Source organism: Microbacterium sp. T3-8, assembly GCF_055398145.1.
Window position 1 is genome coordinate 2190286 of sequence record NZ_AP027918.1, and the last position, 54381, is coordinate 2244666.

Here is a 54381-nt window from a genome sequence, read left to right on the forward strand (position 1 = left end):
GAACACCTGCGTGCCCGGAGCGGCGAACACCTCGGTCGCCGCGACGGTCTCCCCGGAGCCGAGAGCCCCGGGCCCGAGCACGATCGACGCCGCCTCGAAGATCGGATGCAGCCGGTCGGCGAGATCGGCCTTCTTCGATCCGTCCTCCAGCTGCGCGGGATCGATGACCTGGATGGCGAGCCGTGCCCCCGGTGTGCCGGTGAAGGTCACGGCGATCGCCTCTCCCACCGCGCCGGGGTCGGTCGACGGCGTCGGGATGACGGGGAAGCCGAACGGCAGCTTGCCGGCGATCGCCGCGGCGATGGCGGTCTCGTGGAAGGTGCTCATCAGTGGTTCTCCTCGTGGGTGGTCGTGATCGTGCAGGCGAGGCGCGATCCGCGGCTGCCGGGCGTCGCGCGCGCGATTGCCGTGTCGCCCGCCATCAGTTCGTAGGGCATCGTCTCGGGGTGGGGCAGGCGCAGCAGATCGCCCGGGGCGAGGTCGAGCACCTCCCCCGCTCCGATCGTGATCGGAGCGAGACGCAGCGTGATCTCGAGCGGAGTGCTGTGCACCTGGTCGCGCGTATGACCCGCGCCGCGCGTCGCCGCGGCATCCGCCCCCGCCTCGGCGAGATGGTCGACGACCGCGGAGGCCGGCAGCATGATCGAGGCGACCGTGCGCGTGTCGCCCAGGCGCATCGTGTATCGGGCGACGATCACGGCGGCCGACGCCGAGATGACCTGGAGGTACTGCGGGTTGTAGTGCACACCGCCGAAGACGGGCTCGCCGGGGAGCAGCGGACCGAGGCTCGCGGACAGGTGCTCGAACGTGCCCTCCATGAGGTTGCGCACCAGGGCGAGCTCGATCGGCGTGAACGTGCGGGCATCCGGGAGGGAGGTGCTGCGTCCTCCCATCATCTGCACGACCCAGAGCAGTGCGCTATCGAGCCCGAACTGCACGACGCACGGCTCGTCGCGATCGGCGAAGGCTCCGGCGACCATGGCCGTGGTGCTCGGCAGCGTCTGCGCGTACTCCTCGTACGACACGAGTTCGACGTCGTCGAGGGTGAGGTGCGTGCGCACGCGGATCTTCGCTGTCAGCTGTGACGACCACAGGCGGGCGAAGGACTCGAACGACGCCTCCAGCCGGCGGATGCTGTCGCGCCCGAGCTGCGCGGGGCGACCGAAGTCGTACGCCGGATAGCGCCCGGCGGGGTCGTCCGGCACGGCGTGCGCGGTCATGGCGGTCTCCTCGGAGATGATGGACACGTCTCAGCCCTTCCCGGCCGCGTCGGCGAGTGCGGGGAGCAACGCCCGCACCTGGTCTTCCTCGGTGGACTCGACGACGATGTCGACCCGTCGGTTGCTCGCGAGCGCCTCCGGGCTGTCGCCCTCGACGAGCGGACGCGTGTCGGAGAACGCGGTCGCCTTCACCCGCGCACCGCCGACGAGTTCGTGCTCGACCAGGAAGCGCGCCACCTGCGTGGCGCGACCTCCCGACAGCTCCCAGTTCGTCGGGAAGGGCGCGGCCGAGAGACGCCGATCGGCATGCCCCTCGACGCTCACCTGATTGTCGACGGTCGTCAGCACGTCGCCGATCGCGTCGAGCACGGCGTCGGCCTTGGCCGAGAGATCCGTGCTGTTGTCGCCGAAGAACGTCTCCGCGCCGACCAGACCGACCTTGAGCCCCCGGTCGTCGATCACGAACTCGACCGTGTCCTGCAGCCCCTGGGCGGCGAGCGAGGCCCGCATGCGCTCCCGCAGTTCCTCGAGCGACTCGTACTCCGCCGCAGCGCGCTGGGTGAGGTCGGGCTCGCCCTCCTCGTCGAGCATCTCCGGCGGGATCACCAGCCCCTCGGAGATGTCGGCACCGCCGGTGGTCGTCTCCTCCTGCCCGAAGCCGGTCGCGAGGCTGTTCGCCAGCAGCTCGAACTTGGTCTTGTCGACGTTCGAGACGGCGAACAGCACGATGAACAGGCACATCAGCACCGTGACCATGTCGGCGTAGGACACGGCCCAGCGCTCGTCCGGCTCGTCGTGCGATTCGTCCTCGTGGCCGCGCCCGCCCGCGCGGCGGGCCGTGCTCACAGGCCCTCCTCCGAGCCCTGCGCCTCCGCGCCCTTCGTCGCCTTCGGAGCCCGTCGCTTCGGCTTGACGGTCGACAGCGCCTCGAGGCGCTCCTGCAGCAGATGCGGCGCGCTGCCCGCCTGGATGGCGAGCATCCCCTCGCTGACGATCATCATGCGCTCGAGCTCGACGGCCCCGATGCGGTTCAGGCGCCCGGCGATCGGGTTCCAGATGAAGTTGGCCGAGAGGAGCCCCCACAGCGTCGCGACGAACGCCGCCGCGATCATCGGACCCAGGTGATCGGGCTCGTCGAGCTTCTCGAGCACGTGGGTCAGCGACACCACCGTGCCCACGATGCCGATCGTGGGCGCGTACCCGCCGAGCGACGAGAAGAACTTCGCGGCGATCCGCGTCCGCGACGAGGCAGCCGTGATCTCGTCGTCCATCATGAGGCGCAGGTCGTCGGCATCCGTCCCGTCGGCGAGTGCCTGGAGCGCCTGCCGGGTGAACTGGTCGGGAGCCGAATCGAGCTCCTGCTCGAGGGCCAGCAGGCCGTCGCCGCGGGCCTTCTCGGCGTAGCCGACGAGGAACGGGATCACGGCCTCGGGCGTCGAGCGGGGCCCGCGCACCATCCGACCCAGGCTCTGCACGGCCAGGCGCGTGTCGCGCAGCGTGTGGCTTGCGATGCCCACGCCGATCGTCGAGCCCAGCACGAGGATCATCGGTGCCGGGATGAGCAGCGCCTCGAAGCTCGCGCCCTCCATGGTGATCATCGCGACGAGAGCGCCGAACGCGAGGACGACGCCGATGAGGAATGCGGGATCCACCGTCAGTCCCCCGACTTCCGGCCGAGCGCCTGGGCGGCGTCGAGCACGCGGGCACGATAGGCGACGATCAGCTCGACGACCGTGTCGAGGCTCTCCTCGACCACGTACACCCCGCCGTCGATCATGTGCAGGGTCGTGTCGGGCGACGAGTACACGCGCTCGATGAGATCGGGGTTCACCGCGAACCGTGTGCGGTCGAGGCGGGTGACGATGATCATCGAGGAGTCTCCGGGCGAGGGGCGTCGGGTGAGAGGCGGTTCAGCCCCGACTATCGCGACGTGGCCCGCCCCGGGTAACCAGGGCGGGCCACGTGCGATGCGGGATCAGCGCTTGAGCTGGGTGAGCTCCTGCAGCACCTCGTCGCTCGTGGTGATGATGCGGGCGTTCGCCTGGAAGCCGCGCTGCGCGACGATCAGGTTCGTGAACTCCTGCGAGAGATCCACATTGCTCATCTCGAGCGCGCCGGAGACGAGGCTGCCGAATCCGGCCTGGCCCGCCTCGCCGATCTGCGCGGGGCCCGAGTTGACCGACAGGCGGTACGACGATCCGCCGGCCTTCTCGAGCCCCTCAGGGTTGGCGAACGTCGCCATCGCGATCTTGCCGAGGGTCTGGGTCGCGCCGTTGCTGAACGTGCCGACGATCGATCCGTCGCCCGTGATGCTGTACGACTTGAGCGTGCCGGCTGCTGCGCCGTTCTGATCGGTGACGGCGACCGTCGACAGGCTCGCGTACCCGGTGACCGCGGTGAGGTCGACGGTCACGGCGCCCGCGGTGAGAGTGAGCCCCGGGCCCGTCTGCTTGCCGTCCGTGAACGCGAGGGCGCCCGTCGCGCCGCTCACGGGCTCGGAGACGTCCCAGCCCGCGGCCGTGCGGGTGAACGTGAGGCTCAGCGTGGTCGGCGTGCCCTGGGCGTCGAAGACCGTGACGTCGCGCACGACCTCGTCACCGGCGGCGGCGGTCGAGGGCAGGTTCCCGGTGACCGTCGCTCCGGTCGTGGCGCGAGCGGGCGAGACGGCATCGAGGGGCAGCACGATGTTGCCGACGGCCTGGCCGGTGTTGACGACGCCGTTCTGCGCCGACCAGCCCTGCACGACCGCCCCGTCGGCGGTGACCATCTTGCCGGTCGGGTCGAACGAGAATCCTCCCGCACGGGTGTACAGCGTCTCGCCGCCCGCGCGCACCGCGAAGAAGCCGTCGCCCGAGATCATGAGGTCGCCGCCGCGCCCGGTGGCCTGTGCGGAACCCTGGGCGAAGTTGGTGCGCACGCCCGCGACCTGCACCCCGAGACCGACCTGGGCGGGGTTGCGCCCGCCGACCTGGTCGTCGGGGATGCCGGCGTTGCCGATGAGCTGCGAGAGGGAGTCCTGGAAGACCACGGACGAGCCCTTGAAGCCCGCGGTGTTGACGTTGGCGATGTTGTTTCCGGTCACGTCGAGCATGGTCTGGTGCGAGCGGAGTCCGGAGATGCCGGAGTAGAGCGAGCGGAGCATGGTGTTCTCTCTTCCTGTGTGTCAGGTGGTCGGTGCGGTCGGGGTGGCGACGCCCGTGATGGCGTCGAGTGCGATGGTCTTGTCGCCGATGGTCACCTGCGGCACGGGGCCGTCGAACGAGACCTTCGTGACGATGCCGGTGACGGCCTTGCCGTCGGCGTCCTCGTAGCTCGCCTCCTGCCCGATGAGGGCGGCGGCGGCCTGGCGCATGTCGAGTGCGAAGGCCTCGGCGCCGTTGTCGGCGAGGGCCGTGAGCTGCTCCATCATGGCGAGCTGCGTGGTCTGCGAGATCATCTCGTTGGTGTCCATCGGACTCGAGGGGTCCTGGTGGGTGAGCTGGGTGACGAGCAGCTTGAGGAAGACCTCGCCGTCGAGCACCTGCTTTCGGGCGGCGGGATCGGTGGTGCTTCCGGTGTGGATCGCGGTGGGTGCGCTCACGGCGTCGACGGTCACGGGGTGTCCTCTCAGGCGAAGGTGTCGAGACCCGCGCCGGCGACGGCGAGGGCGGAAGTCGGGACGGAACGTCGATCGGGCGCATCGGCACGAAGACCCGGGGCGACCACGGGGCCGCTGCCGCGCCTGTCGCCCGCCTGTCCCCCGGCGCCGGGATCGGTTCCGGGCTGCGCGAACCGATCGGAACCTCCGGCATCCGTCGACGATGCGGATGACGAGGTCAGCGAGAGGTTCGCGTGCGGCAGGACGGCGGCGAGGTCGCGACGCAGATCGGAGACGATCGCGCGCAGCGCTTCGCGCCCGGCGTCGGTCGCTCCGACGAGCTCGACGCGCACGTCCCCGTTCTGGCCGATGTGCACCCGCACGGTCACGGGGCCGAGGGTGTCGGGGCTCACCGTCATCGTGAGTTGGTGGCTGCCGGCCGGGCGCTGGGCGATGTTGACGACGACCGGGGACACCTGGGTGGCGACGGATCGGGCGGATGCTGGGGGCTCCGGCGGCGAGGCGACCGCGACGGCGGGTGCCGACGCGCTCGCCGCGGGTGCGACGACCGGGGCGGACGGCGTCGCGGCCGCGGGGCCTGCAGGCCGATCCGAGGGGTCTGCGACGGTGCTGGGCGCAGGTGCGGCCGCCGCCGTGACCCCGGATGCCCCGGTCGACGATGGTGCGGACGGCGCAGCGGCGGGAGGAGCGGATGCCTCCACCCGCGTCGCGGCAGGCGCGGGGGTGAGGGTCGTCGGTGCAGCTATGACCGGCGGGGCACCGTGCACCGGCCCAGCAGCGGACGACGGGCCTGTCGACGGCACGGAAACGGTGGGGGCCGGGGCCGCGGATGCGCGAGCGGGAGCTGCGGCGCGGTCGAGCGGGGCATCGGCATCCTCTCCCCCGGTCGCCGACGTCGGCGGCGCGAAGAGCGTGGAATCGATCCCGTCGTCGGCCGTCGCGTCGGAGCGGGAGGCGGAAGCGGTCTCCGTCGTTCCGGACGTCGATCCATCATCGGCGGCGAACGTCGTGACCGTCGGCGCATCGGCGGGAACCGCGGTCGGGGCCGGCGTCGGAGCGGGAGCCGCGGCCATCGCGCTGATCATCGAGACGGCGTCGACGGGGACCGCACTCACCGATGTCTCGCGCGGCGCCGACTCCGTCGTATCCGTGGCGGGCTCTCCGGCACTCGGAGCGTCCGCGAGCTCCGTCGTCACGGTCGGCGCGAGGCGCACCGATCCGTCCGCGCCGGTCGGGGCGTCGAGCATCCGTTCCGCGAGCTCCAGCGCGGCCCCGAACGACCTCGTCTCCGCGGGCATCCCGCGTCCGGTCGGGGCCGCGCCCCCGGCGACGAGCGCGGCGAACGGGTCGGATGACGCCGTTCCCGCGGCGATCCCCGCCCTCATGCGGTGCGCTCCTCGCGCCGGCTGCGCACGACGGCGATCTCGTCGAGAGCCGTCTGCTCCGCATGCTGCGCGATCCGGGCGCTCTCGACCCGGTGGGCGTCCTCGAGGCGTTCGAGGCCGCGGAGCTCGCGGCGGGCCTCGACGTGGGCCGCTTTCGCCTCCGCCTCCTCGGCACGGCGCATCTCGGTGAGCGCCTGCACGTCGCTCAGGGCACTGCGGCCGGCGGCGCGAGCCGCGGCCATCGCGAGCAGGGTCGGCGCGTCGTCGACCTGTGCGCTGATCTCGGCGAGACTCACGACCGCTCCCTGTTCGGCGGTCTCGGCCTGCAGCCGCGCGGATGATGTGCGGGACAACTGCTCCGCGGCGACGCGCTCCTGCGCGTCGCGCACGCGCAGGAGGCCGGCGAGGGGGAACGTCATGGCGTCAGTCCTCCGAACTCGGTGGTGAGGGCGGCGAGGAGCCGCCAGGAATCCTCGGTTGTGGTCAGATCGTCCATGCGCTGCGTCAGGAACGCGGCGATGGCCTGCTCGTTCGCGAGGGCGGCATCGACCAGTGGATTCGCCCCTGGCCGGTACGCACCGATGTCGATGAGGTCGTTCGCGCTGCGACGCGCGGCGAGCACGCTGCGCAGCGCCACCGCATGCGCTCGCTGCTCGGAGGTGGTGATCTTCGAGACGACGCGCGAGATCGACCCCAGCGCATCGACGGCCGGGAAGTGGCCGCGCACCGCGAGGGCACGGTCGAGCACGACGTGCCCGTCGAGGATGCCGCGGGCCGCGTCGGCGATCGGCTCGTTGTGGTCGTCCCCGTCGACGAGCACGGTGTACAGGCCGGTGACGGATCCGACCGGCCCCGTGCCGGCACGTTCGAGCAGCCGGGCGAGAACGGAGAAGGTCGACGGCGGATACCCGCGGGTCGCCGGTGGCTCGCCCGCGCTCAGCCCGATCTCACGCTGAGCCATCGCGACACGCGTGAGGGAGTCCATCATGAGCACGACGTCGTTCCCCTCCGCCCGGAAGCCCTCGGCGATGCGGGTGGCGACGAACGCCGAGCGCATGCGCACCATCGCCGGCTGGTCGGAGGTCGCGACGACCACCACCGAGCGCGCCAGGCCCTCGGGCCCGAGGTCGTCCTCGAGGAACTCCCGCACCTCTCGACCGCGCTCGCCCACCAGAGCGATCACGGTGACGTCGGCCGTCGAGCCGCGGGCGATCATCGACATCAGCGACGACTTGCCCACCCCCGATCCTGCGAACAGACCGAGGCGCTGTCCCGTGCCGACCGGGGTCAGCGTGTCGAGCACGCGGACGCCCAGTCCGAGTTGGCGGTCGATCCGCTGACGGTTCAGGATGCTCGGAGCCTCGTGATCGAGCGGGACGAACGCGGTGTCGCGGCCGAGCGGCCCCTTCCCGTCGATCGGGCGGCCGAGACCGTCGAGCACCCGCCCGAGCAGTGAGCGACCGGTCGGCACGCGCAGGCGCTCGCCGGTGTGCAGCACGCGGGCCCGCGCGGTGATCCCGTCCAGTGGTCCGAGCGGCATGCACCGCGCCGATCCGCCATCGACCGCGACGACCTCGGCATCCACGCGGCGTCCGTCCGCCACATCGATCCGCACGCGGTCGCCGACCGCGGCATCGATGCCCACGACCTCCGCTCCGAGGCCGAGCACGGACTTCACCGTGCCCGATCGCTCGGGGCGCGCGGCGTGGAGCACGCGCTCCCACGATGCCGTGCGGACGCTCATGCGAGAGCCTCGCGATCGGCATCGTCATCGCGGTCTCCGCCGCTCAGGGCAGCGCTCGCCCGACGCAGTGCCTCCGCGACGCGCGCGTCGACCGCGCCATCGGCGATCTGCACGATGGCGCCACCGGGCGAGACGGATGCATCGTCGATCATCTCGACGCCGTGCGACGCGGCCACGGCATCCGCATCCGCGCGCAGGATCTCGCCGTCCCGTGGATGCACGGCGACGCGCGTCCACCGGTCCGCGGGCATCTGGGCGAGGGCCCTGCGGAGCGCGTGCGCGGCCGAGCGCGCCGGGTCCGACAGCTCCGCGCCGAGGATCGCGACCGCGAGCTCCACCGCGAGCTCCTCGATTCGGTCCGCCGAGAGAGCGCTGGTCGTCCGGACGCGATCCGCCACCGCCGATCGCGCATCGTCGAGTGCGGTCAGGGCGCTCTCGTACCGCACCGCCCGCGCATCGCGCTCCTGCTGGAGCCGCTCGGCCTCGGCGGCCCGCTGCGCCCGCGCCTCGTCGAGCGCGATCCGGCGCCCCTCCGCGAACCCTTCCGCATAGCCGCGCGTGCGCGCCCGAGCGGCCTCATCGCGCACGTCGGTCGGGGTCTCCCCCACGCGCGGCACGACGAGCGGGGTGAAGGCGGTGTCGGAGAGCGTCATTCGATCAGCTCGTCCTCGTCCTCACGGGAGATAGTGATCTCCTCCGCCGCCTCGAGCTCGCGGATGATGCGCACGACCTCGGCCCGCGCCTCGTCGACCTGACGCACGCGCACCGATCCGAGCACCCGCGCCTCCTCGGCGAGGTTCTCCTTGTTCCGCTCGGTCATGTTGCTCGTGACCTTGAAAGCGATCTGCTCGTCCGCCCCCTTGAGAGCGAGAGCCAGGACCCGCAGGTCGATCCCGCGCAGCACGCGCTGCGCATCCCGGTCCTCGAGACGCGTGAAGTCGGCGAACGTCACCATGCGGCTGCGGATGTCCTCGGCCAGGGCGAGGTCGCGTCCCTCGAGGCTCGCCAGCAGCGACTTCTCGAGCGCGGTGTCGGAGCGGCTGATGATCTCGACCAGGGGCTGCACGCCGCCGATGGACTCGTGATTGTCGCGCATCGCGAAGACCCCGGTGCGCGAGCGCAAGGAGTCGGCGACGATCGAGATGGCCTCCTGCGTGGCGGTGCCCATCGTGGCGATCGCCTGCGCGACGTCGGTGCGCAGCGGATCCTGCAGGGCGGCGAGCACGGCGGCGGCACGATCCGCCCGCAGGTTCGCGAGCACGACCGCGACCGTGGTCGGCAGCTCTCCCTCGAGGATCGTGGCGAGCTGGGCGGGATCGGCCGCGTTCAGGAAGTCGAACGACACCGCGCCCTGCGACATGACCCTGCCGACCATGCCGACCGCCTTCTCCCGGCCGAAGGCGGTCTCCAGCAGTCCGGTCGCGAGCTCCTGCCCGCCACGGGAGGGCACCGATCCGCCCGTCGCGATGCGGGTGAAGGCGGCGAGAGCCCGGGCCGTGGCGGCGAGATCGACCCCACCGAGCTGCGTGAGCTCCGCGGCGAGCAGCTCCGACCGGTCCTCGCCGAGCAGACGGAGCACCTCGGCGCTCGCCTCCCGGTCCATGTTCAGGAGCACGATGGCCGCCTGCCGCAGCCCGCTCATCGGAGCGATCGCCTGACCGGACGCGGCGACGACGGCCTCCGTGATCTGCTCGGTCGGGGCATCCGGGGATTCGATCTGCATGCTCATACGGTCGACTCGTCCATCAGGCTCGCCAGCGCGGTCGCGGTGGCTTGGGGTTCGCGGCGGGCGATGTCGTCGATCTCACGGCGACGACGCTCGACAAGGATCTGCTCCCGCTCGGGCTCCTCCTCGACGTCGAGGAGGGTCGGTGAGACCTGCGGCAGCAGCGGTGCCGTCAGGGCTTCGCGGTCCTGCAGACCCTTGAGCGACTTGAGCTTCTGCTCCTCGCTCTCGGTCAGGGTCGCGAGGTACTCGATCGGGCCCTCGTCGGTGTAGGCGATGCGACGCTTCATGCGCAGGCGGATCGACAGGAAGACGACGAGGATGATCACGGCGAGCAGGATCGAGCCGCCGATGATCGCCGACCGCACGAGCTCCTGCTGGAACTGCGCGGCCTGCTCGGCCTCGGCCGCCGCCAGTGCGGTCTGCGCGGCGTTCGCGCCGGCGCCGGCGAACTCCACGAACTCGACGGCGATCGTGTCGCCGCGCTCGACGTCGATGCCGGCGGCCGAGGCGACGAGGGTCTCGATCTGCGCCGCGGTCACGCCGGTCACGGTGCCGCGGTTGAGCGCAATGCTCACGGTCTGCCGGGTCACCTCGCCGGCGGGGGTGATCGTCTTCTCGGTCGACTTGTTGACGGCGTTGTTGCGCGAGGTCTCCTCGAACTCGTACGCGCCGTCGCCGTCCGCACCGTTGGGCACCGCGATGTTGTCGGGGCCGAGCACACCGGTGCCCCCGCCCTGCCCGCCGGTGTAGGTCTCGGTCTTCGTCTGCTCCGAGGCGCTCAGGTCGCCCTCGGGAGCCGAGTAGGTCTCGTCCATGCGCTCGGAAGTCGAGTTCGCGACGTCCGCCGACACCGTCACGGTCGCGTTCCCCGGTCCGACGATCGTCTCCAGCATCCGGTTCACCGACGCGGCCACCCGGGCTTCGTGCTCGGTCGCCTGCTTCGACGAGTTGCCGGCCACGCCCGAGCCTACGGCCGAGAGCACCGTGCCGTTCTGGTCGGTGACCGCGACGTCCTCCGGCGTCATGCCCGGAACCGACGCGCTCGTGAGGTGGATGATCGCCTCGATCTTCTCGTCGCTGAGCGTCGACCCGTTGCGGGTCTTCACGAACACCGATGCGGTGGGGGTCTGCTGCTCCGAGACGAACACGCTCTCCTCGGGGATGGCCAGCTGCACCGACGCCGTGCTGATGCCGTCCATCGCGCCGATCGTGCTCGCGAGCTCGCCCTCGATCGCGCGCTTGTAGGTCACCGACTGCTGGAACTCGCTCGCGGTGACGCCCATCTTGTCGAGCAGGGTGTAGCCCTCGCTCGTGTCACCGGGGAGCCCGGCGGATGCTGCCGCCAGCCGCTGCGCGTAAACCTGGTCGTCGGGTACGAGGATCGTGGCGCCGCCCTCGGCGAGCTCGTAGCCGACGCCCGCCGACTTGAGCTGGTCGACGACCGCCGAGGCGTCGCCGGCGCTGAGTCCGGTGAAGAGCGGGCTCATCTGCGGCTTGGTGAGCCAGGCGCCGAGTGCGACGGCCCCCATCACCAGCAGCGCGACGCCGATGATCGCGATCGTGCGCTGAGCGACGCTGAAGCCCGAGACGATCAGCTTCACGCGTTCCAAGGAGTTCGTGATCACCTTCGGCATGATCAGGCCTGCATCCGCATGATCTCGTTGAACGCCGAGACGCTACGGTCGCGGATCGCGACCACGAGGTCGAGCGTCACGCCGGCGCGGGCGGAGGCGATCATGGCCTGGTGGATGTCCTGCAGGTCACCGGTGACGGCCTGCACGGCGAGCTCGTTCGAGGTCGACTGCAACTGCTGCAGGTTCTCGATCGCGCCGGACATCGAGGTCGCGAAGGCGCCCGCCGAGGCGGACGATCCGGTGCCGTCGGCACCGGATTCGAAGCTGAGGGCCGACATCGGACTGACGCCGGTCGCGGAGATCGCGTCGATGGGGGTCGACATCAGTTGCGTCCGATCTGCAGGGCGGCCTCGTAGGTGGTCTTGGCGCGGTCGACGACGGCGGCGTTCGCCTCGTAGCCGCGCTGGGCGAGGATCAGCATGCTCATCTGGTCGCCGAGTTCGACGTTCGGGTACTGGACGTACCCGTCCTCGTTGGCATACGGATGCTCGGGGTCGTAGACGAGCTTCGCCTCGGCCTCCGATTCGACGACCCCGGCGACGAAGACGCCCGGGCTCTCGGTACCCGCCTGCACCGTGACGAACTTCTCCCGGAACGCCTCTTCACCGGCCGGGATGGCGGTGTTGACGTTCGCAATGTTGTCGCTGAGCGCGTCGAGCCACTTGCGGTGCACGTTCAGTCCGGTGCCGGCGATGCCGATCGCGTCGAAGGTCATGCGGATGCCTGGCCGATCGCCTTGGTGATCGAGGCCGCCTGGCCGCCGATCGCCTGGCTGGCGAACTGGAACCGGAGCACGGTGTCGATGTTCGACAGCGTCTCGGTGTCGAGGTTCACATTGTTGCCGTTCAGGCGGGTGGGCTCGAGTGAGCGCTCGACGGTCGCGGCGACCGACCCCGATCCGCCGTCGACCGCGCGACGCAGCTCGTCCTCGAACTGCACCCGCTTCGCCTGGTAGCCGGGCGTGTTGACGTTCGCGATGTTCTCGGCGATGGAACGCTGGCGCAGCGCCAGACCGTCGAGCGCGCTGATCAGCGCGGAGGAGGTTACGGATTCGAGCACGGCGGCACCCCGGATGTGTGGTGGAGAAGCCGATCCGTGGCCTGCGTCGAGCGATCCGTGCTCGTGGCCGACTATCGCGACAGTGCGGTGTCGGCGTAACCGCCGCCGCTCATCCTTCGACGTCGAGGTACGCGGGAGCGTCGGGCGACCCCGTCGGCACCCGACGGAGCGCGGCGAGTTCACGCGCGACGTTCGCCCGCGAGGCGGTGAGTCCGCGGATCATCATCTGCTGACGCGCCAGCACCGCCTCCGCGCGTTCGCGCAGCTCTTCGGGCACGGGTCCGGGAGGCGGCTCGAAGGTCGGGTCGAGCTGGTCGTCGGCGGCATCGAGCGCCCGCTCGAACGTATCGAGCACGGCCAGCCACGACGCGAGGTTGTCGGTCATGCGGCTCAGCCCAGCGCGGATGCCGGGGCGGGAGCCGCGGCCGAGGTCACCGCTGCGGCCTGGTGCCACGCTTCGCGGAGCGGCGCGACGAGTTCGCGGCACTCCGCAGTGGCCAGCCGATCGCGGCCGATGTTCGCGGTGATCAGGCGACCGGTGACGTAGGTGTACACCGCGCGCAGGTCGGCCGCGCCGTCCCAGGCGTCGGTGAGTGACCCGCTCAGCTCGGCGACGATCTGCTGGGCGTGGGTGAGGTGGGTGCCCGCGGCCGCCCAGTCCTCGGCATCCTGCGCGGCCCCGGCTCGATCGATGTCGACGAGCAGGCGGTCGTACAGCAGGGTGAGCAGACGCTCGGGCGAGGCCGAGGCGACCTGCTGCTCGAGGTACTGCTGCTTGGCGCGTTCCAGGGATGTCAGGGGCATCGCTTGTCTCTCCTCGGCGATCAGGACTTGGTGGCGGTGAGGGCGGCGAGCTGCCCGGTGAGCCACGACGACTGGGATTCGAGCTTCGACAGCTGCACCTCGAGCTGCGAGTACGTGCGCTCCAGGGTCGCCCGACGCTGTTCGAGACGGACGTCCCACCGCTCGACCTGCGTCTTGAGGGTCTTGACCTCGGACTCCTGCCCGGTGATGCGCTGCGTGAGCAGACCGTCGTACTTGTCGGAGTAGGTGTCGGCCACGCCCTCGAGGCGACCGGCGACGCCCGAGAACAGCTCCTGGGTCTTCTCGGGATCGTCGGCGAGTGCCTGGGCGAACTTCTCGGCGTCGAACGACAGCACACCCTTCTCGTTGATCGAGATGCCGATGCTCGAGGGCGAGACCCCGTCGATCGGGTGCTGCACGGCGTTGGCCAGGGCTGTGCGGAGGTTGCGCACGGTGCTGTCGCCGGTGAACACGCCGAGGGTGGTCTTCTCCCCCACCGCGCCGACCGTGGCCTTCGAACCGTTGTCGATGCGGGTGAGGAGACCGGCGATCTCCTTGATGAACGCCTCGGCCGTGGCCGTCTGCGCCTTCGCGTCGAGGGCGACGGTGACCGTGACCGGGTCGGCGCTGGGCTTCGTGACCGTGACGGTGACGTCGTCGCCGACGGTGATCGTGTTGCTCGCGCTCGTCAGCACCTGCTCGGCCGAGGTCCCCGCGAAGAGGCGGATGCGGGCGTCGGCACCGGCCGTCAGCACGGCGGCTCCCGGCTCCGTGCCGAGGTCGATCGCGGTGCCCGCGTCGAGATCGTCGCCGTTGCCGCGGTGCAGCGTGAAGGTGTTCTCGGCACCGGTCTCTGCGGCGTTCAGTTGGATGCGCGAGAGCGGCGCGCCGTCGGCATCCGTCCCGGCGGGCACGACGGTCGCCGTCACCCCCGCCTTCGCGGCGTTGATGGCTTTGGCGAGATCGTGGGGCGATGCACCGGCGGGCGCGATCTCGGTGCGGGTGCCGTCGGCGGCCACCAGCGTGAACGCTCCTCCCCAGGAGCTCGCGCCCCCGGCCGCGGTGACGACCGAGTGCGCGGTGGCGACGGCGTCGACGACGATGCTCGTCGAGAAGGCGCTCGCCTTCGGCCCCGCGTTCACGGTGACGCTCTCGGACGACGACGTGGCGGTGAAGGCGGCCAGCGAGGTGGCGGACGCCGCGGTCTTGGCCTTCTCGACCAGCGCCTGCAGCGAGGTGTTCAACGACTGCAGGTTCGTGATGATCGAGGTGCGGTCGGTGATCTTGGTGGTGATCAGCTTCTTCGGGATCGCCGACACGTCCATGAGCGCGTCGATGAGCTCGCCGGTCTTCAGTCCGGAGACCAATCCGTCCAGTTTCATCCTCGGATGCCTTCCCTCGGGGCGTGTCGCAGGTCTTAGGGGAAGGCGCCCGGGCGGAGTGTCCCCCGCCCGGGCGCCCGGTGCGCCTCAGGCGCGGCGGCTCAACGGAGCAGCTGGAGAACGCCCTGGCCGGACTGGTTCGCCTGCGCGAGCATCGCGGTGCCCGCCTGCTGCAGGATGTTCGCAGCCGTGTACTTGACCATCTCGGCCGCCATGTCGGTGTCGGCGATGCGGCTCTTGGCCGCCGAGAGGTTCTCGGCCGAGACCTGCAGCGAGTTGATCGTCGACTCGAAGCGGTTCTGCACCGCACCGAGGTCGGCGCGGGCCGACGAGACGCTCTTGATCGCGGCGTCGACCGTGTCGATCGTCGCGGCGGCGACGGTCGGGTTGGCGAAGCCATCCGCAGTGGTGAGGATGTCGTCGCGCAGGTCTGCCGCCAGCGTGGCGATGTTCGCCGTGCCGAGGTTCACGGTGATCTGGCTCGAGGCGGAACCGTCGGCGCCGACCTGGAAGCTCAGCACACCGTTGCCCGCCGCGCCGGCGGTGCCGTCGAGCAGCTGGATGCCGTTGAAGTTGGCGCTCTCGGCGATGCGGTCGAGTTCGTCCACGAGCTGCGTCACCTCGGTGGTGATCGCCTTGCGCGAGTCCGCGTTGTTCGAGTCATTACCGGCCTGCACCGCGAGGTCGCGCACGCGCTGCAGGATGGAGTGGACCTCGGTCAGCTGGCCTTCTGCGGTCTGGATGACCGAGATGCCGTCCTGAGCGTTGCGGGCTGCGACGTTCAGGCCGTTGACCTGCGAGCGCAGGCCCTCGGAGATGGCGAGGCCGGCGGCGTCGTCTGCCGCGCGGTTGATGCGCAGGCCGCTCGAGAGCTTCTCGAGCGACTTCGAGACGTCGTTCTGGTTGCTCGACAGGTTGCGGTACGAGTTGAGCGCGCTGACGTTGGTTGCGATCTGAAGACCCATGAGTATCCTCCGTGGTTATGGGACTGGAAGCGGGTCCATCCGTGGACCCGCACATCCCACATTCGCGACACCTCGCGCGGTCCGTAACCGGTGACCGACGGGAAAGTCAGATCGCGGGGAGGAGGTCTTCGCTGCGGTGCGCGCTCGCGGGCTTCTCCGGTCCGAAGAGCGCTCCGAAGAACTCGGCCTTCGCGGGGCTGGTGCGGTCGCCGGCGGTCCCCTGCTCCCAGGCCTCCATCGCCTCACGCATGAGAGCGAGACCGCGCGAGCGCAGCTTCGACACGTAGGCGTGGCTCACCTCCATCTCGTCGGCGAGGTCCTTGACCATGCGATCGTCGAGGTAGATCCCGCGGATCACCCGGCGCATCGCGTCCGGCAGCGCATCGAGCACGCGCACGACCATGTCACGCGTCTCGTTCTGCTCCGCGGCGAACTCGGGGAGCACGATGCTGTCGGTGAGATCGACCGCCTGTCGACCCGATTCGGGATCGAAATGCTCCTCGAAGCTCGTGGCCGTGCGCACCATCGCATCCAGGTGCAGCATCTCGGCGACCGCCGCGATGTCGAGACCCGCTTCCTTCGCGACCTCGGCGGGTGTGCCGGCACGACCCGTGCGAGCGAGCACGGCGTCGCCGGCGGCGCGGATGAGCTCGATCTTGTCGCGCCCGCGCTCCCCGGCGGGGTCGGCGCGACGCATCTCCGAGAGCATCGCCCAGGTGATCTGCGTGCGGGCGAAGGCACCGAAGGGGATGCCGCGCTCGGGTTCGTAGGTCATCGCCGCGCGCGCGAGTCCGAGGCGAGCGGCCGACATGAGGTCGTCGAGGTCGACGTGCTCCGCCGTGCGGGCCTTCTCCAGCGCGAGGAACGTCGCCAACGCCATGTTGTCGCGCGCGAGCCGCTCGGCGGTGGCCGGGGCCGTCGCGCGCGATCCGGAGACAGCAGAGGAAGCAGAATCCTGCAGCAACGTGGCTCCTTGAGTTATCAACTGATTTACGTGTGAAGCTAGCAGGTTTTGCACGTAGACAAGTAAATAATTGATTTCGCAGGAGTGTCGGATCAACTTCGCCACTCGTGGCGATGCGCGGACGTTCGACAGATGTCGTAGCGCGGCCGTCGCCCATCCGCTTGAATGACCCCACACGAGCGAAGGCAGGCGAGCATGAGTGTGATCTCCCGCGGATTCGGAGCGCGCAGACGAGAGTCCGATGAGCGGCTCCCTCCCGGTCAGTATCTGACCGGGGACTTCCCCGTGCTGTCGGCCGGACCGACGCCCCGGATCCCGACCGAGTCCTGGGAGTTCGTCGTCGTCGGTCGCGACGGGATTCGGCACACCTGGACGTGGGAGGAGCTGCACGCGCTCCCGATCGAGACGATCACCACCGACATCCACTGCGTGACCCGCTGGTCCAAGCTCGGCACGCAGTGGCGCGGCGTCGCGGTCGAACGCCTCCTCGACGCAGTCGGCGACGATGCGGCATTCGCCGAGGTCTTCTCCTACGGCGGGTACACGACCAACCTCTCCCGCGACGACCTCGTCGGAGGGCGCGCATGGATCGCGCTGGAGTTCGACGGCGAGCCCCTCGCCCCCGAACACGGCGGACCCGCACGCCTGCTCGTTCCGCACCTCTACTTCTGGAAGTCGGCGAAGTGGGTGCACGGGCTGAACCTGCGCGAGCACGACGCACCGGGATTCTGGGAGCAGAACGGCTACAACATGCACGGCGACCCCTGGAAGGAGGAACGGTACTGGTGACGACCGCACCGCTGTGGCGCCCGGCGACCGTCGTCACGACACTCGGCGCCGGAAGCCACGGGCGCATCCTCGGACTGCAGGTCGACGGCTGGCCGGGCAATCTCGCCGGGCAGCACGTGGACGTGCGCCTCACGGCCGAGGACGGCTACCAGGCCGTGCGGTCCTACTCGCTCGCCTCCTCCGGCCCCGGCGAGGTTCTCGAACTCGCGGTAGACGAGGTTCCCGACGGCGAGGTCTCCCCCTACCTGGTCGAAGACGTGCGGCCCGGCGATCAGTTGGAGATCCGCGGACCGATCGGCGGCTACTTCGTCTGGACCCCCGATCGCCCCGAGCCCGTTCAGCTCATCGCCGGCGGATCGGGCATCGTTCCCCTCATCGCCATCGCCCGTGCGCACGAGCGCTCCGGCAGCAGCGCACCCATGCGGCTGCTGTACGCCGTGCGCTCGGCGTCGGACGCCTTCTACCTCGACGACATCGACCGCCTCGCCGGCAACGGCCTCGTCATCGACTGGGCCTATTCGCGCGTCGCTCCGCCCGGCTTCGCACGTCCCGCCGGTCGGGTGGATGCCGCGACCATCCTCTCGTCGACCTATCCGCCGTCACTGCAGCCGTCGGTCTATGTATGCGGGCCGACCGGTTTCGTCGAGGCCGTCGCCGATCTCCTCGTCGCGGCGGGGCATCCGCCTGACCGCATCCGCACCGAGCGATTCGGAGGAGCCTGATGGAACACACTCCCGAACCCCGGACCGTCCGGCGCGTCGACGGCAACGCCGCCGGCGGGTATCTGCTCGAGATCTTCGGCAGGGACATGACCGGCGCGCGCGCCACCTGCGGGCACTGCGCGCGAGCGGCCGTGATCGCGGATGCCGTCGCCGAGATCGACGGCGCCTGCGTCATCCTGCTCTGCCGCGGATGCCGCCGCACACTGCTGACGTACCTGCGCAGCGAGGGGCGGAGGACGCTCCGCATCGACGGTCTGACGACCATCGAATGGGTGGACGGCGAAGTGGTGGGCCCTGCCGGGATCGAACCGACGACATCCACGGTGTAAACGTGGCGCTCTACCAGCTGAGCTAAAGGCCCTGGTGCGTCCAGTGTATCCGTATGCGGATGCGCACCCGCATGGTGGAAGAGGGCTAGGCTGAGGACGGCGCGCGTTGTGCACAGCCGACAAGGCTGCCCGCGTCGCTTCCCGTTTCCTTGGCATGACCTGCCAGCTTGACGAAAGGCTCCCCGTGACCGTCCACGACCAGGATCCGTACTCTCAGGACTCTCTCGACAGCGACCCGGAAGAGACGGGTGAGTGGCAGCAGTCGCTCGATGAGCTCGTCGATGCCAAGGGCCACGGCCGTGGGCGCGAGATCATGCTCAGCCTGCTGAAGCGCTCGAAGGAGCTGCACCTCGGCGTGCCGATGGTTCCGACCACCGACTACATCAACACGATCGCACCCGAGAACGAGCCCGAGTTCCCCGGTGACGAAGAGGTGGAGCGCCGCTACCGCGCGTGGATCCGCTGGAACGCCGCCATCACGGTGCACCGCGCACAGCGCCCCGGCATCAGCGTCGGCGGGCACATCTCGACCTACGCGTCGTCGGCCGCGCTCTACGAGGTGGGCTTCAACCACTTCTTCAAGGGTGCCGACAACCCCGGCGGCGCCGACCAGATCTTCATCCAGGGCCACGCCTCGCCCGGCACCTACGCCCGCTCCTTCCTCGAGGGCCGACTGAGCGAGGACCAGCTCGACGGCTTCCGCCAGGAGAAGTCGCACGCCCCGCACGGCCTGCCCTCCTACCCGCACCCGCGCCTGATGCCGGAGTACTGGCAGTTCCCGACCGTGTCGATGGGCCTCGGCCCGATCAACGCGATCTACCAGGCGATGTCGAACAAGTACCTCGAGAACCGCGGCATCAAGGACACCTCGCAGTCGCACGTCTGGGCCTTCCTCGGCGACGGCGAGATGGACGAGGTCGAGAGCCGCGGACAGCTCCAGGTCGCGGCCAACGAGGGACTCGACAACCTGACCTTCGTCGTCAACTGCAACCTCCAGCGTCTCGACGGCCCGGTGCGCGGCAACGGCAAGATCGTGCAGGAGCTCGAGTCGTTCTTCCGCGGCGCGGGCTGGAACGTCATCAAGGTGGTCTGGGGCCGTGAGTGGGACGACCTCCTCGCCCGCGACACCGAGGGTGCGCTGCTCAACCTCATGAACGTCACGCCCGACGGCGACTTCCAGACGTTCAAGGCCGAGTCCGGCGGATACATCCGCGAGCACTTCTTCGGACGCGACGAGCGCGCCGCCGCCCTCGTCGAGAACTACTCCGACGACGACATCTGGAACCTCAAGCGCGGTGGCCACGACTACCGCAAGGTCTACGCCGCGTTCAAGGCCGCGACCGAGCACAAGGGCAAGCCCACCGTCATCCTCGCGAAGACCGTCAAGGGCTACGGCCTCGGTCCGCACTTCGAGGGCCGCAACGCGACCCACCAGATGAAGAAGATGACGCTGGACAACCTCAAGACGTTCCGCGACGCCATGCACATCCCGATCACGGACGCGCAGCTCGAGGAGAACCCGTACCTGCCCCCGTACTACAACCCGGGCCCCCAGGACGAGACCATCCAGTACATGCTGGAGCGCCGCAACAACCTCGGCGGCTTCCTGCCCGAGCGTCGTTCGACGCACGTCGGTCTCTCGCTGCCCGACGACACCGCCTACGCACTCCCGAAGAAGGGCTCCGGCACGCAGGAGATCGCCACGACCATGGCGTTCGTCCGACTGCTGAAGGACCTGCTGCGCTCGAAGGACTTCGGCCACCGCATCGTGCCGATCATCCCCGACGAGGCACGCACCTTCGGTATGGACGCGTACTTCCCGACGGCGAAGATCTACAACCCGAACGGCCAGCACTACACCTCGGTCGACCGCGAGCTCCTCCTCGCCTACAAGGAGAGCCCGCAGGGCCAGATCGTGCACGTCGGCATCAACGAGGCGGGCGCCCTCGCGGCGTTCACCGCTGCCGGCACGTCGTACGCCACGCACGGCGAACCGCTGATCCCGATCTACCTCTTCTACTCGATGTTCGGCTTCCAGCGCACGGGCGACGCCCAGTGGGCGGCGGGCGACCAGATGGCGCGCGGTTTCATCATGGGCGCCACCGCCGGTCGCACCACCCTGACGGGTGAGGGCCTGCAGCACGCCGACGGGCATTCGCACCTGTTGGCCGCGACCAACCCCGCGACGATCTCGTACGACCCCGCGTACGGCTACGAGATCGCGCACATCGTGCGGTCGGGTATCGAGCGCATGTACGGCGGCGAGCACGAGGACCCGAACGTGATGTACTACATCACGCTCTACAACGAGCCCACCGTGATGCCCGCCGAGCCCGAGAACGTGGACGTCGACGGCATCGTGCGCGGCATCCACCGCATCTCGGTCGGCGAGGGCGAGGGCCACCGCGCCCAGCTCTTCGCCTCGGGCGTCGGACTCCCCTGGGCCCTCGAAGCGCAGGAACTGCTGAAGAACGATTGGGGCGTGATCGCCGATGTCTGGTCGGTCACCTCGTGGACCGAGCTGCGCCGCGACGGCCTCGCCGCCGACGAGCACAACTTCCTGCACCCGGAGGAGGAGCCCCGCACGGCCTACCTCACCCAGAAGCTCCAGGGCGCCGAGGGTCCGGTCATCGCGGTGAGCGACTTCATGCACGCCGTCCAGGACCAGATCCGCCCGTGGGTCCCGCAGCGTTTCGCGACGCTCGGCGCCGATGGCTTCGGTTTCTCCGACACCCGCGCCGCGGCACGTCGCTTCTTCAAGATCGACGGCCCGTCGATCGTGGTGCGCACGCTGCAGTCGCTCGCCGAGGACGGCGTCGTCGACCGCTCGCTGGCCGCGCAGGCGATCGCGAAGTACAGCCTTCACGATGTCAACGCCGGAACCAGCGGCAACGCGGGTGGCGAAAGCTGAGTCATCGGTGACAGGTTCGTCTCCCGCCGGCATGGACAAGGCCGCGACCCTCGCCTGGCTGCGCCGGATCTCCGGTGACATCGCCTCGGTGACGATCAAGCGCCTGGAAGACACGCTGCCCTGGTACGCCGACATGCCACCAGCCCGCCGCTCTGCGGTCGGGCTGGTGGCCCAGGCGGGCATCACGTCGTTCATCCAGTGGTACGACGACCCCACCTCGACGCCGTGGATCGCGGCCGACATCTTCGCCGCCGCCCCGCGGGAGCTGCTGCGCAGCGTGAGTCTGCAGCAGACCCTGCAGCTGATCCGCGTGACCGTCGAGGTCACCGAGGAGCGCGTCGCCGGCAAGGGTGAGAACATCCGCGAGGCGATCCTGCTCTACTCCCGCGATGTCGCCTTCGCGGCCGCCGACGTCTACGCTCGCGCGGCCGAGGCCCGGGGACTCTGGGATGCCCGACTCGAGGCGCTCGTGGTCGACTCGATCCTCACGGGCGAGGCCGACGAGGAGCTCCCCAGCCGGATCGCCGCTCTCGGGTGGCACGGTCACGGTGAGGTCGCCGTGCTCGTGGGCACGACTCCCCCGCAGTTCGACGTCGACCAGGTGCGGCGCACCGCCCGCAAGCTGGCGGTCGACGTACTGATCGGCGTGCAGGGGTCACGACTCGTCCTCGTGCTCGGCCGCGCCCGTGACGAGGAGCAGGAGACCGACGACGACGAGCTCACGTTCCTCGAGATCGCGTCTCGACTGGAGCCCTCGTTCGGCCCGGGCTACGTCGTGCTCGGTCCCGCCGTCGTCGCGCTCGTCGACGCCAGCCAGAGCGCCCGCGCAGCACTCGCCGGTTTCGCGGTCGCCCGCGCCTGGCGCAGCGCCCCGCGTCCGGTCGAGGCCGACGATCTGCTTCCGGAGCGGGCACTCGCCGGTGATCCGCTGGCCAAGCAGACGCTCATCGAGCGGATCTACCGCCCACTGCAGGCGCATTCGACCGACCTGGTCACGACGCTCTGGAGCTATCTCGACAACGGCCGCTCGCTCGAGGCGACGGCCCGCGAGCTCTTCGTGCATCCGAACACCGTGCGCTACCGGCTCAAGCGCGTCAGCGAGGTCATCGGCTGGGATGCCACCGGCCCGCGCGAGGCGTTGATCCTGCAGACGGCCCTGATCCTCGGTTCGATCGGCGCCGCCGACCAGTCCCGACGCCGCCCGTCGCAGCGTCGGGTGCCGCGCTGACCCGCGTTTCCCGCGGCGCTGTGCGCCACACACAAGCGTTCTTCGGAATCTTGTGATGAATCATCCACCGCTTGTCTCCGATCATTGGCAGACTGGGGATGTGATTGTCGTCGTATGCCCTGGTCAGGGCTCGCAGACCCCCGGTTTCCTCGCCCCTTGGCTCGAGCTCGACGGGGTGGCCCAGCGCCTCGCGTCGTACTCCGACGCAGCAGAGGTAGATCTCCGCCTCCACGGCACAGAATCCGATGCCGACACCATCCGCGACACGCGCATCGCGCAGCCGCTGATCGTGGCCGCATCGCTCATCGCGGCCGACGCGCTGAACGCCCGCGCCGGGCGCCGGGCCGACGGCATCGCCGGCCACTCGGTCGGCGAGATCGCCGCCCTGGTGGGCAGCGACGTGATCGATGCCGAGACGGGCATGCGCCTGGTCGGCATCCGCGGACGGGCGATGGCGGATGCCGCGGCGCAGACCCCCACGGGCATGAGCGCGGTCCTCGGTGGCGATGAGGCGGCCGTCCTCTCTCGACTCGACGACCTCGGTCTGTCGCCCGCGAACTACAACGGCGGCGGCCAGATCGTCGTCGCGGGCGAGCTCCCCGCGCTCGAGGCCCTCGCCGCAGAACCCGTCAAGGGCACCCGGGTGATCCCGCTGCAGGTGGCCGGTGCCTTCCACACGACCTACATGGCTCCCGCCGTGGCCGTGCTGCGGGACGCCGTCGCCGAGGTCGCCCCCGCCGACCCGACGCTGACCCTCTGGACGAACCGCGACGGATCGGTCGTGACCCGCGGCGCGCAGGCCCTCGACTACCTGGTCGACCAGGTCTCGTCGCCCGTGCGCTGGGACCTCTGCATGGCGTCGTTCGCCGATCAGGGCATCACCGGCCTGATCGAGCTCGCTCCCGCCGGTGCGCTCACCGGACTCGCCAAGCGCGGTCTGCGCGGCGTTCCGAGCGTCGCCGTCAAGACCCCCGAAGACCTCGATGCGGCCGTCGCGCTGCTGAACGGAGAAGCCGCATGAGCGCCACCCTGACGCAGGCCACGGGCCCCGCTTTCACCCGCATCTACTCGTACGGCGCCGCGCGCGGCGAGAACGCCGTGCCCAACGACGACCTGATCGGTCCGATCGACTCGAGCGACGAGTGGATCCGCCAGCGCACGGGAATCATCACGCGTGTGCGCGCCGACAAGGGCACGGACGCGATCGACCTCGCGTCCGAAGCCGCCGCCGAGGCGATCGAGAAGGCCGGGATCCCGGCCGACCAGATCGACCTCGTCATCGTCGCGACCATCAGCAACCCGAAGCAGTCCCCCTCGGTCTCCGCGATCGTCGCCGACCGCGTGGGTGCGAACCCCGCAGCGGCCTACGACATCAACGCCGCCTGCGCGGGATACGCCTACGCCGTGGCCCAGGCCGATGCCCTCATCAAAGCGGGGGCCGCGCGCTACGCGCTGGTGATCGGCGCCGAGAAGCTGTCCGACATCGTCGATCCCGCCGATCGGAGCATCTCGTTCCTGCTCGGTGACGGCGCCGGCGCCGCAGTGATCGGCCCGAGCGACACCCCCGGCATCGCTCCGGCAGTGTGGGGTTCCGACGGCTCGAAGGCGGATGCCGTGGGCATGAACGGCACCCTGACGCAGTTCCGCGACGGCGAGGTGCCGTGGCCGACCCTCCGCCAGGAAGGTCAGACGGTTTTCCGCTGGGCGGTCTGGGAGATGGCGAAGGTCGCCCGCGAGGCGCTGGACCGCGCCGGCGTCGAGGCATCAGACATCGCTGCCTTCATCCCCCACCAGGCGAACATGCGGATCATCGACGAATTCGCCAAGCAGTTGAAGCTCCCGGAGACCACGGTGATCGCCCGCGACATCGAGACGACGGGAAACACCTCGGCTGCATCGATCCCGCTGGCCAGCCACCGTCTGATGGCCGAGCACCCCGAGCTCTCGGGCGGACTCGCCCTGCAGATCGGCTTCGGCGCGGGCCTCGTGTTCGCGGCTCAGGTCGTCGTGCTCCCCTGACCGGGGCCCGACTTTCCCTAGACTGTTCCACGGTTCCGAAAACAACCCGTAAGAAAGAGGAAGACCACATGGCTTTCACCAACGACGAGGTCCTCGCCGGCCTCGCAGAGCTCATCACCGACGAGACCGGCATCAACGCCTCCGAGGTCGCTCTCGAGAAGTCGTTCACCGACGATCTCGACATCGACTCGATCTCGATGATGACGATCGTCGTCAACGCCGAGGAGAAGTTCGGCGTCACCATCCCCGACGACGAGGTCAAGAACTTGAAGACCGTCGGCGACGCCGTCAACTTCATCGTCGCGGGCCAGGAGTAATCCACGAGGGATGCCACCCCCGCACCGTCGGGGCGTGGCATCCTCCGTCCTGCCCCCACCCTGCTCTGAATCCCGTCCGACAAGGAACCACACCATGACCAAGCGCATCGTCGTCACCGGCATCGGCGCCACGTCCGCCATCGGCGGGACAGCTCCGGAGAACTGGACCAACCTCCTCGCAGGCGCCTCCGGCACCCGCGCACTCGAGCACGACTGGGTCGCCCAGTACGAGCTGCCCGTCACCTTCGCCGCCGAGGCGATCGTGCGGCCCGAGGAAGTCCTCCCGCGCCACGAGGCCAAGCGTCTCGACCCTTCTTCCCAGTTCGCCCTGATCGCCGCCCGTGAGGCCTGGGCCGACGCGGGCTCCCCCGAGGTCGCCCCCGAGCGCCTCGGCATCGACTTCGCCACCGGCATCGGCGGTCTCTGGACCCTCCTCGACGCATGGGACACCCTGCGTGAGAAGGGACCCCGCCGCGTCATGCCGCTCACCGTCCCGATGCTCATGCCCAACGCCGCGGCCGGCAACCTCTCGCTCCAGTTCGGCGCCCGCGCCTACGCGCAGACCGTCGTGAGCGCCTGCGCCTCGAGCACCGAGTCGATCATCCACGCGTTCCACCACCTGCAGGAGGGGCTGGCCGACGTCGTCATCGCCGGTGGCACCGAATCGGCGATCCACCCGATCACGATGGCCTCCTTCGCCTCGGCACAGGCCCTGTCGCGTCGCAACGACGACCCCGCGACCGCTTCCCGTCCCGGCGCGATCGACCGTGACGGCTTCGTCATGGGCGAGGGTGCGGCAGCGCTCATCCTCGAGACCGAGGAGCACGCGAAGGCCCGCGGTGCGAAGATCTACGGCTACGTGCTCGGCGGCGGCGTGACGGCCGACGCCTACCACATCACCGGCAACGACCCCGAGGGCACGGGAGCGGCGCGCGCCGTCACCCAGGCGCTCGAGGAGGCGGGCATCACCGCCGATCAGGTCACGCACATCAACGCGCACGCGACGTCGACCCCGGTCGGAGACCCGAACGAGTACGTCGCGCTCAAGAAGGTCTTCGGCGACCGCATCGACGAGATCCCCGTGTCGGCGACCAAGGCGTCGACCGGTCACCTGCTCGGCGGCACCGGCGCACTCGAGGCGATCTTCGCGCTGCTCGCGCTGCGCGACCGCGTCGCCCCGCCCACCATCAACATGACCGAGCCCGACCCCGCCGTGCCGTTCCGCCTCTCCGGCGAGCCGACGCCACTGGGTGACGGCCCGCAGTACGCGATCAGCAACTCCTTCGGCTTCGGCGGTCACAACGCCGTTGCGGTGTTCGCAGCGGCCGACAACGACTGAGTCCCGCACACGACGACGGCCCCCGGAGATACTCCGGGGGCCGTCGTCGTGTGTCGAGGGCGCGTTCAGCTCGGCACGGACGCCGCGGGCGGGGCGAGCCGCTGGGACCGTGCCACGCGCATCCGGGTGATCCGCGGTAGGAACCAGCCGATCAGCGGACCGACGCCGAAGGCGAAGAGCACCGTGCCCACGCCGACCGGCCCACCGAGCACGAACCCGACCAGCAGGACGCTCCCCTCGATCAGCGTCCGCACGATCCACACCTTCCAGCCGGTGCGGCGCACGAGTCCGGTCATGAGTCCGTCGCGCGGTCCCGGGCCGAAGTCGGCAGCGATGTAGAGTCCGGTCGCGAAGGCGAGCAGCAGCAGACCGAAGATGAACATCGGCGCTCCGATCCAGACGGTCGGCGGAGCGGGCAGCACGAGCAGCGTGAGGTCGGCGGCGGGGCCGACCATCAGTGCGTTCAGCAGCGTGCCGAGGCCGACCCGCTGCCGCAGAGGGATCCACAGCAGCAGCACGACGATCGAGACGAGCACGGTCACGGTGCCGTAGCCGATGCCCGAACTCCCCGAGACGCCGAGTGCGAGGACATCCCAGGGAGCGACGCCGATCCCGCCCCGCACCATGAACCCGAGCGCCACGCCGTAGAGGAAGAGACCGAGCACGAGCTGCCCGAGGCGCTCGACGAGGTCGCGCCGACTCGTGGCGGTGACGGGCAGGAAGACGGCGCGCAGGTGCATCTCTCCATGGTGGATGCCGGTCATGCTCCGAATCCGAGTCCACTCCCCCAGAAGTGGCCTGCAGAAATCAGTCCACTTCTGCGCCATGCTGGAGGCATGGGATCACGACTCGTCGAACAGCTCGGAGCGCAGAACGCCGCCGGCGCCACGGCGTCCGCCCTCGCCGACCAGATCCGCGCGCTCGTGCTCGACGGTCGCCTGACCGTCGGTGAGCGGCTTCCGAGCGAACGTGCGCTCGCACTGGAGTTGCGCCGCTCCCGGTCGACGATCACCCGCGCGTACGGGCTCCTCGAGGCAGAGGGCTATGTCGCCCGGCTGCACGGCGGGAGCACCCGCATCACCCTCCCGCACGCCGATATCGTGACCATCCCGACCGACGACGACTCGGCCATCGACCTGTCGATCGCCTCGATGGACTCCACCCCCGGCCTGTACGACGCCACCGTGCGCTCCCTCCCGCGCCTCGCCGCGATGCGGGGCACGAGCGGCTACTCGTTGCGCGGCCTCCCCGAGCTCCGCGAGGCCGTCGCCGCTCGCTTCTCCGAGCGCGGCGTCGAGACCTCGGCCGACGAGATCATGATCACCTCAGGCGCTCTGAACGCCCTCAACCTGGTGTTCGCGACGATCGGACGACGGGGAGAGCGCGCGCTCGTCGAGCAACCGACCTTCCCACACGCGCTCGAGGCGCTTCATCGTCACGGCTACCGCCTGGTGCCGACCCCCGTCGACGTCGAAGGCTGGGATGCCCGACACCTCGCCGAGACGCTCCTGAGCGTGCGACCGCATCTCGCCTACCTGATCCCGGACTTCCACAATCCGACGGGCGCGACGCTCCCCGATGACGAACGATCGCGCCTCGTCGCCACCGCGCGCAGCGCCGGGACCACGCTGATCGTCGACAAGACGACCACGGAACTCGACATCGACCGCGGGTGGGCGCCCACACCGATGGCGGCGTACGACCCCCGCGTCGTGACCGTCGGCTCGATGTCGAAGATCGCCTGGGGCGGCATGCGCATCGGCTGGATCCGCGCCGAACGGTCCCTCATCACTCGACTCCTCGCGGTGCGCCCCTCGTTCGAGCTCGGCACGGCCCTGCTCGAGCAGTGCATCGCCGTCGAGCTGCTCGCCGACATGCCGGCCCTCACCGCACACGTGCGCACGCGCTTGCGGGCAGGACGCGCGGCGGTCGAGGCGGGACTCGCCGCGCTTCCCGGCATCCGGATGCCGTCGACGCCCGGCGGTCTCTCGGCGTGGGTCGATCTCGAAGTTCCGGTCTCGACGGCGCTGTCGCTCGCGGCGCGCGAGCGGCAGCTCATCCTGCCGCCCGGGCCGCGGTTCACCACCGGAGGCGTGCTGGAGCGCCGGCTGCGCATCCCCATCACGCTGCCCCCGGAACGGACGGCCGAGGCGATGACGCGCGTCGCCGAGTCCTGGGCGCATGTGCAGGGCGGGGCGGCTTCCCAGGGCGATGACCTCCGCCACGCCGCGGTGATCTGACCGGGCCACTGCCTCTCCGACGACGGCACCTCCGACGACGAAGACCCCGCCGCTGCGAACAGGGGCGGGGTCTTCGTCTATGGAGCGGGGGACGTCTTCTCAGCGTCCGGGACGAATCACCGGCATCCGATACTCACGCCTCCCGCGCTCCAGGTCTGTGGGTCGGCGGCACGTCAGCCGACCTTGTGCAGCCACACGACGCGGGCGTCGTCGCTCGCGTGGCGGAACGGCTCGAGCTCGTCGTCCCACGCGGAGCCGAGGGCGACGTCGAGCTCGCGCTGCAGCTCGATCGCACTGCCGGCGGCGATCTCCATCGCATACCGGATGCGATCCTCGCCGATGACGATGTTGCCGGCGGCATCCGTCTGGGCGTAGTGGATGCCGAGGTCCGGGGTGTGCAGCCAGCGTCCACCGTCGCTACGGGGAGTCGGATCCTCGGTCACCTCGAAACGCAGGTGCTCCCAGCCGCGGATCGCGGTCGCGAGAGCGGCGCCGGTACCCACCGGGCCATCCCAGTAGAACTCGGCGCGGCGGGCGCCGTCGAGCACGGGCTGGTCGGCCCAGTCGAAGTTCACCGCACGCCCGATAGCGCGACCCACCGCCCATTCGAGGTGCGGGCAGAGCGCGCGAGGCGCCGAGTGGATGTACACCACTCCGCGTGCGTAAGCCGTCGCCATGATCTCTCCGTTTCATCAGGTGCGTCTTCCCCAACGACCTGAACTGAAATCAGCGACGATATGCGGTTATGCGCCCATTCTCGCCCACGATCCTGGAAACCACAAGCATGTGATTCCACGGGAAAGGCCCCGGTCGCGACGACCGGGGCCTTTCGTGGAGACGGGTCTCCGAGGGGCAGAGGATCAGGCCTCGCTCATCGCCTGCTTGACCTGCTGGCCCTTGGCGGCGTAGTACGCGGCGCGCGCGGCATCCTTGCGGGCCTGCTCGGCGTAGCCGTGCTCGAGCACCTCCTGCGGAACCTCGACGTTGGGAACGTCATCGGTGCCGTGGTACTTCTCGATGTACGCGTCGAGCTCCGGGCCCGAGGTCCACGAGGTGATGAGGCAGTAACGCGGCTCGGTGCCGTTGTGCGTCGCGGCGTGCCACAGGCGCTGCGTGTCCACGATGAGCTGCGCGCCGGCCGGAAGCGCGATGCGGTACTCGATGCTCGGGTCGGTGCGGTTCTCGCGCAGGACGAAGTAGCTGTCCTTGTCGTCGGTGAGGTTGAAGAAGCCGCGAACCACCCACCCCGTGCCGTCCGGGTTCAGACGGTTGTTGTCATCCTGGTGCAGGTTGTAGAGGCAGTCTCCGTACGGGGTCGGCTGCAGCTCGATGACCCGGCAGCGCCCGACGTTGGCACCGGGCTCCTGCGCGCGGCGCGTGAGGTTCGGGGCTTTGGCGGTCTGCGAATCGATCCAGACGCCGTCCTTGTCGGTGCGCGGCGGCTTGTGGTTCCAGAAGCCGTTGCACTCGATGTCTCCGAAGGCGCTGGCGAGCGGCGCGAATCGCGTGTCGCCCGAGGACTTCCAGTCGTTGTACTCGATGTCCAGCCACTCTTTGGGGTCGAGTTCCTGGTTGTAGCTGTCGAGGACGACGAAGCCCTTCTCCTCCAGCGCTTTGGACTTGATGTATCCCATGATCGAGTCATGTTCCTTTCATCGGGGGCCAGCACGTTTTAACAGGCCCTGATAAGGCAAGCCTAACAGCGAGCGGTGCGTGCGCTTCGGAGGCGGCCGTGAATAACCGAATAGACTGAAATCGGTGCCGGGTTCACCCTCGACATCGCGCGCTACGGGAGGACGAGACACCAGTATGAGCACCGCCACCAACGTCGAGGCGACAGCAGTCAACACGATCGAGTGGCTCGCGGCGGGGTCGACCACCATCGTCGTCCCCGTGTACCAGCGGCAGTACCGGTGGGACATCGGCGGGTGCGAGAGACTGCTCTCCGACATCCGCTCCGTGGCGGACGCCGACGAATCGCACCGTCACTTCATCGGCTCGATCCTCTCCGCGCAGGACGGCGCGACCGACGACGACCTGATCCTCATCGACGGGCAGCAGCGCATCACGACGCTCACCCTCCTCATCGCCGCTCTGCACCACAGTGTGCGAGGCACCGACCCGCAGCTCGCCGCCGAGCTCGAGAGGGTTCTCGTGCGCGCCGACGATCCGTCCCGCACCAAGCTGCGCCCGCACGACGCCTGGGCCGGGCTGTACGAATCGGTCGTGCTCGATCGGCGCGACGACGCCGACCGGGAATCCCGCTTCGATGACAACTACGCGTTCTTCCGGAGTCAGGTGCACGCCGACGAGGTGGCACGCATCTGGCGCGGGCTGCAGCGACTCGAGCACGTGTCGATCACGCTCGGCGCGCAGGCGAACGCGCAGCAGATCTTCGAGAGCCTGAACTCGACGGGTGAACCCCTGCGCGACCACGAGCTCATCCACAACTACATCCTGATGGGGCTCACCCACGCCGAGCAGCTCGACGTGGAGGCCCGGTTCTGGCTGCCGATCGAACGCCACACGGGCGAGACGATCGGCGCATTCTGGCGGCACTACCTCGTGATGACGACCGGGCGCGAACTCGCGGCGAACGGCGAGCACGGCGTCTACAGCGCCTTCCGCCACTCGTTCCCCCGGGTCGATGCGGAGCGGCTGCAGGCGGATGCCGAGGTCTGGCGCCACTACGCCGAGATCTACGGCATCCTCCTCGACCCCTCGCTCGAGAGCGATCCGGAGATCGCCCGACAACTGCGCTTCGTGAACACCTTCGGTCGCGCGGCCTACCCGCTCGTGCTCAGCGCCTACAGCGACCACTCCCGCGGGGTCATCGAGCGCGACGAACTGATCGAGACTCTCGAATGGATCCAGGCGCTCTACCTGCGCCGCACCCTCGTGAACCTGCCCAACGAGCGCCTGGTCGCCCGGCTCTGCCGCGCCCGCTCGCAGGGGCGGGAAGCGCTGGCTCGGGCGTTCGCACGCATCACCCCCTCCGACGAGCGGGTCAGCGCGGTGCTGAAGTACAGCGAGCTCCCCTACGCCGCCTACGTGCTCGGCCGTCTCGAAGGGGTCGAGGATCCCCTCGAGTTCGACGTCGAGCACATCGTGCCCACCGTCCCCGGCGACGCCTGGTCGGGGGACGGGGCGCGCACGTGGAGCGAGTACAGCGAGGACGAGCAGAACAGCCACCGCGCGCTCGCCCCCACGCTGGGCAACCTCACGCTGCTGGAACAGCACCTCACCGAGAGCGTCTTCGGCGCCTCGTTCCCGGTCAAGCGCGCGGATGCCTATGCGCGGAGCAGCGTCGCCGCGACTCGGGAGCTGGATGCCATCGACCAGTGGAACACCGCGGCGATCACGGCCCGCACCGTGCGCCTCACCGCCGAGCTGCTGCAGGTCTGGGCGAGACCGGCCCTGCCCGAGATCGACGACGACGGACTGACCCCGATCCTCGACGCCGTCCGCCGTCGCGGCTGGCCCGCCGGTTGGGAGCGCGAGTTCGACTACGTCGAGTACCGCGGCGAGCGGTGGGAGGTGTACGACGTCAAGCATCTCTTCAACCGCGTCCTGCGTCGCGCCTGGACCGACATCCGTGCCGCCGCCCTGTCGTACTCGGCAGCGCACGGCGGCCCCATCTACGACGGCATGGCCTGGAAGGGGCAGTGGGACGAACTCACCGACGGCCACCACCTCTACATGGGCTGGGACTCGAACTACATGATGAGCGCCGTGCAGGGGGTGCTCGAGGAGGCCGGCATCGCCGCCGAGGTGTTCGTCAAGTACTCCTACATCGGCAACGTGATGTAGCGCCGGCTGCGCCTTCGCCCTGGGCCGCTGCTCGATAGGATCGAAGACGTGACTACCGTCGTGCGCCGCCTGCTGGATCTGACCGTCGAAGAGCACACGCTCACCGTCCCCCTCGTCTGGGGTGATCCCGCCGACAGCCGCACCATCGACGTGTTCGCCGCCGTCGTCTCACGTCCCGGCGGCGAGGCGCTCCCCTACCTGGTGTTCCTCCAGGGCGGCCCGGGCAGCGAGGCACCCCGCCCGTTCCACGCCGCCACCTCGCCGGCCTGGCTCGACGAGGCACTCGCGCACTATCAGGTCGTGCTGCTCGATCAGCGCGGCGCGGGGCGCTCGACTCCCGTCTCCGATGGCGACCTGGCACTCGGTTCCTCGGTCGTCGCCGAGCACCTCACCCATCTGCGGGCCGACGCGATCGTGCGCGACTGCGAGGCGATGCGCCAGCACCTCGGCGCCGAGCAGTGGAGCGTGCTCGGCCAGTCCTTCGGCGGCTTCACGACCCTCGCCTACCTCTCCACCGACGCCGACTCCCTGACCGACGTGTTCATCACGGGAGGGTTGAGCGCGATCGGACGCCACCCCGACGACGTCTACGCCCTCTGCTACGACAAGATGCGCGATGCCTCGGAGCGCTACTACCGGCGCTTTCCCGAGCACCGCGACGCGATGCGGCGCCTGGTCGATCGCGCGGCCGCCGGTGACATCGTGCTCCCCGACGGCGAAGTCGTCTCGGTCTCCCGCCTCCGCTCCTTCGGGTCGGCCCTCGGAACGGATGCCGGATGGCAGACGGTGTGGTCGCTTCTCGAATCGGATCCGACGAAGAACGCGTTCCGCTACGACCTCATGAATGCGATGCCCTACGGCGGACGCAACCCGCTCTACTTCGCCTTCCACGAGTCCAGCTACGCCGATGGCCACGCCACGCGGTGGTCGGCCGAGCGCACCGAGCCCGCGGACTTCCGCGACGACCCGACGCTGTTCACCGGCGAGCACATCCGCCGCGAATGGACCGAGACGGTGCCGGCCTTCCGGCCCTGGCGGGACGTCGCCCTCGAACTCGCCGAGTTCGAGTGGCCCTCGGTCTACGACGCTTCGGCGATCGCCGCGTCCGAGGCGACCGGCGCCGCCGCCGTGTATGTGAACGACGTGTACGTGCCCTACGAGTTCTCGCTCGAGACCGCGAAGCTGCTGCCGGGCGTCCACCTGTGGCAGACGAGCGAGCACGAGCACAACGGGCTGCGATCGGGCCCCGTGCTCAGCCGTCTCATCGACCTCGCGCACGGTCGACGCATCCGCTGAGCATGTCCGTCGCTCGGCGGATGCCGACGACGTGAACGCACGTCGTCGCGAGAACGACGAAGGCCCCGCTCTCCGAAGAGAACGGGGCCTTCGAGGCGGGGGTCCTTACTTGGACGATCCGCCGAAGCCCTTGAAGCGCTGGTTGAACTTCTCGACGCGGCCGGCCGAGTCCATGATGCGCTGCTTGCCCGTGTAGAACGGGTGCGAGGCCGAGGAGATCTCGACGTCGATGACGGGGTACTCCACGCCGTCCAGCTCGATGGTCTTGTCGCTCGAGACGGTGGAGCGGGTGAGGAAGGTCTCGCCCGAACCGAGGTCGCGGAACACGACTGCCTTGTACTCGGGGTGGATGTCAGTCTTCATGGGATTCCTTAGTTGCTGCCCTGGATTGTGCCAGGGACGAGGGAAGTCTGCGGTGCAGAGTGCACCAAGGGACGATCTTATCAGATGACGGATCAGGATGCCGCGCGAGCCGCGTAGCGTCCGTCCTCGCTGCTGAGCGTGATCGGCATGCCGAACGCTTCGGTGAGCGCTTCGGCCGTGAGCGTCTCGCGGATCGGACCGGCCGAGACCACGCGCCCTTCACGCAGCAGCATGACGTGCGTGAAGCCCACCGGGATCTCCTCGACGTGGTGCGTGACCATGAGCATGGCCGGAGTCGTCGGCGACGAGGCGTAGCCGCTGAGCAGGGCGAGGAGCTCCTCGCGCGAGCCGAGGTCGAGCGAGGCGGTCGGCTCGTCGAGCAGGAGGAGTTCGGGGTCGGTCATCACAGCGCGGGCGATCTGGACGCGCTTCTGCTCGCCGTCGCTGAGAGTGCCGAAGGTGCGATCGGCGAGGTGGTCGAGCTTCCACTCCCCCAGCACGCGCAGCGCGCGGCGCTCGTCGATGTCCTCGTAGTCCTCGTTCCAGCGCCCGAGCACGGAGTACGCGGCGGTGAGCACGGTGTTGAGCACGGTCTCGTCGCGCGGAACGCGCTTGGCCATCGCCGACGAGGCGAAGCCGATGCGCGGGCGCACCTCGAACACATCGGTGCGACCGAGGGTCTCGCCCAGCACCGTCACGGTTCCCGAGGTCGGGTGCATCAGCGTGTCGGCGAGCTGCAGCAGCGTGGTCTTGCCCGCGCCGTTGGGTCCGAGGACCACCCAGCGCTGGTCGTCCGCGACCTGCCAGGTCACGTGGTCGATGATGTTTCGCCCGTCGCGGCGCACGACGACATCGGTGAAATCCAGAGCGATCGGCATGCGACCAGCCTATCGGCTCAGGCGGTGAGCTCCGCGTAGAGCGCGCGGGTCGCGTCGGCGATCGACGACCAGCTGAACTCGCGCGTGGCCCGGTCCCGTCCGGCGTCGCCGTAGACCCGCGCCTGCGCCGGATCCATGGCCACCTCGGTGAGCACGGCCGCGAGGTCGGCGACGTACCGATCGGGGTCGACCGGGGTACCTGTGCCGTCCTGCACCTGCTCGATCGGCACGAGGCGACCCGTCACGCGGTCGGCGACCACTTCGGGGATGCCTCCGGTCGCGGTGCCGACCACGGCCGCACCGCAGGCCATGGCCTCGAGGTTGACGATGCCCAGCGGCTCGTACACCGAGGGGCACACGAAGGTCGTGGCGGCGGTGAGGATCGCCGAGAGCTCGTCGCGCGGCAGCATCCGCTCGATCCAGATCACGCCCTCGCGGGTCTGCTGGAGCAACCGCACGCCCTCCTGCACCTCGGCCATGATCTCGGGGGTGTCGGGAGCTCCGGCGCAGAGGATCAACTGCACCTCGGGCGGCAGCAGCCGCGCGGCCTGCAGCAGATACGGGAGTCCCTTCTGGCGGGTGATGCGCCCGACGAAGACCACCGACGGACGGTTCGGGTCCATGCCGACGGATGCGAGGAACTCCGGGTTGTGCACGGGGCGCCAGCGTTCGACGTCGATCCCGTTGTGGATCACCCGGACCTTTGCGGGGTCGACCTGCGGGTAGCTGCGCAGGATGTCCGCCCGCATGCCCGCGCTCACGGCGATCACGGCCGCGGCGTTCTCGTAGGCGAGCTTCTCGATGCCGCTCGACACGGCGTAGCCGCCGCCGAGCTGTTCGGCCTTCCACGGGCGCAGCGGCTCGAGGCTGTGCGCGGTGAGCACGTGCGGGATGCCGTGCAGCTGCGCGGCGAGGTGTCCCGCGAAGTTCGCGTACCAGGTGTGACTGTGCACGACGTCGGCGCTCTCGATCGCGGCGACGATCTCGAGATCCGTTCCGAGCGTCTGCAGCGCGGCGTTCGCGGAGGCGAGTTCGGAGGGCGTGGAGTAGGCGGCAGTACCCCGCTCGTCGCGCGGCGCACCGAAGGCGCGGACGCTCACGTCGATGCTTTCGCGGAGCGCCGCCACGAGCTCGGCCACGTGCACCCCGGCACCGCCGTAGATCTCCGGCGGATACTCCTTCGTGATCATTTCGACTCGCATGTCTGAACGCTAGTACAGCGGGCCGGATCGCACCTAAGGTGGAGCCATGTCCGCTCCAAAGAAGATCTTCGGCATCATCCTCGCCGGCGGCGAGGGCAAGCGACTCATGCCGCTCACGGCCGATCGCGCGAAACCCGCGGTGCCCTTCGGCGGACAGTACCGATTGATCGACTTCGCGATCTCGAACCTCATCAACTCGGGCCTGCGGCAGGTCGTCGTGCTCACGCAGTACAAGTCGCACAGCCTCGACCGCCACATCTCGCAGACGTGGCGCATGTCGGCGCTGCTCGACTCGTACGTCACCTCCGTTCCGGCGCAGCAGCGCCTCGGCAAGCGGTGGTTCTCGGGCTCGGCCGACGCGATCCTGCAGAGCATGAACCTGCTCAACGACGAGAAGCCCGACATCGTCGTCGTGATCGGCGCGGACCACGTCTACCGCATGGACTTCCGGCAGATGATCGACGCGCACATCGCCTCGGGCGCGAAGGCCACCGTCGCCGGCATCCGCCAGCCCCTCGCTCTCGCGTCGCAGTTCGGCGTCATCGACACCGATCCCGAGGATCAGGGCCGGATCCGTGCGTTCCTCGAGAAGCCGACCGATGCCACCGGTCTGCCGGACGCACCGCACGAGGTGCTCGCCTCGATGGGCAACTACGTCTTTGACGCCGACGCTCTGATCGCGGCCGTCGAGACCGACGGCGAGTCCCCGACCTCCGGCCACGACATGGGCGGCGACATCATCCCCTACTTCGTCGGGCGCGGCGAGGCCGGTGTCTACGACATGAAGCGCAACGAGGTGCCCGGTTCCTCGCCGCGTGATCGCTCCTACTGGCGCGACGTCGGAACGATCGAGTCGTTCTTCGACGCCCACATGGACCTGATCTCGACCCTGCCCGTGTTCAACCTGTACAACACCGACTGGCCGATCCACTCGCAGACCGTGAACTCGCCCCCCGCGAAGTTCGTGCGCGACTCGGTCGGCCGCATCGGCAACGCGATCGATTCGATCGTCTCGCTGGGGTCCGTGCTGTCGGGAACGCACCTCGAACGCAGCGTGGTGGGTCCGTGGACTCTCGCCGGGGGCGGATCCACGATCACCGATTCCGTCGTGTTCGACCACGTGCACGTCGGAGCCGGATCCCGCGTGCATCGGGCGATCCTCGACAAGAACGTGGTGCTCGCCGACGGTGCGACCGTCGGCGTCGATCGGGAACGCGATCTCGCCCGCGGGTTCACGGTCACCGAGACGGGCATCACGGTTGTCGGCAAGGGACTGTACATCGAGCGCTGAGCGACATCCGTCCGGCGGCAACGTCCGCGCTCGGTAGGCTCGACGTCGTGACCCCTGCGCGCTTCCTCGTCGTCCTCGATGCCGATTCGACCCTCATCCGCAACGAGGTGATCGAGCTGCTCGCCGACGAGGCCGGGCGCCGCGACGAGGTGCAGGCCGCGACCGAGGCCGCGATGCGCGGCGAGGTCGACTTCGCCGAGAGCCTGCGCACCCGTGTCGCGGCGCTCCGCGGCGTCTCGGTCGATGCCTTCCCCCGCGTTCTCGCGCGCATCGAGCCCACGCCGGGCGTGCGCGAGCTGACCGCCGCGGTGCACGCACGCGGCGGAGTCGTGGGCGTCGTGTCCGGAGGATTCCACGAGATCCTCGACGACGTGGCCCCGACCCTCGGCGTCGATCGCTGGCGGGCCAATCGGCTCCGCGTGGCCGACGGGGCGCTGACCGGCGAGGTCGAGGGCGCGATCGTCGACGCCGCAGCCAAAGCCGAGTCGCTCCTCGAGTGGGCCGCCGAGCTGGGTGTCGCCCGGCACGCGACGATCGCGATCGGAGACGGGGCGAACGACCTGAAGATGATGGCGGCGGCCGGCCTCGGACTCGCTTTCAACGCCAAGCCCGCCGTGCGCAACGCGGCGAGCCTCGTGGTCGGACCGCAGGACCTCGCCGAGGTCATCGCTCTTCTCCCCTGATCGGCCCCGCGGGGTACGGCGGTGTTCTGCGACCCCCTCGCGGATGTCGGAGGCCGGCGCTAACGTCGGCCCATGGACATCATCCTCATCCCGGGCCTGTGGCTCGATGCCGAGAGCTGGAACGACGTGACACCCGTGCTGACGCGCGCGGGCCATCGCGTGCACCCTCTGACCCTGCCGGGCGTCGGAGCACCCGCGACCCGATCCGCCGACATCGGCATCGCCGACTGGGTCGACGCCGTCACGCAGAAGATCGACGAGCTCCCCGGAGAGCGGGTGGTCGTCGTCGGACACAGCGGCGGGGGAAACGTGGCCTGGGGCGCGGCGAACGCCCGCGCCGACCGCGTCTCCCGCGTGGTCTTCGTCGACACCGTTCCGCCGCCGCCCGGTCACGGCATCAGCGAGTTCGAGGTCGTCGACGGTGTCGTGCCGTTCCCGGGATGGGACTTCTTCCCCGATGAAGACGTGTTCGATCTCGATGCCGACACGCGTGCGCGCACCGCGCCGACCGCGAAGAGTGTCCCCGCGCGCGTGCCGACCGACGCGATCGCCTTCGAGGGCGATGCGCGCTTCGGAGTACCGGTGACGATGCTGATGGGCGGACTCGACCAGGAGACGCTCGAGTCGGAGATCTCCGACTGGGGTCCCTACGGCGACGAGTACAGCGCGATCGACGACGTCGAGGTCGTGCGAGTCGGCTCCGGCCACTGGCCGCAGTTCACGGTGCCCCAGCGTCTCGGCGAACTGATCCTCGCCGCCGTCGCCCGCTGACCGACCGTCGTCGCCCGCTGACCGACCGTCGGGGCGCGGTCAGCGGCGGGGCCGCTCGGAGAATCGAGGGGAGATCAGCGCGACGGGCGTCAGTGGCCCATCCCGAGGCCGCCGTCGACGGGGATGACGGCGCCCGAGATGTAGGCCGCGTCGTCACCCGCGAGCCAGGTCACGACGCCCGCGACCTCGTCGGGGCTCGCGAATCGTCCCGCGGGGATGTTGGCCTTGTACTGCTTCTGGGTGTCTTCGGGCAGCTCGGCGGTCATGTCGGTCTCGATGAAGCCGGGAGCGACGACGTTGGCCGTGATGCCGCGGCTGCCGAGTTCGCGCGTCAGCGAACGTGCGAAGCCGACGAGGGCGCTCTTCGACGCCGAGTAGTTGATCTGGCCGGCCGAGCCGTAGAGCCCGACGACGCTCGAGATCAGGATGACGCGGCCGAAGCGCGCACGCAGCATCCCCTTCGACGCGCGCTTGACCACGCGGAAGGTGCCCCCCAGGTTGGTGGCGATGACGCTGTCGAAGTCGTCCTCGCTCATGCGCAGGAGCAGGGTGTCCTTGGTGATGCCGGCGTTCGCCACGACGATCTCGATCGGGCCGAGCTTCTCCTCGACCTCGGTGAACGCGGCGTCGATCGCGGCGGCATCCGTCACATCCGCGCGCACCGTGAGCGTGCCCTCGGGGCCGTCGCCGCTGCGCGCGGTGACGGCGACGCGATAGCCCTCGCGCACGAATCGCTCGGCGATCGATCGGCCGATGCCCCGGTTGCCTCCGGTGACGAGGACGACGCGCTGCTCACTCATGTTCATTCACTCCCGCTGTTCACGACGATCCGGCATCCGAACCGACACCGATCCTACCGAGGATGCTCCCCCGAGTCGGGCGCGCGGCGTTTGACACCCGCGCAGCGGGCTGGGAGCCTGATCTCGACGAAAGGGTCTCCGCGTGAGCGACAACACCACTCCCCCTCCAGCCGGCGGAACGCCGTACACTCCGCCGCCCGCCCCTCCCGTGCAGCCCACCCAGGCGTACCCGGGAGCCGCTCCCGTCTACGGCGCACCTGCCGCCCCCGGCTACGGGCAGCCGCAACCGCCGGTCCAGCCCGGCTACAGCGCGCCCCACCAGCCGTACGGCTACGCGCAGAATCCCTATCCCGTCTACCCAGCACCGCGTCCGACCAGCGGACTCGCGATCACCTCGCTCGTCTGCGGCATCGTGAGCCTTCTGTTCAGCTGGCTCTTCCTCCCGGCGCTCGCGTCCATCGCCGCGGTGATCACCGGGCACATGGCGCTGAAGAAGACGAAGAACGACCCGACCGTCGGCGGACGCGGAATGGCGTTCGCCGGTCTCATCCTGGGGTACGTCGTGCTCGGTATCGGCGTACTGACGATCGCGATCTCGCTCATCAGCCTCCTCGCGTTCGGAGCGTTCACCCTCCCCTTCCTCTACAACAGCTGATCGCTGCACGAAGGCACTCCCGCCCCCGCCCACCGGCGTAGGCTGGAGGCATCGTGAACCGCAAGCGCACCGTCCCCGCCGTGACCTCTCTGCCGCAGTCGCCGGCAGCCGAGTCCGATCACCGCGTGCGCCGCTATGCGATCACGATGACGATCCGCATCGTGTGCTTCGGCCTCATGGTCTTCGTGCAGCCTTACGGCTGGTACACGTGGGTCTTCGCCGCCGCGGCCGCGGTGCTCCCGTACATCGCCGTGGTCTTCGCGAACGCCGGCAGCGACAGCACCGAATCCGGGGCGGAGTCCCCTCGGCAGGAGATCGAGGCGACACCGGCGGTCGTCCCGGAGCCGATCGAGGAAGCTCCCGGCATCATCACGATCCACGAGAAGCCGCAGGATCGCACGTGACCGATCTCATCTGCTCGCGCGCCGGCTGCCGGAGCGCGGCGACGAAGCAGGTCGTCTGGCGCAATCCGCGCATCCACGCTGCGGACCGCGAGAAGATCTGGCTGGCGTGCGACGAGCACGTGGACTACCTGCACGACTACCTGGCGGCCCGCGACTTCCCGGTGACCGTCCGAAACGGAGTACCCGCGTGAGCAAGCGCCTGACCCGTTGGATGATCTACGTCCTCATCGCGATCGGCTTCGCGGTCGCCTGCGCGTTCCTCTCCAACTGGCAGTTCGAGAGGAACGAGTCCCGCGCCGAGCAGATCGAACTGGTCGAGCAGAACTACGATGCCGACCCGGTCCCGCTCGGAGACCTGATCGGCGACGACGACCTCCTCCGCCCCGGTGATGAGTGGCATCCGGTGCTGCTCCGCGGCGAGTACCTCTCCGACCAGCAACTGCTCGTGCGCAACCGTCCGCACGGCGGCACCAGCGCCTTCGAGGTCCTCGTGCCGTTCCGTGACGTCGACGGTCGCGTGTTCATCGTCGACCGCGGCTGGGTTCCCCCGGGCGACGGCGACACCCCGGATGCGGTTCCCGAGGCCCCGAGCGGCACCGTCGAGGTCGTCGCGCGACTCCGCCCGAGCGAGCAGGTCCCGGCCTCCGGACGCGGTGCCCCCGAAGGGCAGGTGCCGACCATCAACCTGCCGACGATCGCCGGCCTCGTGGAGGGCGATGTCATCACCGCCGCCTACGGACAGCTCATCAGCGAAGATCCCGCGGGTACGCCGCTCGGAGGCTTCACGTCGCCCACCGACGATCCGGGGCCCCACCTGTCATACGCGATCCAGTGGATCCTCTTCGCGATCATGGGCTTCATCTTCATCGGCTACATCATCCGCACCGAGATCGTGAAGCACCGCGAGGAGGTCGAGGGCCGACCGGCCCCCGTCAAGGAGAAGCGTCGCCGTGACAAGGACGCCGACGTCGAGGACGAACTTCTCGACGCCCGCTGAGGTCAGCTCCCCGCCGCCCCGGCATCCGTTCGTCCCCATGCGCGGCCGTCGCGCTCGTAGACGACGCGGGTGTGCCGACGATCCTGCGAGCCCTGCCAGAACTCGATGCGTTCGGGCACGAGGCGCCACAGCACCCAGCCACCCGGCTCGATTCCCGCGCGGGCGGCAGCCGAGCGCGCGGAGAGATCGGCGCCGCTCTCCTCCCTCGCGGCTTCGACGACCCGCCCGCGCACGCGGACCGCACGCACCAGGGGCTGCCACCAGAAATTGAGCGCGGCAGCAGGATGCGCCGACAGCTGATCACCCTTGCGCGACGCTCGAGGACCGGCGAACGCCCAACCCCGTTCGTCGACGTCCTTGAGGATCAGCGCCCGCGCGTCCGGGATGCCGTCGGCGCCGACCGTCGCCAGCGTCGCCACATGGGGCTCGGGCACTCCGGCATCCACGGCCGCGCCGATCCAGTCGCGGAACAGCTCGAGCGGAGAATCCGGCAGCAGCGTCGCGTCCCAGATCGGCGCGTCGCCGATCAGAGTGGGTTGCGCCCGCAACCAGGAGGAGATCGTGCTCGGCGGGGTCGGCATGCTCTCGACTATGCCACCGATCCCTCGCGCTCGCGTCAGGCGAGCTCGATCAGGTCCTGGTACTCCTGGTTCCAGATGTCCTCCACGCCGTCCGGGAGGATGAGCACGCGCTCGGGATTCAGCGACTGCACGGCGCCCGGGTCGTGCGAGACCAGCACGACGGCCCCCTCGTAGTGCGCGAGGGCGTCGAGGATCTCCTCGCGCGACGCGGGGTCGAGGTTGTTCGTGGGCTCGTCGAGGAGCAGCAGGTTCGCCGACGACACGACGAGGGTCGCGAGCGAGAGACGGGTCTTCTCCCCGCCGGAGAGCACACCCGCCGGCTTCAGCACGTCGTCCCCCGTGAACAGGAAGGAGCCGAGCACGCGGCGCGCTTCCGTCTCGGTGATGTGCGGGGCCGCCGAGACCATGTTCTCGAGCACCGAACGATTCACGTCGAGGTTCTCGTGCTCCTGCGCGTAGTACCCGACCTTGAGGCCGTGGCCGGGCTCGAGCTGTCCCGTGTCGGGCTGATCGACGCCCGCGAGCATTCGCAGGAGCGTCGTCTTGCCGGCACCGTTCAGACCCAGCACGACGACCTTCGAACCGCGATCGATCGCCAGGTCGACGTCGGTGAAGATCTCGAGCGAACCGTACGACTTCGACAGCCCCGACGCCATGAGGGGCGTCTTGCCGCAGGGCGCGGGCTTCGGGAAGCGCAGCTTCGCGACCCGGTCCTGCTGCCGCACGTCGTCGAGTCCGGCGAGGAGCTTCTCGGCGCGCGCGACCATCTGGTGCGCGGCCGCGGCCTTCGACGCCTTCGCGCCGAAGCGAGCAGCCTGCAGCTGCAGCGTCGTCGCCTTCTTCTCGGCGTTGGCGCGCTCCTTCTTGCGGCGCTCCTCGTCGGCCACGCGCTGACGCAGGTAGTTCTTCCAGTTCATGTTGTACGTGTCGATGACCTGGCGGTTGGCATCGAGGTAGAACACGCGGTTGACGGTCTCGCCGACCAGTTCGACGTCGTGGCTGATCACGATCAGCCCGCCCTTGTACGTCTTGAGGAACTCGCGCAGCCACACCACGCTGTCGGCGTCGAGGTGGTTGGTCGGCTCGTCGAGGATCATCGTCTCGGCATCCGAGAAGAGGATGCGGGCGAGCTCGATGCGACGACGCTGACCACCCGACAGCGTCGACAGCGGCTGGTCGAGGATGCGGTCGGGAAGCGAGAGGTTGTGGGCGATGGATGCCGCCTGCGCCTCGGCGGCGTAGCCGCCCTGCGCCTCGAACTGCTCGGTCAGCGCCGCGTAGCGCTTCATGGCCTTCGCAGCGACGGCGGGGTCGTCCGATCCCATCGCGAGCGACGCCTCGGTCATGCCGAGATTGAGCTGGCCGAGACCACGGGCGTCGAGGATGCGCGTGCGCGCCAGGTCCTCCGGGTTGCCCGAGCGCGGGTCCTGCGGCAGATAGCCGAGCTCCCCCGAACGCGTCACGCTGCCGCCGGAGGGCAGGACGTCGCCGGCGAGCACCTTGGTGAGGGTGGTCTTGCCCGCTCCGTTGCGGCCGACGAGACCGATCTTGTCACCGTCGCCCACGCGGAACGACACGTTCTCCATCAGGAGGCGAGCGCCCACGCGGATCTCGAGTTCGTGCACGGCAAGCACAGCGGGATGTCCGTTCGTTCGGGAGGAAGGTGGCCGAGCGGCCAGCCTCCCAGTATAAGCGCCCCGACGGGACGGCCATCCCAGGAAGATCACTCCCCGGTGTGACGCGGTCGATACCGCAGAGGGATGACCGTCCTGCCACCCGGTTCGTAACGTTCGAGGGTGGACGTGATCAATGACCTCATTCTCCAGGCCGTGGCCTCACCGTGGCTCGTGCTCGTGCTCTTCGCCGTCACGGTGATCGACGGCTTCTTCCCTCCCGTGCCGAGCGAGACGGTGCTCGTCGCCGCCGCGGCCGCGGCGGTCTCGGGCGGAGGGCCGAACCTGCTCCTCCTCGGCGTCGTGGCTGCGCTCGGCGCCGCACTGGGCGACAACATCGCGTTCCTCATCGGTCGGCGTCTCGGTACGTCCCGCGCGGGCTGGATGCGACGGCCGCGCGTCCGCGCCGCGTTCGCCCATGCCGAGCGCGCGCTGGAGACCCGCAGCGCCGCGCTGATCCTCGGCGCCCGCTACGTCCCGGTCGGTCGCGTGGCGGTGAACATGACGGCCGGGGCCCTGCGCTTCCCCTGGCGCCGGTTCCTGCCGCTCAGCCTCGTCGCGGGCGCGAGCTGGAGTGCGCTCAGTCTCGCGATCGGTCTGCTCGCCGGCAGCTGGATCAAGGATCAGCCGCTCCTGAGCGCCGGCGTCGGCATCGTCATCGCCCTGCTGATCGGCATCGTGATCGACCGCGTGTCCGCCGTCCGACGCCGCCGGAGCGCGCCCGCCCACCTGGCAGGATGAAGATCATGACCCGTGTCCGGCGTGCTCCCCGTCACTCCCGGCGGATGATCGCGTTCGTCGGGCTCTGGACGGTGACCGTCGGCCTGTACTCGGTGTTCGTCCCGGTCCACGCCGCCCTCTACGGAACCCCGGTCGCACTGGCGTTCCTGCTCGGCGCCGCGCTCTGCGGCGCCCTCCCTCTCTCGATCGCCCGCCCGCGCACGGCGATCGTGGTGTTCTGCACGGCGGTCCTCATCGTCCCGCTCGTCACCGACACCGCCCTCGCTGCGACCGCGCCCTGGCCGTGGTCGGTCCCCGCCACGCTCGCGTTCGTCGGCCTCGTCGGGATCGTCACCGGTGTCCACGGGGTGCGGCCGGGACTCCTCCTCCTCGTGCTCGCGCTCGTCGCATCGCTCACCGCCCCGCTGCTGCGCCCCGACATCATCGAGACGGCGAACGTCTCGGCGACCGCGACGGCCGATCTCATCGTCACCGCGTCCGTCGCCGTGGCCGCTTTCCTCCTCGCGCTGCTGATCGCCAGCCGCCTGCGCATCGGCGTCGAGCTCACGCGCGAGCGCGAGCATTCCGCCCTCGAGGAGTCGCGGCGCGCCCTGATCGAGGAACGCACCCGGATCGCCCGCGAACTCCACGACGTCATCGCGCACAGCATGTCGGTCATCCAGGTGCAGGCGTCGACGGCGCGATACCGCCTTCCATCGATCGACGACACCGCCGCGGCCGAGTTCGACGACATCGCCGCGACCGCGCGCACGTCGCTGAGCGAGATGCGACGGATGCTCGGGGTGCTGCGCACCGAGGATCAGGCCGTGGAACTCGCTCCGCAGAACGGCATCGACGACATCCCCGCGCTGGTCGACACCATCCGCCGCGCCGGCGTCGACGCCGGTCTCTCACTCGTGGGAACGGATGCCGCGACATCCGCTCCCCCGGCCGTCCAGATCGCGGCCTACCGGATCGTGCAGGAGAGCCTCAGCAACGCGGTGCGGCATGCGTCCGGCAACGCGGTGACCGTTCAGCTGCAGGCGGATGCCGGCACTCTCCGCATCCGCGTGCGCAACGCCGCCCCCGCTGAGGCGCAGGATCGCGGCGCCGGGCACGGCCTGCGTGGAATGCGCGAGCGCGCCGAGGTGCTCGGCGGCAGTCTTTCGGCGGGCCCCGCTCCCGACGGCGCCTGGCTCGTCGAGGCCGCCCTCCCCCTGGCCGGAGGGCGCGACGATTCGCCGTCCCCGGCATCCGCCCCTCCGAAGGAGAACCCGTGACCATCAGCGTCCTCATCGCCGACGATCAGGCCATGGTGCGCGCAGGCTTCGCCGCGCTCCTCGACGCGCACGACGGCATCCGCGTCACCGGACAGGCTTCCACGGGAAACGAAGCCGTGTCGCTCGCCGCACGGCTCGACCCCGACGTGATCCTCATGGACGTGCGGATGCCCGACCTCGACGGGATCGAGGCGACCCGCCGCATCCTCGGCTCCTCGTACCCCGCGGCGCATGTGCCCCGCATCCTCATGCTCACCACCTTCGACATCGACGACTACGTCTACGACGCCCTCGAGGCGGGGGCGAGCGGATTCCTGCTCAAGGATGCGCTCCCGGAGGAACTGGTGCACGCCGTGCGCGTCGTCGCCGGGGGCGACGCGCTGCTCGCCCCGAGCGTGACCCGCCGAGTGATCGCGCAGTTCGCCGGACGTCGCCCCCGTACGCCCCGCGCGGCTTCCGCCCTCGCCGAGCTCACCGACCGCGAGCGCGAGGTGCTCGTGCTGATCGGCCGCGGGCGGTCCAACGGCGAGATCGCCGCCGACCTCTTCATCGCCGAGCAGACGGTCAAGACGCACGTCGGCAAGGTGCTCGCGAAGCTCGGACTCCGCGACCGTGTGCATGCGGTGATCCTGGCCTACGACACCGGACTCGTCGAACCGTCCTGACCGCACCCTCCTGGCCGTGCCCCTCAGCGACGGCGGCGCCCTCACCCCTCGGTACGGGGTCGAACGGCACCGCGGGGTGATGCCCTCCGCCGCACCGCGTCCATAACCTCCGGGAAGACCGTTCCCCAGGAGGATTCATGGCCATCGTGCAGGCACCCCCCGTCCGAGACATCCCGAGCGCCGAGGCTCGCGGCACCCGCGACACCGGCATCGACCTCGTCCGCTCGCTCTGCGTGATCGGCGTGGTGCTGCTGCACGCGATCATGGTCGGCGTCTCCGTGGTCGACGGACGCCCCGTCTTCGACAACGCCAGCACCGGCACGTGGTGGATCGTGCCCGTCAGCTGGGCGCTCCAGGTCATGCCTCTGTTCTTCGTCATCGGCGGGTTCTCCGGACTGCTCGCCTATCGTTCGGCGGTCGCCCGCGGGGGCGACGCGCGGAGCTTCATCGCGGGGCGGGTGCACCGACTGCTGCGGCCCGCCGTGGTCACGATCGCCGTGATCGGCGTCGCGCTGTGGGCATTGACGCTTATCGGGGTCCCCGCGGACCTCATCGCCGTCGCGGGTTACCGCTACGGGCAGCCGCTGTGGTTCCTCGCGGTCTTCCTGCTGTGCCAGGCACTCCTGCCCGCCTTCGCGCACCTGCACCGGACTCGGCCGCTCCTGATCCTCGCCGTGCTGGTCGCAGCCGCAGCCACCGTCGACGTGGCGAGGGCGATCAGCGGAGTCGACGCCCTCGGGTTCCTCAACCTGGCCTTCGTCTGGCTCGCGCTCCAGCAGATCGGGTTCTTCCTCGCCGACGGCAGCATCGACTCCCTGCCCCGTCGCACCCGGGTGCGCATCGGCGTGGGCGCAGCGCTCACCCTCCTTCTCGGTTTCGCCACCGGCCTCTGCTCCCCCGACCTGATCGCGCACATCAACCCGCCGACCTCCGCGCTGATCCTCGTCGGTATCGTGCACACCTGCGCCCTGTCGCTGAACCGCCCCCGTCTGTCCGCCCTCAGCGCTCGCCCTCTTGCCGCGGCCGTGAGCGGATTCATCGGCCGACGGACGATGACGATCTACCTCTGGCACATGCCGGTACTGCTCGCCATGGCGGGTGTGACGGCGATCGTCGCGATCAGCGACGGCCGCACGCTCCCGGCGGCGGGAAGCGCCGCGTGGTGGGCGGATCGTCCGCTCTGGCTCGCGACGGCACTGACGCTCACCGCCCTCGTGGCCGTCCCGTTCACACGCATCGAGACGCGTCGTCCGCCGATGCCGACCGACGCGACCCGGCGCATCGCGCTCTCGGTGCTGAGCGGTCTGATCGGCGTGGTGCTGCTGCTCGTGACCGGCACGACACCCGTCACGGCGATGATCGCGGTCGGCCTGCTCGTCGTCGCTCTCCGCCTCGCGGCTGCGCCGGTACAAGGCCGATGGATCCCCCGGTCGGCTCTCAGGAGCGTTCGGCCGCGTGCCCGAGCCTGAGACCCGGGATCGCCGCTGCACCGACGAGCGCGAGGCAGAACACGAACACGACCCAGAACGTGCTCGCTCCGCCTCCGAGCGTCGCGACGGCGAGACCGGCGAAGGCGATCGTGACCGCCGAGCCCGTCGAGTCCGAGATCGAGAGTGCCGAGGAGTTGAATCCCTGGTTGCTCTCATCGGAGTACGCGAGCGTGAGCACGGTCAGCCGTGGGTACAGCAGGCCCATTCCGCCGCCGGCGAGGCCCCATCCGATCACGACCACGAGCGGCGAGATCCCGAACAGGGCGGCGAGGAGCACGCACAGCAGGGCCACCAGCAGCAGCGAGAGGCTGATCATGGTGATGCGGTGGTTTCCGAGCCGTTCGCCGTACTTCCCCTGCAGTGCGGATGCCCCGGCCCACGCGAGCGCGGCGAACATGAGGGCGATGCCGGCCCAGGTCGCCGTGAATTCGAAGCGCTCCATGAGCAGGTACGGGATGTACGCCTCCGCGGCGAAGAAGGCACCGGCGACGATGCCGCGCATGAGCACGACGCTCGGCAGCCCCCGTCCGGCCCGGAGCGCACCTCGGGGCAGCAGCGGGAGGATGGCGATACCGATGACCACCAGCGCGCCGATCGCGACCGGCCAGCGCACCTGGGGCACCATGTCGGCGGTGAAGCCGATCACGACGGCGAGAACGGCGACGACGACCGCGAGCAGCAGTCGGGTCGCGATCGTCCGCCGGTCCTGCGGCTCACCGTGTCCGAGATCGACTCCGCTCAGGCGCACCGCGATCACCGTGAACGCGATGCCGGTGAGCACGGCGACCCCGAGGAACGCCCAACGCCAATCGATGTGCTCGGCCACCGCTCCGGCGAGGAAGGGGCCGATCATCGACGGCACGACCCAGGCCGCGGCGAACGCGGCGAAGATCCGCCCATGCAGGTGCGGCGGATACAGCCGCGCGACGACGACGTAGAGCGCGACGGTCTGGCCACCGGCGCCCAGCCCCTGCACGAGTCGCCCGACGAGGAACTGGTGCATCGTGACGGCGAAGCCCGAGATCAGGAGTCCCACCAGGAACAGCGTGACCGCGACGTAGAGCGCACCCCGCGGCCCGCGGGCGTCCGACCAGGCGCCCGCGGCGACCATGCCGATGACACCGGTCGCGAGGGTACCCGAGAAGGCGACCGCATACAGCGCTCCGCCGTCGAGGGCCTCGCTGACGATCGGCATCACCGTCGTCACCGCGAGGGCCTCGATCGCGGCGAGGAAGATCAGCGCGATCGCGCCGGTCGTGACCCAGATGCGGCTCCGGTCCCAGATCGACGCGACGGGCGACGGGGCCGTCATCGCCCGACGAGCGCCGCGATGCGCTCGATGGCCTCGGTGAGGATCTCGGGACTCGTGCCGAAGTTCAGGCGCGCGAACCCCGTGCCCTCGTCGCCGAACGCCGAACCGTTGTGGAGGGCGACCTTGGCCTCGCGCAGGATGCGTCGCGAGGGGTTGTCGCCCCACCCCAGGGGTCGCAGGTCGATCCAGGCGAGGTATCCGGCATCCGGCAGGCGGTAATGCGCCCCCGGAAGATGCCGCACGAGGAGATCCTCGAGAAGGATGCGGTTCTGGTCGAGCGTGCGGAGCAGACCGTCGAGCCAGGGATCGCTCTCTTCCGAGAACGCGGCGACGGCAGCGATCAGACCGAACTGTCCCGTGCGCCAGACGACCTCGATGGGCAGGTCGCGCAGCACGGCATACGTCGTCTCATCGGCTGCCACCATGAGCGCGCACTTGAGGCCGGCGAGATTGAACGCCTTGCTCGCACTGACCACGGCATAGCCGACCCGGCGGGCGGCATCGTTCACGGCGAGGAACGGAGTGAATCCCGTGCCGGGCTGCGCGAGCGGTGCGTGGATCTCGTCGGAGACCACCGCCGCACCGAACTCGGCGGCGAGATCCGCGAGGGCTGCCAGGGCGTCGCGATCGTGCACCGTTCCGGTCGGGTTGTGCGGGTTGCAGAGCAGGATGGCGGTGGCGCCGTCGTCGAAAGCCGCCCGGATGCCGTCGAGATCGAGTTCCCAGCGCGTACCGGTGTCTCGCAGGGGCACGCGCTCGACCTCCGCGCCGGCCTCCGCGACGAGGTCGTAGAAGGGCGGGTACACCGGAGGGGTGACGACGACGCGCTCCCCCGGTTGGGTGACCCGGCGGAGGATCTCGACGACCCCCATGCTCACATCTGCCGTGCTGCGCATGAGCGACGGGTCGGGCGCCCACCCGAACCTGCGCTCGGCGAACGCCGCGTAGGCCTCCTTCAGGGGAGTCCGCGACGCGATGTACCCCGTGTCACCGAGATCGAGCGCACGCTGGAGCGACGCCGTGATCTCCGGTGCGAGCGGGAAATCCGTCTCCGCCACGAACAGCGGCAGGACGTCCTCGGGGTACTCGCGCCACTTCTCGCTCGTGCGTCGGCGCAGCTCGGAGAGAGGCAGCGCCTTCACCTCGAGCATCAGATGGCGAAGCCGAGTGCTCGCATCATGTCGCGGCCGTCGTCGGTGATCCGCTCGGGACCCCACGGCGGCATCCATACCCAGTTGATGCGGAAGCGGTCGACGACCTTGTCCAGGGCCTGCGCGGTCTGCTCCTCGAGCACGTCCGTCAGCGGGCATCCGGCGCTCGTCAGCGTCATGTGGATGACGAGAGCGTCGTTCTCGTCATCCCACGCCAGGTCGTAGATGAGTCCGAGGTCGACGACGTTGATCCCGAGCTCGGGATCCATGACGTCCTTCAGAGCCTCGGTGACCTCGTCGTACTTCTCGTCGGTCAGCGTCGCGGTCGCGGTCATGCGGTCAGCCTACGCCTCGATGGGAGCGGCGGGGTCGAGGAAACGGTCGTATCCCTCGTCTTCCAGCCGGTCGGCGAGCTCGGGACCGCCCTCTTCCACGATCTTGCCGGCGACGACCACGTGCACGAAGTCGGGCCGGATGTAGCGGAGGATGCGCGTGTAGTGCGTGATGAGGAGCACGCCGAGGCCGGTGGCCTCCTTGGCGCGGTTCACGCCCTCGGAGACGATCTTCAGCGCGTCGACGTCGAGGCCGGAGTCGGTCTCGTCGAGGATCGCGAACTTCGGCTGCAGGACCTCGAGCTGGAGGATCTCGTGACGCTTCTTCTCGCCGCCGGAGAACCCCTCGTTGACGTTGCGCTGAGCGAACTTCGGGTCCATGCGCAGGTTCGCCATGGCCGCCTTGACGTCCTTGGTCCACGCGCGGATCGCGGGGGCTTCGCCGTCGAGCGCGGTCTTGGCGGTGCGCAGGAAGTTGGTGACCGTCACGCCGGGGATCTCGACGGGGTACTGCATCGCGAGGAACAGACCGGCGCGTGCACGCTCGTCGACGCTCATCTCGAGCACGTCCTCACCGTCGAAGGTGATCGAACCACCGGTGACGGTGTACTTGGGGTGGCCGGCGATCGTGTAGGCCAGCGTGGACTTGCCCGAGCCGTTGGGGCCCATGATGGCGTGGGTCTCACCCGTGTTCATGGTCAGGGTGATTCCGTTGAGGATCGGGGTGGCCCCCGCCTCGGTCTCGACCGTCACGTGGAGGTCGCGGATCTCGAGAACAGACATTCAGATTTCCTTCGTCACAGTCGGGTCGATGAGCACGTCGTCGCCGTCGATCTCGACGACGTAGACGGGGACGGGCTCGTAAGCAGGGAGGTTCTGGGGCTTGCCGGTGAGCAGGGAGAACGCCGAGCCGTGGGCCCAGCACTCGACCGTGTCACCTTCGACGAAGCCCTCGGAGAGCGAGATGTCGCCGTGGGTGCAGGTGTCGCCGATCGCGTGGATCACGCCCTCGCCGTCCTTGATCACGGTGATCGGGACGCCATCGGGCTCGACGCGGATCGGCATGTCCTGCTCGAGCTCCGCGACACCGCACACGCGCTGAGCGCTCATGCCGATACCGCCGCGAGCTCCGCCTCGATCGCAGCGAGGAGTTCGGACTCGAGCGCCGGGATGCCGAGGCGCTGGACGATGTCGGTGAGGAAGCCGAGCACGACGAGACGGCGTGCCTCTTCCTCGGTGATACCACGAGCCTGCAGGTAGAAGAGCTGCTCGTCGTCGAAACGACCCGTCGCGCTCGCGTGTCCGGCGCCGAGGATGTCGCCCGTCTCGATCTCGAGGTTCGGGATCGAGTCGGCGCGGGCGCCCTCGGTGAGCACGAGGTTGCGGTTCGCCTCGTAGGAGTCGGTGCCGTTGGCATCCGGGCCGATCAGCACATCGCCGATCCAGACGCTGTGGGCGCTCTCGCCCTGCAACGCGCCCTTGTACAGGACGTCGCCCTTGGTGTGCGGGCCCTTGTGGTGCAGGTAGACCTGGCTCTCGAGGTGCTGGCCGGCGTCAGCGTACGACAGACCGTAGAGGTAGCCCTCCGAGCCTGCACCCGCGAGCTCCACGTTGGGGTTCACGCGCACCACGCCACCACCGAAGCTGATGACGAAGTGCTTGAGCACGGCATCCGCATCGACACGGGCCTGGTGCGCCGACGTGTGCACCGCGGCATCCTGCCACTGCTGGAGGGTCACCACGGTGAGACGCGACCCGGCGCGGGCGATGATCTCGACGTTCTGCGCGTACTGCGCGGCACCGATGTGGTTCAGCACGACGGTCGCCGAGCTGTGCTCGAGAGCCTCGATCACGATGTGGGCGTCGGCGCGCTTCTCGGCACCGCGACCCTCGATGGTGAGGAGGATCGGCTCCACGACCTCTTCCTCACGCGGGATGCGGATGTGCATCGCCTCCGAGGCACCCTGCCAGGCAACCGCGCCGGTGATGTCCTCGCCGCGGAAGAACTCGCCGCGAGGAGCCGCGCCGATCGCGAGCGGTGCCGCGAGGTACTGCTCGCCGGCGGAGAACTCGTAGGCGACGCCGTCGTTCTGCGCGGCGGTCTCGAAGAGCGCCGTCAGCTTCGCGACAGGGGTGTGCTTCCAGTTCACCTCGCGCCCCGTCGGCACGCCGAAATCGGCGGGCTCGAAGGAGTGCGGGCGTTCGGAGCGGGTCTGCACCGGCACGAAGCCGGCGTTTGCCACCTGCGCCGCCGGGTCGACGTGCGCGCTCGAATAATGCGACGCCGTGGGCGTCGTCGTCTGGGAGGTCATCTCAGCCGACCGATCCTTCCATGCCCATCTCGATGAGCTTGTTCAACTCCATCGCGTACTCCATCGGCAGCTCGCGCGCGATCGGCTCGATGAAGCCGCGCACGATCATCGCCATGGCCTCGTCCTCCGGCATGCCGCGCGACTGCAGGTAGAAGAGCTGCTCCTCGCTGACCTTGGAGACGGTGGCCTCGTGACCGAGCTGCACGTCGTCGACGCGGATGTCGATCGCCGGGTAGGTGTCGGAGCGCGACTTGGTGTCGACGAGCAGCGCGTCGCATCGCACGGTGTTCGCCGAGTGGTGGGCGTTCGCATCGACGCGGACCTCGCCGCGATATCCCGCACGACCGCCGCCACGGGCGATCGACTTCGAGACGATCGACGACTGCGTGTACGGAGCCATGTGGATCATCTTCGCGCCGGCATCCTGGTGCTGGCCGGGGCCGGCGAAGGCGACCGAGAGCGTCTCGCCCTTGGCGTGCTCGCCCATGAGGTAGATCGACGGGTACTTCATCGTCACCTTCGAGCCGATGTTGCCGTCGACCCACTCCATCGTCGCCCCCTCGTGCGCGACCGCGCGCTTGGTGACGAGGTTGTAGACGTTGTTCGACCAGTTCTGGATCGTCGTGTACCGAACGCGGGCGTTCTTCTTCACGATGATCTCGACGACGGCCGAGTGCAGGGAGTCGGACTTGTAGATCGGGGCCGTGCAGCCCTCGATGTAGTGCACGTAGCTGTCCTCGTCCGCGATGATCAGGGTGCGCTCGAACTGCCCCATGTTCTCGGTGTTGATGCGGAAGTACGCCTGGAGCGGGATCTCGACGTGCACGCCCTTGGGGACGTAGACGAAGGAGCCGCCCGACCAGACGGCCGTGTTGAGGGCGGCGAACTTGTTGTCGCCGGCGGGGATGACCGAGCCGAAGTACTCCTCGAAGAACTCGGGGTGCTCGCGGAGAGCGGTGTCGGTGTCCATGAAGATGACGCCCTGCTGCTCCAGGTCCTCGCGGATCTGGTGGTAGACGACCTCGGACTCGTACTGCGCGGCGACGCCGGCGACGAGACGCTGGCGCTCGGCCTCCGGGATGCCGAGGCGCTCGTAGGTCTCGCGGATCTCGGCGGGGAGGTCCTCCCACGACTGCGCCTGCTTCTCGGTCGAGCGCACGAAGTACTTGATGTTGTCGAAGTCGATGTCGCTGAGGTCGGCGCCCCAGGTCGGCATCGGCTTGCGGCCGAACAGCTGATAGCCCTTGAGCCGGGTCTTCAGCATCCATTCGGGTTCGCTCTTGAGCGCCGAGATACCGCGGACGACCTCTTCGGAGATCCCGCGTTTCGCGACGGCG

General features: G+C 69.6%; 60 protein-coding genes and 1 tRNA gene (2 of these 61 cut by a window edge). 23 read left to right on the forward strand and 38 right to left on the reverse strand.

Features of this window, described 5'->3' with window-relative positions:
• The 21 genes from ACZ5Y9_RS10440 to ACZ5Y9_RS10540 form a co-directional block, all read right to left on the reverse strand.
• A protein-coding gene (locus ACZ5Y9_RS10440; protein WP_464471289.1) for a FliM/FliN family flagellar motor switch protein crosses the window boundary here: on the reverse strand, nt 1-327 show its beginning. 333 nt of this gene lie to the left of the window's left edge; the window shows 327 of its 660 coding nt (coding positions 1-327); its start codon is at nt 325-327; its stop codon lies beyond the left edge, outside the window.
• Nucleotides 327-1247, reverse strand: coding sequence for a flagellar motor switch protein FliM (locus ACZ5Y9_RS10445; RefSeq protein ID WP_247632098.1), 921 nt, complete (start codon nt 1245-1247; stop codon nt 327-329). The genes ACZ5Y9_RS10440 and ACZ5Y9_RS10445 overlap by 1 nt, the downstream gene beginning before the upstream one ends.
• Nucleotides 1248-1250: 3 nt before the next feature.
• Complete coding sequence (locus tag ACZ5Y9_RS10450) at nt 1251-2066, reverse strand: OmpA/MotB family protein (protein WP_247622313.1); 816 nt, start codon at nt 2064-2066, stop codon at nt 1251-1253.
• Nucleotides 2063-2872, reverse strand: a complete 810-nt coding sequence (locus ACZ5Y9_RS10455; protein WP_247632097.1) for a motility protein A — start codon at nt 2870-2872, stop codon at nt 2063-2065. The genes ACZ5Y9_RS10450 and ACZ5Y9_RS10455 overlap by 4 nt, the downstream gene beginning before the upstream one ends.
• Before the next feature lie 2 nt (nt 2873-2874).
• Complete coding sequence (locus ACZ5Y9_RS10460; protein WP_247622311.1) at nt 2875-3090, reverse strand: flagellar FlbD family protein; 216 nt, start codon at nt 3088-3090, stop codon at nt 2875-2877.
• 105 nt (nt 3091-3195) lie between these two features.
• Nucleotides 3196-4362: a flagellar hook protein FlgE gene (locus ACZ5Y9_RS10465; protein WP_464471290.1), complete on the reverse strand. Its 1167-nt coding sequence runs from the start codon at nt 4360-4362 to the stop codon at nt 3196-3198.
• A 21-nt stretch (nt 4363-4383) separates the two neighbouring features.
• Nucleotides 4384-4815, reverse strand: coding sequence for a flagellar hook capping FlgD N-terminal domain-containing protein (locus tag ACZ5Y9_RS10470; protein ID WP_404596302.1), 432 nt, complete (start codon nt 4813-4815; stop codon nt 4384-4386).
• 11 nt (nt 4816-4826) lie between these two features.
• Nucleotides 4827-6203: a flagellar hook-length control protein FliK gene (locus tag ACZ5Y9_RS10475; RefSeq protein ID WP_464471291.1), complete on the reverse strand. Its 1377-nt coding sequence runs from the start codon at nt 6201-6203 to the stop codon at nt 4827-4829.
• Complete coding sequence (locus ACZ5Y9_RS10480) at nt 6200-6622, reverse strand: hypothetical protein (RefSeq protein WP_247622307.1); 423 nt, start codon at nt 6620-6622, stop codon at nt 6200-6202. The genes ACZ5Y9_RS10475 and ACZ5Y9_RS10480 overlap by 4 nt, the downstream gene beginning before the upstream one ends.
• Entirely contained in the window at nt 6619-7947 is a 1329-nt protein-coding gene (locus ACZ5Y9_RS10485) for a FliI/YscN family ATPase (protein WP_464471292.1), read from the reverse strand. The genes ACZ5Y9_RS10480 and ACZ5Y9_RS10485 overlap by 4 nt, the downstream gene beginning before the upstream one ends.
• Complete coding sequence (locus tag ACZ5Y9_RS10490) at nt 7944-8600, reverse strand: FliH/SctL family protein (protein ID WP_464471293.1); 657 nt, start codon at nt 8598-8600, stop codon at nt 7944-7946. Before ACZ5Y9_RS10490 ends, ACZ5Y9_RS10485 begins: the two co-directional genes overlap by 4 nt.
• Nucleotides 8597-9670 carry a flagellar motor switch protein FliG gene (locus tag ACZ5Y9_RS10495; RefSeq protein WP_464471294.1) on the reverse strand — a complete coding sequence of 358 codons (1074 nt, stop codon included), beginning with the start codon at nt 9668-9670 and terminating at the stop codon, nt 8597-8599. The genes ACZ5Y9_RS10490 and ACZ5Y9_RS10495 overlap by 4 nt, the downstream gene beginning before the upstream one ends.
• 2 nt (nt 9671-9672) lie before the next feature.
• Complete coding sequence (gene fliF, locus ACZ5Y9_RS10500; RefSeq protein WP_464471295.1) at nt 9673-11310, reverse strand: flagellar basal-body MS-ring/collar protein FliF; 1638 nt, start codon at nt 11308-11310, stop codon at nt 9673-9675.
• 2 nt (nt 11311-11312) lie between these two features.
• The gene (gene fliE, locus ACZ5Y9_RS10505) at nt 11313-11633 is read right to left on the reverse strand and encodes a flagellar hook-basal body complex protein FliE (protein ID WP_372491548.1); all 321 of its coding nucleotides are present in this window, start codon (nt 11631-11633) and stop codon (nt 11313-11315) included.
• A complete protein-coding gene (locus ACZ5Y9_RS10510) occupies nt 11633-12025 on the reverse strand; it encodes a flagellar basal body rod protein FlgC (protein ID WP_464471296.1) in 393 nt (130 codons plus the stop codon). The genes fliE and ACZ5Y9_RS10510 overlap by 1 nt, the downstream gene beginning before the upstream one ends.
• On the reverse strand, nt 12022-12369 hold the full coding sequence (locus ACZ5Y9_RS10515) for a flagellar basal body rod protein FlgB (protein WP_247622301.1): 348 nt from the start codon (nt 12367-12369) through the stop codon (nt 12022-12024). The genes ACZ5Y9_RS10510 and ACZ5Y9_RS10515 overlap by 4 nt, the downstream gene beginning before the upstream one ends.
• A 109-nt stretch (nt 12370-12478) precedes the next feature.
• Nucleotides 12479-12754, reverse strand: coding sequence for a hypothetical protein (locus ACZ5Y9_RS10520; protein ID WP_247622300.1), 276 nt, complete (start codon nt 12752-12754; stop codon nt 12479-12481).
• A 5-nt stretch (nt 12755-12759) separates the two neighbouring features.
• Nucleotides 12760-13173, reverse strand: a complete 414-nt coding sequence (gene fliS / locus ACZ5Y9_RS10525; protein WP_400438487.1) for a flagellar export chaperone FliS — start codon at nt 13171-13173, stop codon at nt 12760-12762.
• Between the two features lie 20 nt (nt 13174-13193).
• Nucleotides 13194-14555, reverse strand: a complete 1362-nt coding sequence (fliD, locus tag ACZ5Y9_RS10530; protein WP_336640237.1) for a flagellar filament capping protein FliD — start codon at nt 14553-14555, stop codon at nt 13194-13196.
• A gap of 101 nt (nt 14556-14656) precedes the next feature.
• Nucleotides 14657-15520, reverse strand: coding sequence for a flagellin N-terminal helical domain-containing protein (locus tag ACZ5Y9_RS10535; RefSeq protein WP_247622298.1), 864 nt, complete (start codon nt 15518-15520; stop codon nt 14657-14659).
• 106 nt (nt 15521-15626) lie between these two features.
• On the reverse strand, nt 15627-16484 hold the full coding sequence (locus ACZ5Y9_RS10540) for a sigma-70 family RNA polymerase sigma factor (RefSeq protein WP_247956287.1): 858 nt from the start codon (nt 16482-16484) through the stop codon (nt 15627-15629).
• A gap of 195 nt (nt 16485-16679) precedes the next feature.
• Between ACZ5Y9_RS10540 and ACZ5Y9_RS10545 the strand changes: the two genes are divergently transcribed.
• From ACZ5Y9_RS10545 to ACZ5Y9_RS10555, 3 genes are all read left to right on the forward strand, one after another.
• Complete coding sequence (locus ACZ5Y9_RS10545) at nt 16680-17273, forward strand: molybdopterin-dependent oxidoreductase (RefSeq protein WP_247632088.1); 594 nt, start codon at nt 16680-16682, stop codon at nt 17271-17273.
• Complete coding sequence (locus tag ACZ5Y9_RS10550) at nt 17270-17995, forward strand: FAD-binding oxidoreductase (protein WP_464471297.1); 726 nt, start codon at nt 17270-17272, stop codon at nt 17993-17995. Before ACZ5Y9_RS10545 ends, ACZ5Y9_RS10550 begins: the two co-directional genes overlap by 4 nt.
• An 86-nt stretch (nt 17996-18081) precedes the next feature.
• Entirely contained in the window at nt 18082-18324 is a 243-nt protein-coding gene (locus tag ACZ5Y9_RS10555) for a DUF6510 family protein (RefSeq protein ID WP_464472741.1), read from the forward strand.
• Here the strand turns inward: ACZ5Y9_RS10555 and ACZ5Y9_RS10560 are convergent.
• Nucleotides 18281-18356: transfer RNA gene (locus tag ACZ5Y9_RS10560), tRNA-Val, on the reverse strand. The genes ACZ5Y9_RS10555 and ACZ5Y9_RS10560 overlap by 44 nt on opposite strands.
• A 152-nt stretch (nt 18357-18508) precedes the next feature.
• Between ACZ5Y9_RS10560 and aceE the strand changes: the two genes are divergently transcribed.
• From aceE to ACZ5Y9_RS10590, 6 genes are all read left to right on the forward strand, one after another.
• Nucleotides 18509-21235, forward strand: coding sequence for a pyruvate dehydrogenase (acetyl-transferring), homodimeric type (aceE, locus tag ACZ5Y9_RS10565; RefSeq protein WP_464471298.1), 2727 nt, complete (start codon nt 18509-18511; stop codon nt 21233-21235).
• A 31-nt stretch (nt 21236-21266) separates the two neighbouring features.
• Nucleotides 21267-22463, forward strand: coding sequence for a PucR family transcriptional regulator (locus ACZ5Y9_RS10570; protein ID WP_247633966.1), 1197 nt, complete (start codon nt 21267-21269; stop codon nt 22461-22463).
• 100 nt (nt 22464-22563) lie between these two features.
• Nucleotides 22564-23484: an ACP S-malonyltransferase gene (locus ACZ5Y9_RS10575; RefSeq protein WP_464471299.1), complete on the forward strand. Its 921-nt coding sequence runs from the start codon at nt 22564-22566 to the stop codon at nt 23482-23484.
• The gene (locus ACZ5Y9_RS10580; RefSeq protein ID WP_336640232.1) at nt 23481-24482 is read left to right on the forward strand and encodes a beta-ketoacyl-ACP synthase III; all 1002 of its coding nucleotides are present in this window, start codon (nt 23481-23483) and stop codon (nt 24480-24482) included. The genes ACZ5Y9_RS10575 and ACZ5Y9_RS10580 overlap by 4 nt, the downstream gene beginning before the upstream one ends.
• 68 nt (nt 24483-24550) lie before the next feature.
• The gene (locus ACZ5Y9_RS10585) at nt 24551-24799 is read left to right on the forward strand and encodes an acyl carrier protein (RefSeq protein ID WP_017202249.1); all 249 of its coding nucleotides are present in this window, start codon (nt 24551-24553) and stop codon (nt 24797-24799) included.
• Nucleotides 24800-24893: 94 nt separating this feature from the next.
• A complete protein-coding gene (locus ACZ5Y9_RS10590; protein ID WP_247956291.1) occupies nt 24894-26138 on the forward strand; it encodes a beta-ketoacyl-[acyl-carrier-protein] synthase family protein in 1245 nt (414 codons plus the stop codon).
• Between the two features lie 65 nt (nt 26139-26203).
• Here ACZ5Y9_RS10590 and yczE read toward each other — a convergent pair whose 3' ends face one another.
• Nucleotides 26204-26902, reverse strand: a complete 699-nt coding sequence (gene yczE / locus ACZ5Y9_RS10595) for a membrane protein YczE (RefSeq protein WP_440747138.1) — start codon at nt 26900-26902, stop codon at nt 26204-26206.
• Nucleotides 26903-26974: 72 nt separating this feature from the next.
• Between yczE and yczR the strand changes: the two genes are divergently transcribed.
• Nucleotides 26975-28378, forward strand: coding sequence for a MocR-like transcription factor YczR (yczR, locus tag ACZ5Y9_RS10600; RefSeq protein WP_464471300.1), 1404 nt, complete (start codon nt 26975-26977; stop codon nt 28376-28378).
• A 173-nt stretch (nt 28379-28551) separates the two neighbouring features.
• On the opposite strand, the gene ACZ5Y9_RS10605 is transcribed toward yczR, so the two are convergent.
• Together ACZ5Y9_RS10605 and ACZ5Y9_RS10610 are read right to left on the reverse strand one after the other, a co-directional pair.
• Nucleotides 28552-29055: a DUF3145 domain-containing protein gene (locus ACZ5Y9_RS10605; protein ID WP_247956294.1), complete on the reverse strand. Its 504-nt coding sequence runs from the start codon at nt 29053-29055 to the stop codon at nt 28552-28554.
• Between the two features lie 183 nt (nt 29056-29238).
• On the reverse strand, nt 29239-30012 hold the full coding sequence (locus tag ACZ5Y9_RS10610) for a hypothetical protein (RefSeq protein WP_247622282.1): 774 nt from the start codon (nt 30010-30012) through the stop codon (nt 29239-29241).
• Nucleotides 30013-30187: 175 nt separating this feature from the next.
• Here ACZ5Y9_RS10610 and ACZ5Y9_RS10615 point away from each other — a divergent pair, with 175 nt between their 5' ends.
• Both ACZ5Y9_RS10615 and ACZ5Y9_RS10620 read left to right on the forward strand, forming a co-directional pair.
• On the forward strand, nt 30188-32188 hold the full coding sequence (locus ACZ5Y9_RS10615; protein ID WP_464471301.1) for a DUF262 domain-containing protein: 2001 nt from the start codon (nt 30188-30190) through the stop codon (nt 32186-32188).
• 48 nt (nt 32189-32236) lie between these two features.
• Nucleotides 32237-33484, forward strand: coding sequence for an alpha/beta fold hydrolase (locus ACZ5Y9_RS10620; RefSeq protein WP_464471302.1), 1248 nt, complete (start codon nt 32237-32239; stop codon nt 33482-33484).
• A gap of 105 nt (nt 33485-33589) precedes the next feature.
• Here the strand turns inward: ACZ5Y9_RS10620 and ACZ5Y9_RS10625 are convergent, their stop codons facing one another.
• From ACZ5Y9_RS10625 to glgA, 3 genes are all read right to left on the reverse strand, one after another.
• A complete protein-coding gene (locus ACZ5Y9_RS10625) occupies nt 33590-33847 on the reverse strand; it encodes a type B 50S ribosomal protein L31 (protein ID WP_021200734.1) in 258 nt (85 codons plus the stop codon).
• Between the two features lie 92 nt (nt 33848-33939).
• On the reverse strand, nt 33940-34725 hold the full coding sequence (locus ACZ5Y9_RS10630) for an ABC transporter ATP-binding protein (RefSeq protein WP_247622279.1): 786 nt from the start codon (nt 34723-34725) through the stop codon (nt 33940-33942).
• Nucleotides 34726-34742: 17 nt separating this feature from the next.
• Nucleotides 34743-35927 (reverse strand): glycogen synthase, encoded by a 1185-nt coding sequence (glgA, locus tag ACZ5Y9_RS10635; RefSeq protein ID WP_247622278.1) that lies wholly within the window; start codon nt 35925-35927, stop codon nt 34743-34745.
• 46 nt (nt 35928-35973) lie between these two features.
• On the opposite strand from glgA, the gene glgC reads away from it, so the two are divergent.
• The 3 genes from glgC (at nt 35974) to ACZ5Y9_RS10650 (ending at nt 38672) form a co-directional block, all read left to right on the forward strand.
• Nucleotides 35974-37218: a glucose-1-phosphate adenylyltransferase gene (glgC, locus tag ACZ5Y9_RS10640; RefSeq protein WP_247622277.1), complete on the forward strand. Its 1245-nt coding sequence runs from the start codon at nt 35974-35976 to the stop codon at nt 37216-37218.
• Nucleotides 37219-37265: 47 nt separating this feature from the next.
• A complete protein-coding gene (serB, locus tag ACZ5Y9_RS10645) occupies nt 37266-37901 on the forward strand; it encodes a phosphoserine phosphatase SerB (RefSeq protein WP_247622276.1) in 636 nt (211 codons plus the stop codon).
• A gap of 72 nt (nt 37902-37973) precedes the next feature.
• Nucleotides 37974-38672 (forward strand): alpha/beta fold hydrolase, encoded by a 699-nt coding sequence (locus ACZ5Y9_RS10650; RefSeq protein WP_247622275.1) that lies wholly within the window; start codon nt 37974-37976, stop codon nt 38670-38672.
• Nucleotides 38673-38761: 89 nt separating this feature from the next.
• Here the strand turns inward: ACZ5Y9_RS10650 and ACZ5Y9_RS10655 are convergent, their stop codons facing one another.
• Nucleotides 38762-39472 carry a beta-ketoacyl-ACP reductase gene (locus ACZ5Y9_RS10655; RefSeq protein ID WP_464471303.1) on the reverse strand — a complete coding sequence of 237 codons (711 nt, stop codon included), beginning with the start codon at nt 39470-39472 and terminating at the stop codon, nt 38762-38764.
• Between the two features lie 142 nt (nt 39473-39614).
• Here ACZ5Y9_RS10655 and ACZ5Y9_RS10660 point away from each other — a divergent pair, with 142 nt between their 5' ends.
• From ACZ5Y9_RS10660 to ACZ5Y9_RS10675, 4 genes are read left to right on the forward strand one after another with little or no spacing between them, the layout of a single operon-like run.
• Nucleotides 39615-40127, forward strand: a complete 513-nt coding sequence (locus ACZ5Y9_RS10660; RefSeq protein ID WP_464471304.1) for a DUF4190 domain-containing protein — start codon at nt 39615-39617, stop codon at nt 40125-40127.
• 53 nt (nt 40128-40180) lie between these two features.
• Entirely contained in the window at nt 40181-40531 is a 351-nt protein-coding gene (locus ACZ5Y9_RS10665; protein ID WP_247956300.1) for a DUF3099 domain-containing protein, read from the forward strand.
• Complete coding sequence (locus ACZ5Y9_RS10670; RefSeq protein WP_247632074.1) at nt 40528-40722, forward strand: hypothetical protein; 195 nt, start codon at nt 40528-40530, stop codon at nt 40720-40722. The genes ACZ5Y9_RS10665 and ACZ5Y9_RS10670 overlap by 4 nt, the downstream gene beginning before the upstream one ends.
• Nucleotides 40719-41528 carry an SURF1 family cytochrome oxidase biogenesis protein gene (locus ACZ5Y9_RS10675; RefSeq protein ID WP_464471305.1) on the forward strand — a complete coding sequence of 270 codons (810 nt, stop codon included), beginning with the start codon at nt 40719-40721 and terminating at the stop codon, nt 41526-41528. The genes ACZ5Y9_RS10670 and ACZ5Y9_RS10675 overlap by 4 nt, the downstream gene beginning before the upstream one ends.
• Nucleotides 41529-41530: 2 nt before the next feature.
• Here ACZ5Y9_RS10675 and ACZ5Y9_RS10680 read toward each other — a convergent pair whose 3' ends face one another.
• Nucleotides 41531-42109, reverse strand: coding sequence for a pyridoxamine 5'-phosphate oxidase family protein (locus tag ACZ5Y9_RS10680; RefSeq protein ID WP_464471306.1), 579 nt, complete (start codon nt 42107-42109; stop codon nt 41531-41533).
• 35 nt (nt 42110-42144) lie between these two features.
• On the reverse strand, nt 42145-43743 hold the full coding sequence (locus ACZ5Y9_RS10685; protein ID WP_247622268.1) for an ABC-F family ATP-binding cassette domain-containing protein: 1599 nt from the start codon (nt 43741-43743) through the stop codon (nt 42145-42147).
• 162 nt (nt 43744-43905) lie between these two features.
• Between ACZ5Y9_RS10685 and ACZ5Y9_RS10690 the strand changes: the two genes are divergently transcribed.
• From ACZ5Y9_RS10690 to ACZ5Y9_RS10705, 4 genes are all read left to right on the forward strand, one after another.
• Nucleotides 43906-44523 carry a DedA family protein gene (locus ACZ5Y9_RS10690; RefSeq protein ID WP_464471307.1) on the forward strand — a complete coding sequence of 206 codons (618 nt, stop codon included), beginning with the start codon at nt 43906-43908 and terminating at the stop codon, nt 44521-44523.
• A 5-nt stretch (nt 44524-44528) separates the two neighbouring features.
• Nucleotides 44529-45782: a sensor histidine kinase gene (locus ACZ5Y9_RS10695; protein WP_464471308.1), complete on the forward strand. Its 1254-nt coding sequence runs from the start codon at nt 44529-44531 to the stop codon at nt 45780-45782.
• Nucleotides 45779-46447 carry a response regulator gene (locus ACZ5Y9_RS10700; RefSeq protein WP_464471309.1) on the forward strand — a complete coding sequence of 223 codons (669 nt, stop codon included), beginning with the start codon at nt 45779-45781 and terminating at the stop codon, nt 46445-46447. The genes ACZ5Y9_RS10695 and ACZ5Y9_RS10700 overlap by 4 nt, the downstream gene beginning before the upstream one ends.
• A gap of 137 nt (nt 46448-46584) precedes the next feature.
• A complete protein-coding gene (locus tag ACZ5Y9_RS10705; RefSeq protein WP_464471310.1) occupies nt 46585-47916 on the forward strand; it encodes an acyltransferase family protein in 1332 nt (443 codons plus the stop codon).
• Here the strand turns inward: ACZ5Y9_RS10705 and ACZ5Y9_RS10710 are convergent.
• The 7 genes in view from ACZ5Y9_RS10710 to sufB are tightly spaced (at most 9 nt apart) and all read right to left on the reverse strand, a layout consistent with a single transcriptional unit that may run on beyond the window.
• Nucleotides 47885-49249 (reverse strand): MFS transporter, encoded by a 1365-nt coding sequence (locus tag ACZ5Y9_RS10710; protein ID WP_464471311.1) that lies wholly within the window; start codon nt 49247-49249, stop codon nt 47885-47887. The genes ACZ5Y9_RS10705 and ACZ5Y9_RS10710 overlap by 32 nt on opposite strands.
• Nucleotides 49246-50400 (reverse strand): MalY/PatB family protein, encoded by a 1155-nt coding sequence (locus ACZ5Y9_RS10715; protein WP_464471312.1) that lies wholly within the window; start codon nt 50398-50400, stop codon nt 49246-49248. Before ACZ5Y9_RS10715 ends, ACZ5Y9_RS10710 begins: the two co-directional genes overlap by 4 nt.
• Nucleotides 50400-50735: a metal-sulfur cluster assembly factor gene (locus tag ACZ5Y9_RS10720; protein ID WP_247622261.1), complete on the reverse strand. Its 336-nt coding sequence runs from the start codon at nt 50733-50735 to the stop codon at nt 50400-50402. Before ACZ5Y9_RS10720 ends, ACZ5Y9_RS10715 begins: the two co-directional genes overlap by 1 nt.
• A gap of 9 nt (nt 50736-50744) precedes the next feature.
• Nucleotides 50745-51515, reverse strand: a complete 771-nt coding sequence (gene sufC, locus ACZ5Y9_RS10725; RefSeq protein ID WP_247622260.1) for a Fe-S cluster assembly ATPase SufC — start codon at nt 51513-51515, stop codon at nt 50745-50747.
• Nucleotides 51516-51842 carry a non-heme iron oxygenase ferredoxin subunit gene (locus tag ACZ5Y9_RS10730; protein ID WP_247622259.1) on the reverse strand — a complete coding sequence of 109 codons (327 nt, stop codon included), beginning with the start codon at nt 51840-51842 and terminating at the stop codon, nt 51516-51518.
• Nucleotides 51839-53044 carry a Fe-S cluster assembly protein SufD gene (sufD, locus tag ACZ5Y9_RS10735; protein WP_464471313.1) on the reverse strand — a complete coding sequence of 402 codons (1206 nt, stop codon included), beginning with the start codon at nt 53042-53044 and terminating at the stop codon, nt 51839-51841. Before sufD ends, ACZ5Y9_RS10730 begins: the two co-directional genes overlap by 4 nt.
• A 1-nt stretch (nt 53045) precedes the next feature.
• On the reverse strand, nt 53046-54381 hold the 3' portion of the coding sequence (gene sufB / locus ACZ5Y9_RS10740) for a Fe-S cluster assembly protein SufB (protein WP_247622257.1). Its footprint extends 83 nt past the window's final position; only the last 1336 of its 1419 coding nucleotides appear in the window; its start codon lies off the right edge, out of view; it ends in the stop codon at nt 53046-53048.

Excerpts from the sequence above, each read along its gene's own strand:
- ACZ5Y9_RS10460 (WP_247622311.1), bottom strand. The coding sequence starts at position 3,090 with ATGATCATCGTCACCCGCCTCGACCGCACACGGTTCGCGGTGAACCCC.
- ACZ5Y9_RS10465 (WP_464471290.1), bottom strand. The coding sequence starts at position 4,362 with ATGCTCCGCTCGCTCTACTCCGGCATCTCCGGACTCCGCTCGCACCAG.
- ACZ5Y9_RS10475 (WP_464471291.1), bottom strand. The coding sequence starts at position 6,203 with ATGAGGGCGGGGATCGCCGCGGGAACGGCGTCATCCGACCCGTTCGCC.
- ACZ5Y9_RS10480 (WP_247622307.1), bottom strand. The coding sequence starts at position 6,622 with ATGACGTTCCCCCTCGCCGGCCTCCTGCGCGTGCGCGACGCGCAGGAG.
- ACZ5Y9_RS10485 (WP_464471292.1), bottom strand. The coding sequence starts at position 7,947 with ATGAGCGTCCGCACGGCATCGTGGGAGCGCGTGCTCCACGCCGCGCGC.
- ACZ5Y9_RS10490 (WP_464471293.1), bottom strand. The coding sequence starts at position 8,600 with ATGACGCTCTCCGACACCGCCTTCACCCCGCTCGTCGTGCCGCGCGTG.
- ACZ5Y9_RS10495 (WP_464471294.1), bottom strand. The coding sequence starts at position 9,670 with ATGCAGATCGAATCCCCGGATGCCCCGACCGAGCAGATCACGGAGGCC.
- fliF (WP_464471295.1), bottom strand. The coding sequence starts at position 11,310 with ATGCCGAAGGTGATCACGAACTCCTTGGAACGCGTGAAGCTGATCGTC.
- fliE (WP_372491548.1), bottom strand. The coding sequence starts at position 11,633 with ATGTCGACCCCCATCGACGCGATCTCCGCGACCGGCGTCAGTCCGATG.
- ACZ5Y9_RS10510 (WP_464471296.1), bottom strand. The coding sequence starts at position 12,025 with ATGACCTTCGACGCGATCGGCATCGCCGGCACCGGACTGAACGTGCAC.
- ACZ5Y9_RS10520 (WP_247622300.1), bottom strand. The coding sequence starts at position 12,754 with ATGACCGACAACCTCGCGTCGTGGCTGGCCGTGCTCGATACGTTCGAG.
- fliS (WP_400438487.1), bottom strand. The coding sequence starts at position 13,173 with ATGCCCCTGACATCCCTGGAACGCGCCAAGCAGCAGTACCTCGAGCAG.
- fliD (WP_336640237.1), bottom strand. The coding sequence starts at position 14,555 with ATGAAACTGGACGGATTGGTCTCCGGACTGAAGACCGGCGAGCTCATC.
- ACZ5Y9_RS10535 (WP_247622298.1), bottom strand. The coding sequence starts at position 15,520 with ATGGGTCTTCAGATCGCAACCAACGTCAGCGCGCTCAACTCGTACCGC.
- ACZ5Y9_RS10545 (WP_247632088.1), top strand. The coding sequence starts at position 16,680 with ATGAGTGTGATCTCCCGCGGATTCGGAGCGCGCAGACGAGAGTCCGAT.
- ACZ5Y9_RS10555 (WP_464472741.1), top strand. The coding sequence starts at position 18,082 with ATGACCGGCGCGCGCGCCACCTGCGGGCACTGCGCGCGAGCGGCCGTG.
- ACZ5Y9_RS10570 (WP_247633966.1), top strand. The coding sequence starts at position 21,267 with ATGGACAAGGCCGCGACCCTCGCCTGGCTGCGCCGGATCTCCGGTGAC.
- ACZ5Y9_RS10580 (WP_336640232.1), top strand. The coding sequence starts at position 23,481 with ATGAGCGCCACCCTGACGCAGGCCACGGGCCCCGCTTTCACCCGCATC.
- ACZ5Y9_RS10585 (WP_017202249.1), top strand. The coding sequence starts at position 24,551 with ATGGCTTTCACCAACGACGAGGTCCTCGCCGGCCTCGCAGAGCTCATC.
- ACZ5Y9_RS10590 (WP_247956291.1), top strand. The coding sequence starts at position 24,894 with ATGACCAAGCGCATCGTCGTCACCGGCATCGGCGCCACGTCCGCCATC.
- yczE (WP_440747138.1), bottom strand. The coding sequence starts at position 26,902 with ATGACCGGCATCCACCATGGAGAGATGCACCTGCGCGCCGTCTTCCTG.
- yczR (WP_464471300.1), top strand. The coding sequence starts at position 26,975 with ATGGGATCACGACTCGTCGAACAGCTCGGAGCGCAGAACGCCGCCGGC.
- ACZ5Y9_RS10605 (WP_247956294.1), bottom strand. The coding sequence starts at position 29,055 with ATGGCGACGGCTTACGCACGCGGAGTGGTGTACATCCACTCGGCGCCT.
- ACZ5Y9_RS10610 (WP_247622282.1), bottom strand. The coding sequence starts at position 30,012 with ATGGGATACATCAAGTCCAAAGCGCTGGAGGAGAAGGGCTTCGTCGTC.
- ACZ5Y9_RS10615 (WP_464471301.1), top strand. The coding sequence starts at position 30,188 with ATGAGCACCGCCACCAACGTCGAGGCGACAGCAGTCAACACGATCGAG.
- ACZ5Y9_RS10625 (WP_021200734.1), bottom strand. The coding sequence starts at position 33,847 with ATGAAGACTGACATCCACCCCGAGTACAAGGCAGTCGTGTTCCGCGAC.
- ACZ5Y9_RS10630 (WP_247622279.1), bottom strand. The coding sequence starts at position 34,725 with ATGCCGATCGCTCTGGATTTCACCGATGTCGTCGTGCGCCGCGACGGG.
- glgA (WP_247622278.1), bottom strand. The coding sequence starts at position 35,927 with ATGCGAGTCGAAATGATCACGAAGGAGTATCCGCCGGAGATCTACGGC.
- glgC (WP_247622277.1), top strand. The coding sequence starts at position 35,974 with ATGTCCGCTCCAAAGAAGATCTTCGGCATCATCCTCGCCGGCGGCGAG.
- ACZ5Y9_RS10650 (WP_247622275.1), top strand. The coding sequence starts at position 37,974 with ATGGACATCATCCTCATCCCGGGCCTGTGGCTCGATGCCGAGAGCTGG.
- ACZ5Y9_RS10655 (WP_464471303.1), bottom strand. The coding sequence starts at position 39,472 with ATGAGTGAGCAGCGCGTCGTCCTCGTCACCGGAGGCAACCGGGGCATC.
- ACZ5Y9_RS10680 (WP_464471306.1), bottom strand. The coding sequence starts at position 42,109 with ATGCCGACCCCGCCGAGCACGATCTCCTCCTGGTTGCGGGCGCAACCC.
- ACZ5Y9_RS10695 (WP_464471308.1), top strand. The coding sequence starts at position 44,529 with ATGACCCGTGTCCGGCGTGCTCCCCGTCACTCCCGGCGGATGATCGCG.
- ACZ5Y9_RS10705 (WP_464471310.1), top strand. The coding sequence starts at position 46,585 with ATGGCCATCGTGCAGGCACCCCCCGTCCGAGACATCCCGAGCGCCGAG.
- ACZ5Y9_RS10710 (WP_464471311.1), bottom strand. The coding sequence starts at position 49,249 with ATGACGGCCCCGTCGCCCGTCGCGTCGATCTGGGACCGGAGCCGCATC.
- ACZ5Y9_RS10715 (WP_464471312.1), bottom strand. The coding sequence starts at position 50,400 with ATGCTCGAGGTGAAGGCGCTGCCTCTCTCCGAGCTGCGCCGACGCACG.
- ACZ5Y9_RS10720 (WP_247622261.1), bottom strand. The coding sequence starts at position 50,735 with ATGACCGCGACCGCGACGCTGACCGACGAGAAGTACGACGAGGTCACC.
- sufC (WP_247622260.1), bottom strand. The coding sequence starts at position 51,515 with ATGTCTGTTCTCGAGATCCGCGACCTCCACGTGACGGTCGAGACCGAG.
- ACZ5Y9_RS10730 (WP_247622259.1), bottom strand. The coding sequence starts at position 51,842 with ATGAGCGCTCAGCGCGTGTGCGGTGTCGCGGAGCTCGAGCAGGACATG.
- sufD (WP_464471313.1), bottom strand. The coding sequence starts at position 53,044 with ATGACCTCCCAGACGACGACGCCCACGGCGTCGCATTATTCGAGCGCG.